Source organism: Acidovorax sp. FG48 (assembly GCF_057809085.1).
Map to the genome: position 1 here is coordinate 1 of NZ_JBMDJH010000028.1, position 49887 is coordinate 49887.

43 protein-coding genes are annotated in these 49887 nt (G+C 65.5%); 24 read left to right on the plus strand and 19 right to left on the minus strand.

The features are described from left to right. The 4 genes from ACODSU_RS23605 to ACODSU_RS23620 all read right to left on the minus strand — a co-directional run. Positions 1-352, minus strand: a 352-nt coding sequence (locus ACODSU_RS23605) for an electron transfer flavoprotein subunit beta/FixA family protein (protein ID WP_488845281.1), incomplete at its 3' end; no start/stop codon positions are given. A 225-nt stretch (positions 353-577) separates the two neighbouring features. After that, positions 578-1906: a mechanosensitive ion channel family protein gene (locus ACODSU_RS23610; protein WP_488845283.1), complete on the minus strand. Its 1329-nt coding sequence runs from the start codon at positions 1904-1906 to the stop codon at positions 578-580. An 11-nt stretch (positions 1907-1917) separates the two neighbouring features. Beyond that, positions 1918-2703, minus strand: a complete 786-nt coding sequence (locus tag ACODSU_RS23615; protein ID WP_116747596.1) for an enoyl-CoA hydratase — start codon at positions 2701-2703, stop codon at positions 1918-1920. 112 nt (positions 2704-2815) lie between these two features. Further along, positions 2816-3769 carry a histone deacetylase family protein gene (locus ACODSU_RS23620; RefSeq protein WP_015015122.1) on the minus strand — a complete coding sequence of 318 codons (954 nt, stop codon included), beginning with the start codon at positions 3767-3769 and terminating at the stop codon, positions 2816-2818. Positions 3770-3822: 53 nt separating this feature from the next. Here ACODSU_RS23620 and ACODSU_RS23625 point away from each other — a divergent pair, with 53 nt between their 5' ends. The 6 genes from ACODSU_RS23625 to ACODSU_RS23650 all read left to right on the plus strand — a co-directional run bounded on the left by ACODSU_RS23625 (position 3823) and on the right by ACODSU_RS23650 (position 11152). After that, the gene (locus ACODSU_RS23625; RefSeq protein ID WP_015015123.1) at positions 3823-4743 is read left to right on the plus strand and encodes an AAA family ATPase; all 921 of its coding nucleotides are present in this window, start codon (positions 3823-3825) and stop codon (positions 4741-4743) included. A gap of 3 nt (positions 4744-4746) precedes the next feature. Beyond that, entirely contained in the window at positions 4747-5790 is a 1044-nt protein-coding gene (locus tag ACODSU_RS23630) for a DUF58 domain-containing protein (RefSeq protein ID WP_488845285.1), read from the plus strand. Positions 5791-5905: 115 nt separating this feature from the next. Next, positions 5906-7945 (plus strand): transglutaminase TgpA family protein, encoded by a 2040-nt coding sequence (locus ACODSU_RS23635; RefSeq protein WP_488845287.1) that lies wholly within the window; start codon positions 5906-5908, stop codon positions 7943-7945. Between the two features lie 159 nt (positions 7946-8104). Continuing rightward, positions 8105-9217, plus strand: a complete 1113-nt coding sequence (gene mltB / locus ACODSU_RS23640) for a lytic murein transglycosylase B (RefSeq protein WP_488845289.1) — start codon at positions 8105-8107, stop codon at positions 9215-9217. Positions 9218-9392: 175 nt separating this feature from the next. Then, positions 9393-10385, plus strand: coding sequence for an ABC transporter ATP-binding protein (locus ACODSU_RS23645; RefSeq protein ID WP_488845291.1), 993 nt, complete (start codon positions 9393-9395; stop codon positions 10383-10385). A 5-nt stretch (positions 10386-10390) separates the two neighbouring features. Next, positions 10391-11152 carry an ABC transporter permease gene (locus tag ACODSU_RS23650; protein WP_056640850.1) on the plus strand — a complete coding sequence of 254 codons (762 nt, stop codon included), beginning with the start codon at positions 10391-10393 and terminating at the stop codon, positions 11150-11152. A 60-nt stretch (positions 11153-11212) separates the two neighbouring features. Here ACODSU_RS23650 and ACODSU_RS23655 read toward each other — a convergent pair whose 3' ends face one another. Beyond that, positions 11213-12556 carry a branched-chain amino acid ABC transporter substrate-binding protein gene (locus tag ACODSU_RS23655; protein WP_488845293.1) on the minus strand — a complete coding sequence of 448 codons (1344 nt, stop codon included), beginning with the start codon at positions 12554-12556 and terminating at the stop codon, positions 11213-11215. A gap of 92 nt (positions 12557-12648) precedes the next feature. Here ACODSU_RS23655 and ACODSU_RS23660 point away from each other — a divergent pair, with 92 nt between their 5' ends. Continuing rightward, positions 12649-13047 carry an Hsp20/alpha crystallin family protein gene (locus ACODSU_RS23660; protein ID WP_015015130.1) on the plus strand — a complete coding sequence of 133 codons (399 nt, stop codon included), beginning with the start codon at positions 12649-12651 and terminating at the stop codon, positions 13045-13047. Positions 13048-13203: 156 nt separating this feature from the next. Here ACODSU_RS23660 and ACODSU_RS23665 read toward each other — a convergent pair whose 3' ends face one another. The 5 genes from ACODSU_RS23665 to ACODSU_RS23685 all read right to left on the minus strand — a co-directional run bounded on the left by ACODSU_RS23665 (position 13204) and on the right by ACODSU_RS23685 (position 19284). Then, complete coding sequence (locus ACODSU_RS23665) at positions 13204-14409, minus strand: ABC transporter permease (protein ID WP_108498978.1); 1206 nt, start codon at positions 14407-14409, stop codon at positions 13204-13206. Further along, positions 14409-15194, minus strand: a complete 786-nt coding sequence (locus ACODSU_RS23670; protein WP_488845295.1) for an ABC transporter ATP-binding protein — start codon at positions 15192-15194, stop codon at positions 14409-14411. Before ACODSU_RS23670 ends, ACODSU_RS23665 begins: the two co-directional genes overlap by 1 nt. Next, positions 15191-16588, minus strand: coding sequence for an efflux RND transporter periplasmic adaptor subunit (locus ACODSU_RS23675; protein ID WP_488845297.1), 1398 nt, complete (start codon positions 16586-16588; stop codon positions 15191-15193). Before ACODSU_RS23675 ends, ACODSU_RS23670 begins: the two co-directional genes overlap by 4 nt. 44 nt (positions 16589-16632) lie before the next feature. Further along, a complete protein-coding gene (locus ACODSU_RS23680; RefSeq protein ID WP_488845299.1) occupies positions 16633-17991 on the minus strand; it encodes an efflux transporter outer membrane subunit in 1359 nt (452 codons plus the stop codon). A 297-nt stretch (positions 17992-18288) separates the two neighbouring features. Next, positions 18289-19284 carry an AraC-like ligand-binding domain-containing protein gene (locus tag ACODSU_RS23685; protein WP_488804957.1) on the minus strand — a complete coding sequence of 332 codons (996 nt, stop codon included), beginning with the start codon at positions 19282-19284 and terminating at the stop codon, positions 18289-18291. 219 nt (positions 19285-19503) lie between these two features. On the opposite strand from ACODSU_RS23685, the gene ACODSU_RS23690 reads away from it, so the two are divergent. From ACODSU_RS23690 to ACODSU_RS23715, 6 genes are read left to right on the plus strand one after another with little or no spacing between them, the layout of a single operon-like run. Continuing rightward, a complete protein-coding gene (locus ACODSU_RS23690) occupies positions 19504-20712 on the plus strand; it encodes an amino acid ABC transporter substrate-binding protein (RefSeq protein WP_488845301.1) in 1209 nt (402 codons plus the stop codon). A gap of 19 nt (positions 20713-20731) precedes the next feature. Continuing rightward, complete coding sequence (locus ACODSU_RS23695; RefSeq protein ID WP_488845303.1) at positions 20732-21610, plus strand: branched-chain amino acid ABC transporter permease; 879 nt, start codon at positions 20732-20734, stop codon at positions 21608-21610. Next, positions 21607-22542 carry a branched-chain amino acid ABC transporter permease gene (locus tag ACODSU_RS23700; RefSeq protein WP_488845305.1) on the plus strand — a complete coding sequence of 312 codons (936 nt, stop codon included), beginning with the start codon at positions 21607-21609 and terminating at the stop codon, positions 22540-22542. The genes ACODSU_RS23695 and ACODSU_RS23700 overlap by 4 nt, the downstream gene beginning before the upstream one ends. After that, the gene (locus ACODSU_RS23705) at positions 22535-23293 is read left to right on the plus strand and encodes an ABC transporter ATP-binding protein (RefSeq protein ID WP_488845307.1); all 759 of its coding nucleotides are present in this window, start codon (positions 22535-22537) and stop codon (positions 23291-23293) included. Before ACODSU_RS23700 ends, ACODSU_RS23705 begins: the two co-directional genes overlap by 8 nt. Beyond that, positions 23290-24000, plus strand: a complete 711-nt coding sequence (locus ACODSU_RS23710) for an ABC transporter ATP-binding protein (protein ID WP_488845309.1) — start codon at positions 23290-23292, stop codon at positions 23998-24000. Before ACODSU_RS23705 ends, ACODSU_RS23710 begins: the two co-directional genes overlap by 4 nt. Before the next feature lie 51 nt (positions 24001-24051). Next, a complete protein-coding gene (locus ACODSU_RS23715; protein ID WP_110959883.1) occupies positions 24052-25503 on the plus strand; it encodes an aldehyde dehydrogenase in 1452 nt (483 codons plus the stop codon). A gap of 64 nt (positions 25504-25567) precedes the next feature. On the opposite strand, the gene tsaD is transcribed toward ACODSU_RS23715, so the two are convergent. Together tsaD and ACODSU_RS23725 are read right to left on the minus strand one after the other, a co-directional pair. After that, positions 25568-26608, minus strand: a complete 1041-nt coding sequence (gene tsaD, locus ACODSU_RS23720) for a tRNA (adenosine(37)-N6)-threonylcarbamoyltransferase complex transferase subunit TsaD (RefSeq protein WP_110959884.1) — start codon at positions 26606-26608, stop codon at positions 25568-25570. A gap of 45 nt (positions 26609-26653) precedes the next feature. Next, on the minus strand, positions 26654-27814 hold the full coding sequence (locus tag ACODSU_RS23725) for a branched-chain amino acid ABC transporter substrate-binding protein (RefSeq protein ID WP_060986569.1): 1161 nt from the start codon (positions 27812-27814) through the stop codon (positions 26654-26656). 256 nt (positions 27815-28070) lie between these two features. Between ACODSU_RS23725 and ACODSU_RS23730 the strand changes: the two genes are divergently transcribed. From ACODSU_RS23730 to ACODSU_RS23750, 5 genes are all read left to right on the plus strand, one after another. Beyond that, a complete protein-coding gene (locus ACODSU_RS23730) occupies positions 28071-28697 on the plus strand; it encodes an ANTAR domain-containing response regulator (RefSeq protein ID WP_015015144.1) in 627 nt (208 codons plus the stop codon). A 546-nt stretch (positions 28698-29243) separates the two neighbouring features. Then, entirely contained in the window at positions 29244-30488 is a 1245-nt protein-coding gene (locus ACODSU_RS23735) for a CmpA/NrtA family ABC transporter substrate-binding protein (protein ID WP_015015145.1), read from the plus strand. Between the two features lie 63 nt (positions 30489-30551). Continuing rightward, positions 30552-31514 (plus strand): nitrate ABC transporter permease, encoded by a 963-nt coding sequence (ntrB, locus tag ACODSU_RS23740; protein WP_488845312.1) that lies wholly within the window; start codon positions 30552-30554, stop codon positions 31512-31514. Further along, a complete protein-coding gene (locus tag ACODSU_RS23745; protein ID WP_488845314.1) occupies positions 31511-32344 on the plus strand; it encodes an ABC transporter ATP-binding protein in 834 nt (277 codons plus the stop codon). The genes ntrB and ACODSU_RS23745 overlap by 4 nt, the downstream gene beginning before the upstream one ends. Before the next feature lie 128 nt (positions 32345-32472). Further along, a complete protein-coding gene (locus tag ACODSU_RS23750) occupies positions 32473-34899 on the plus strand; it encodes a tetratricopeptide repeat protein (RefSeq protein WP_488845316.1) in 2427 nt (808 codons plus the stop codon). Between the two features lie 56 nt (positions 34900-34955). Here the strand turns inward: ACODSU_RS23750 and ACODSU_RS23755 are convergent, their stop codons facing one another. Beyond that, positions 34956-35393 carry a CBS domain-containing protein gene (locus tag ACODSU_RS23755; protein WP_488845318.1) on the minus strand — a complete coding sequence of 146 codons (438 nt, stop codon included), beginning with the start codon at positions 35391-35393 and terminating at the stop codon, positions 34956-34958. A gap of 538 nt (positions 35394-35931) precedes the next feature. On the opposite strand from ACODSU_RS23755, the gene ACODSU_RS23760 reads away from it, so the two are divergent. Further along, positions 35932-36222, plus strand: a complete 291-nt coding sequence (locus ACODSU_RS23760; RefSeq protein WP_015015149.1) for a DUF4148 domain-containing protein — start codon at positions 35932-35934, stop codon at positions 36220-36222. 85 nt (positions 36223-36307) lie between these two features. After that, on the plus strand, positions 36308-36601 hold the full coding sequence (locus ACODSU_RS23765) for a DUF4148 domain-containing protein (protein ID WP_295941126.1): 294 nt from the start codon (positions 36308-36310) through the stop codon (positions 36599-36601). Positions 36602-36759: 158 nt separating this feature from the next. On the opposite strand, the gene ACODSU_RS23770 is transcribed toward ACODSU_RS23765, so the two are convergent. Genes ACODSU_RS23770 through ACODSU_RS23785 form a run of 4 tightly spaced genes read right to left on the minus strand, consistent with a single transcriptional unit; the run spans position 36760 to position 40166 of the window. After that, complete coding sequence (locus ACODSU_RS23770) at positions 36760-37779, minus strand: TRAP transporter substrate-binding protein (protein WP_015015151.1); 1020 nt, start codon at positions 37777-37779, stop codon at positions 36760-36762. A gap of 55 nt (positions 37780-37834) precedes the next feature. Beyond that, positions 37835-39136, minus strand: coding sequence for a TRAP transporter large permease (locus ACODSU_RS23775; protein WP_309822955.1), 1302 nt, complete (start codon positions 39134-39136; stop codon positions 37835-37837). Continuing rightward, positions 39136-39648: a TRAP transporter small permease gene (locus ACODSU_RS23780; protein WP_488845321.1), complete on the minus strand. Its 513-nt coding sequence runs from the start codon at positions 39646-39648 to the stop codon at positions 39136-39138. The genes ACODSU_RS23775 and ACODSU_RS23780 overlap by 1 nt, the downstream gene beginning before the upstream one ends. Further along, on the minus strand, positions 39645-40166 hold the full coding sequence (locus ACODSU_RS23785; RefSeq protein ID WP_488845323.1) for a gluconokinase: 522 nt from the start codon (positions 40164-40166) through the stop codon (positions 39645-39647). Before ACODSU_RS23785 ends, ACODSU_RS23780 begins: the two co-directional genes overlap by 4 nt. 168 nt (positions 40167-40334) lie before the next feature. Between ACODSU_RS23785 and gntR the strand changes: the two genes are divergently transcribed. Next, positions 40335-41372, plus strand: coding sequence for an HTH-type transcriptional regulator GntR (gene gntR / locus ACODSU_RS23790; RefSeq protein ID WP_295941132.1), 1038 nt, complete (start codon positions 40335-40337; stop codon positions 41370-41372). 130 nt (positions 41373-41502) lie between these two features. Here gntR and ACODSU_RS23795 read toward each other — a convergent pair whose 3' ends face one another. Further along, positions 41503-43152, minus strand: coding sequence for a methyl-accepting chemotaxis protein (locus tag ACODSU_RS23795; protein ID WP_110959901.1), 1650 nt, complete (start codon positions 43150-43152; stop codon positions 41503-41505). Between the two features lie 487 nt (positions 43153-43639). Between ACODSU_RS23795 and ACODSU_RS23800 the strand changes: the two genes are divergently transcribed. Continuing rightward, positions 43640-44854 carry an MFS transporter gene (locus ACODSU_RS23800; RefSeq protein ID WP_488845326.1) on the plus strand — a complete coding sequence of 405 codons (1215 nt, stop codon included), beginning with the start codon at positions 43640-43642 and terminating at the stop codon, positions 44852-44854. A gap of 113 nt (positions 44855-44967) precedes the next feature. Here the strand turns inward: ACODSU_RS23800 and ACODSU_RS23805 are convergent, their stop codons facing one another. Further along, positions 44968-46725 (minus strand): bifunctional protein-serine/threonine kinase/phosphatase, encoded by a 1758-nt coding sequence (locus tag ACODSU_RS23805; protein ID WP_488845328.1) that lies wholly within the window; start codon positions 46723-46725, stop codon positions 44968-44970. A gap of 333 nt (positions 46726-47058) precedes the next feature. Between ACODSU_RS23805 and nirB the strand changes: the two genes are divergently transcribed. Both nirB and ACODSU_RS23815 read left to right on the plus strand, forming a co-directional pair. Further along, positions 47059-49506, plus strand: a complete 2448-nt coding sequence (nirB, locus tag ACODSU_RS23810; protein ID WP_488845330.1) for a nitrite reductase large subunit NirB — start codon at positions 47059-47061, stop codon at positions 49504-49506. Positions 49507-49526: 20 nt separating this feature from the next. Further along, positions 49527-49887, plus strand: a 361-nt coding sequence (locus ACODSU_RS23815; RefSeq protein WP_488845332.1) for a type IV pili methyl-accepting chemotaxis transducer N-terminal domain-containing protein, incomplete at its 3' end; no start/stop codon positions are given.

Genomic DNA, 49887 nt, shown 5'->3' on the forward strand with positions numbered 1-49887 from the left:
GTTTGCCCAGGATGATGAGAGAAGGTTGTTCTTTGTCGACCAGGGCTTTGAGGAGCTTGGCCACTGCCAGGGGCTGCAGTTCGACGTCGGTTTCCACCAGGATGGCGCGGTCGGCGCCGATGGCCATGGCGGTGCGCAGGGTTTCCTGGCATTGGGCTACGCCGCAGGAGACTGCGATGACTTCGGTCACCAGGCCTTTTTCTTTCAGGCGCACGGCCTCTTCAACGGCGATTTCGTCAAAGGGGTTCATGCTCATCTTCACGTTGGCGATGTCCACACCCGTGTTGTCCGACTTCACGCGGACCTTCACGTTGTAGTCCACCACGCGCTTGACAGGGACCAAGACCTTCATTGCTGCGGCTCCTAGAGAGTTGGTTGAATTGACGTTTACGTAAACTAGAACATTCTATGTCGCACTGCAGCGAAAGCGCTACGGAGCCACCACACAGACTGCACAATCACAAAAAAGAACGATCGTGCTTTTTGTGAATTATAGGCGAGTGCACAAGGCCAGTGTCTAGAGTGGGCTGTCGCCTGCGCTACCGGCCTCCCACCAGGACATCGGCGTGCCCCCGGCTCAGCCAGCAGAAGCGGGTGCTGGCGCGGGAGTCCCGCCCGGCGACATCGCAGCCGGGACTGCGCCATCGACCTGGACATGCATGACCCGCTGCGGGTAAGGGATTTCGATCTGGTGGGCCCGCAGCGCACTCAGGATGGCCCGGTTGATGTCCGAACGCAGTCCCAACGACCCGTTTTCAGGGTCCGCAATCCAGAACCCCACCGTGAACTCCAGTCCATCGGCCCCGAAGGCCGACAGCGCGGCGCTGGGGGCGGGGTCGCGCAGCACGCGCGGGCTGACCAGGGCGGCATCGGTGAGCAACTGGGCCACCTGGTCCACATCGCTCTCATAGGCCACGCTGACCACGGTGGACATCCACACGCGCGGGTCTGACAGCGACAGGTTTTCCACCCGCTGGGTGATCAAGAGTTCGTTGGGCACGATGGATTCGCGCCCCGAGGGCGAGCGGATGACGGTGTAGCGGGCATTGATTTGCGTGATGCGCCCCTCGAACGTATCGAGCTTGACGTTGTCGCCGATGCGCATGCTGCGCTCGGCCAGGATCACAAAACCGCTGACATAGTTGGCCGCGAGCTTCTGCAGGCCAAAGCCAATGCCCACGCCGACCGCACCACCCAGCACCGACAGCGCAGTCAGGTCGATGCCCACCGACGACAAGGCCACCAGCAAGCCCACAAACACCAGCAGCGCCCGCACAGCATTGCTCACGGCCTTGCGCAGCGACAGCTCGGCGCCCGTGGCCGAGCGCAGCAGGCGCGATTCGATGGCCGCCGAGATCCACAAGGCAATCAGCAGTACCGCTGCGGCGGTAACTGCCCCTTCGATGATGGTGCGCACCGACAGCGTCGCCCCGCCCACCTTCCAGTGGATCTGGTCCAGCTCGTCCAGCACCAGCGGCAGCAGCCCGGTGACCCACAGCACCATGCCCAGCCACGCCATCCAGGAGATGGAGCGCTCGATGGGCCGCACCCAGGCAGCATCCGGGTAGGCCACCTGCAGCACCTTCACGCCGATGCGAATGACCACCAGCGCTACCAGCACGGGGATCGCAATCTTGAACGCGGCCAGCGCCACCCAGTGGTGCAGCAGGGTGCGCGCGATGTAGGCCAGACTCAGCAGCACCAGCGGGAACAGCGCGCCGTCCACGATTCGCACCCCAAAGAGGATGGAGCGCGGGTCGCCCCGGCGCAGGCCGCGCTGCAGCAGCGCCACCAGCCCCCAGGCCAGGCCTACGCAGACGGCCAGGACGGCCAGCTCCACCAGCACCGTGGGGCTGAGAAAGGCCTGCACCCACAGGCCCACGTCGTCGAGCATCGGCTTGTCCATCGTGCCGTGCCTCAACGCTTCCAGGCGGGCTGGCGCTTCTCGGCAAACGCACGGGCGCCCTCCTGGGCGGCCTCGTCCATCATGTTGGTGGCCATGGTCTGGCCGGCCAGCTGGTAGGCGGCATCGATGCCCAGCTCGCGCTGCTGGTACACCAGCGCCTTGCCCATGGCCACGGCCACGCGCGGCTTTTGAAGGATGGATTGCACCAGTTGCTCGACCTCGGCATCCAGCGCATCGGCAGGCACCACGCGGTTCACCAGCCCTTGCGCCAGCGCGGTGGGCGCATCGATGAAATCACCGGTGAGCAGCATTTCCATCGCCCGCTTGGCGGGCACGTTGCGCACCAGCGGCACGCTGGGCGTGGCACAGAACAGGCCGTAGTGGATGCCGCTGGTGGCAAAGCTGGCCGTGTCTGCCGCCACAGCCAGGTCACACTGCGCCACCAGCTGGCACCCCGCAGCAGTCGCCATGCCCTGCACCCGCGCAATGACGGGCACGCTGAGCTTGTGGATCGTCAGCATCATCCGGCTGCACTGCGCAAACAACTTCTGGTAGTACGCCAGCTCTGGGTGGGCCGCCATGTCCTTGAGGTTGTGGCCCGCGCAAAACGCCTTGCCGGCGGCCGCCAGCACCACCACACGCACCGACTCGTCGCGGCCCGCGTCGTCCAGCGCCTGCTGCAGCGCCGTGAGCATCTCGCTGCCCAGCGCATTGAAGCGGGTGGGGTCGTTCAGGGTCAGGGTGACCACGCCGCGTGTGTCGCGGGCAATTTGCAGCAGATCATGGGAATTCGTCATCATTCTTCTCCAGTTTTTTGCACGACCGGCACCGCCGAGACTGGCGCGTCTCCGGGCCGTCACCACCAAGCAGACGGCCTGTCAAAGCGCAGGTGCTCCAGGCTGAGAGGGCTTACAAGTCGGCTAGAACCCGCAGATGCGCCTCTACGCTGCGCGCCAGCGGCCCCATCACATAACCGCCCTCCAGGCAAGACACGATGCGCCCCTTGGAGTAGCGCCGGGCCACATCCTTCACGCGCTGGGTGATCCAGGTGTAGTCCTGCTCGGTCAGGCCCAGCTGGCCCATGTCGTCCTCGCGGTGGCCGTCAAAACCAGCACTCACAAAAATCATCTCGGGCTTGAAGGCCTCCAGCCGGGGCATCCACATCATCTCGATGATCTCGCGGATGTCCATGCCGCGTGTGTACGCGGGCACCGGCACATTGACCATGTTGGGGGCCGGGTCGTGGTCGCCGCTATAGGGGTAGAACGGGTGCTGGAAGATGCTGACCATCAGCGCGCGCGGGTCATTGGCCAGGATGTCTTCGGTGCCGTTGCCATGGTGCACGTCAAAGTCCACCACCGCCACGCGCTGCAGGTTGTAGCGCTGCAAGGCGTATTTGACGGCCACCGCCACGTTGTTGAAAAAGCAGAAACCCATGGCCTTGTCGCGGCAGGCATGGTGCCCTGGGGGGCGTACAGAACAGAACGCGTTTTCGACTTCGCCCGCCATGACCGCATCGGTGGCAGCCAGCGCGGCACCTGCGGCACGCAGGGACGCCTTCCAGGTATGGGCGTTGATGGAGGTGTCGGTGTCGATCTGCGCGTAGCTCGGGCCGCCGGCCATCAGCTCTTCATTCAGCCGGTCGGACAGGCCGCGCAGCGCCGCAATGTGCATACGGCCGTGGGCCAGTTCGATGTCGGCCAGTGAGGCTTCGGGCGCCTCGTAGCGCTCCAACGCATCCCCCACGCCTGTGACCAGCAAACGGTCTTCAATCGCATCCAGCCGCTCGGGGCATTCGGGGTGGCCCGGGCCCATCTCGTGCTTCCAACAATCCCGGTGGGTGAAATAGCCCGTCTTGCTCACAGTCTTGTCCCCGCGTCTCGCATTTTTTGCCGTTTTTCGGATAACGTCGTGCCATGAATGCACAGCACAAGATCAAATCGCTCCTGGATCAGCTTAACACGGTGATCGTGGGCAAAAAGGCCCAGGTTCAGGACTGCGTGGCCTGCCTGCTGGCGGGGGGGCACCTGCTCATCGAAGACGTGCCTGGCGTGGGCAAGACCACACTGGCGCACGCGCTGTCCCACACTTTTGGGCTGCAGTTTTCGCGCGTCCAGTTCACTGCGGACCTGATGCCCAGCGACCTCACCGGCGTGTCGGTGTACGAACGTGGCAAGGAAGCCTTTGTGTTCCACCCCGGCCCGGTGTTTGCCCAGGTGCTGCTGGCCGACGAGATCAACCGCGCCAGCCCCAAAACGCAAAGCGCCCTGCTCGAAGCCATGGAAGAAAAGCAGGTCTCGGTCGAGGGCGAAACCCGCGCCCTGCCCCACCCCTTCTTCGTGATCGCCACCCAGAACCCGCACGACCAACTGGGCACCTTTGCGCTGCCTGAGTCGCAGCTTGACCGCTTCTTGATGCGCATCTCCATCGGCTACCCCGACCGCGCCGCCGAGCGCCTGCTGCTGTCGGGCGACGACCGCCGCGACATGGTGAGCAGCCTGCTGCCGCTGCTGTCGGCCGAGGAGCTGACCGAGCTGCAGCGCCAGGTGCAGGCCGTGCACACCGCCGATCCGCTGCTCAACTATGTGCAGGACCTGATCGCCGCCACCCGCTCGGGCCGCTGGTTCTTGCAGGGCCTGTCGCCCCGCGCGGGCATTGCCCTGCTGCGTGCCGCCAAGGCCCAGGCCCTCATCAGCGGGCGCGACTACGTGGCGCCGGACGATGTGCAGGCCGTGCTGCCGCAAACCATCGCCCACCGCCTGGTGCCCGTGGGCGACGCCGGGCGCGGCGCGGTCGAGCAGGTGCGCGCCATGGTCGATGCCGTGCCGCTGCCCTGACCGATGGAATCCGCTGCCCACCCTTCCCTCACCACGCCCACGGGCTGGCGCGGCCTGGCTGCGCGGCTCAGACCCGTGGCACGCCTTCGCAGGCGCTTCCAGCGCTGGTGGCAGGCGCGCCTGCCGCTGTCCGACACGCTGCAGCTCACCCAGCGCAACGTCTACATCCTGCCCACCAGCTCGGGCTGGATGCTGGCGCTCACGCTTGTGGTGTTGCTGGTGGCCTCCATCAACTACCAGCTCAATCTGGGCTACCTGCTGACTTTTTTGCTGGCCGGCAGCGCGGTAGTGGGCATGCACATCTGCCACGCCAACCTGCGCGGGCTGACGCTGCACCTGAAGGCGCCCGAGCCGCATTTTCTGGGCACCAGCACGGCGTTCGAGATTCAGCTGTCCAGCGATCGCAAGTCGCCCCGCTATGGCATTGCCCTGGCGGTGCACGGCACCGGCAAGGCCGAGCACCACTGGGCCTGGACCGATGTGCCCGCCCAGGGCCAGGCCAGCGTGCAGGTCGCCTTCCAGCCCGGGCGCCGGGGGCTGCACCGGGTGCCCACCCTGACGGCCGAGACGCGGTTTCCGCTGGGCACCTTCCGCGTGTGGACCTATTGGCGCCCAGCTGCCGAGGTGCTGGTGTACCCCGCGCCCGAGGTGCCGCCACAGCCCTTGCCGCCGGGCGAGCCCCGCGCCGGGGGCACGGGCAATGCGCCGTCGCAGGGCATTGGCGAATTCGACGGGGTGCGGGCCTACCGGCGGGGCGACCCGCTCAAACTGGTGGTCTGGAAGAAGGCCGCCAAGTCGCTGGCCACCGGCACCGACGACCTGGTGAGCCGCGATGCGCAGCAGGCGCAGCGGCATGAGCTGTGGCTGGATCTGGCCCACGCCGCGCTGCCCAACCACGAGGCACGCGTGTCGCGCCTGACGGCCTGGGTGCTGCAGGCCGACCGCCTGGACCTGGACTATGGCCTGCGCCTGCCCGGCACCGAGATCGCGCCCGACACCGGCGCAGCCCACCGCAGGCGCTGCCTGGAGGCCTTGGCCCTGTGTTGACCCGCTGCCGCTTATTTCAGCCCATATTGGCCCCAAGCGCATGTTCATATTGCCCCAATAGCTATCAAATACGTAGCAAAATGAAATCCATCGCCCTCCACACCGCCGCGCAGCCATGAGCCTGCGCCAGACGCTCCACGCCCTGCCGCGCGATGCGCGCGACACGCTGTTCCTGCTCGTCGTGATTGCGTGGGTCATCGCCCCGCAGGTCAACGTGTTGCCCGCATGGGCAAGCCTGCTGGCCGCCGGGCTGATGCTGTGGCGCGGCTGGCTGGCCTTCAAGGGGCGCCCGCTGCCAACGCGCTGGGTGCTGGCCGTTCCGCTGGTGATCGCGGTGGCGGGCACGCTGTACACCCACCGCACCATCCTGGGCCGCGATGCCGGGGTGACGCTGATCGTGATGCTGCTGGCGCTCAAGATGCTGGAGCTGCGCGCACGGCGCGATGCGCTGGTGGTCTTCTTTCTGGGCTTCTTCACGATGCTCAGCAACTTCTTCTTCTCGCAGTCGCTGTTCACGGCCGCTGCCATGCTGGTGGCCCTGCTGGGGCTGCTCACGGCCCTGGTCAACGCCCACATGCCCGTGGGGCGCCCTCCGCTGTCGCAGGCACTGCGCACCGCAGGCACCATGGCCCTGCTGGGCGCGCCCATCATGGCGGCGCTGTTCATGCTGTTCCCGCGCATGGCGCCCCTGTGGGGCATGCCCAGCGACACCATGAGCGGGCGCAGCGGCCTGTCGGGCGTGATGAAGGTGGGCAATATCGCCGAACTGGCGCTGGACGACACGGTGGCCATGCGCGTGCGATTTGACACCCCTGACGGCGCCGCGCCACCGCAGAGCGACCTGTACTTCCGTGGCCCGGTGTTCGGCACCTTCGACGGTGTTGAGTGGCACCCGGTGTCGCCCCGCCCTGGCGATTATTCGCAGGCACGCGCCAACACTGTCGCCAATCTGCGCGTGCAAGGCCAGCCCGTGCGCTACGAGGTCACGCTGGAGCCTCACCAGCGCCCCTGGCTGCTGCTGCTGGATGCTGCGGTGGACAAACCCGCCGTCGCAGGCATGGACACCTTCATGACGCAGGACCTGCAGTGGCTGACCACCCGCGCCGTGACGGATGTGGTGCGCTACAAGGCCGAAAGCTACACGCAGTTTGCCCACGGCCCCAGCACCCCCAACGCCGCCCTGCGCACCTACACCGAGCTGCCCACCGGTTTCAACCCCCGCACGCTGGCACTGGCCCAGCAAATGCGCAACGACCCCGCACTCAACCCCAACCCGGCGCAGGACAACACCGAGGCGCTGGTCAATGCCGCCCTGACCCGCCTGCGTACCGGCGGATATGTCTACACGCTGGAGCCCGGCGTGTACGGCCAGCACACGGCCGACGAGTTCTGGTTTGACCGCAAGGAAGGGTTTTGCGAGCACATTTCCTCGGCCTTTGTGGTGCTGATGCGTGCGCTCGACATCCCAGCTCGCATCGTCACCGGCTACCAGGGTGGCGACCGCAACCCCGTGGACGGCATATGGACCGTGCGCCAAAGCGATGCCCACGCCTGGGCCGAAGTCTGGCTGGCCGGCCGGGGCTGGGTGCGGGTGGACCCCACGGGTGCCGTGTCGCCCGGCCGCACCGGGGCCTTTCAGCGGCTGCGCGCTCCTCAGAGCGCCTTTGCGACGGCCATGGGCACGGTCATCAGCCCGGGGCTGGCGCAGAACCTGCGCGCCGTGTGGGAGGCCGTCAACAACAGCTGGAACCAGTGGGTACTCAACTACACGCAAAGCCGCCAGCTGGACCTGCTCAAGTCCCTGGGCTTTGAGTCGCCCAGCTGGCAGGACCTGACCATGGTGCTGGGCATCCTGATCATCGTGGCGGCCCTCGGGGGCATGGGCTGGAGCCTGTGGGAGCGCAGCCAGCACGACCCCTGGCTGCGTCTGCTGGCACGCGCGCGCCAGCGCCTGGCCCGCGCCGGGCTGGTGGTGCCCGACACCTTGCCGCCCCGGGCCATGGCCGAGCGGGTACAGGCACAATTCGGCGCACCCGCTGCGGCGGTGGCCGACTGGCTGCTGCGGCTGGAGCGCGTGCGCTATGCCCCCCACCCGGAGGCCGCGCTGGGCGACTTGCGTCGGGAGTTCCGCAGCATCGCCTGGCCAAAGCAGTGAATCATCCCCCTGAGCGGCTGCGCCGCTTCCCCCTTCTCTCGCGCTGCGCGCGGGAAGGGGGACGATGCCCTCGCTGCGGGGCGGCCCTTGCTCGGCATCCCTGGTTACGGGGCGCGCCAGTTTCAAAGCACCGGGCCCTACAAAGCTACAACGACTGACATGAAGAAGACATCACCATGGACCGCAGCAGCTATTTTTTTGATAGCTGCCTGGGCATTACCCGCTAGCGCAAAGCCCGAAAATCAACCCAAATCAGCAGCCCAGAAGGCGCATGCCAAAGCCGGCCAGGCCCACCAGGGGCTGTCCGGCGCCAAGGCCCCGGTGCTCTACGCATCGCGCCCCGAGGCCATGGAGTTTGCCGACGACCTGGCCGCGCGCCGCGACCTGGACCGCGAATGGGTGCGCCAGGCCATCGGTCAGGCGCATTTTCTACCCCAGGTGCCACGCCTCATGCTGCCGCCGGCCAAGGGCACGGCCAAGAACTGGCGCGTGTACCGCAGCCGCTTCATCGACCCCATTCGCATCCGTGCAGGCGTGCGTTTCTGGCAAGAGAACCAGGCCATGCTGGAGCGTGCCGAACGCGAGTTTGGCGTGCCGGCCGAGATCATCGTGGGCATCATCGGTGTGGAGACCATCTACGGCCAGCAGATGGGCACCTTCCGCGTGATGGACGCGCTGGCCACGCTGGCGTTCGACTTCCCCTCCGCCCACCCGCGCGCCAAGGAACGCACCGAATTCTTCCGCCGCGAACTGGAGCAGTTCCTGAGCCTCACCAACCGCAGCAACACCGACCCGTTCGAGCCACGCGGCAGCTATGCCGGCGCCATGGGCCTGGGCCAGTTCATGCCCTCCAGCTGGGTGCGCTACGCGGTGGACTTCGACGGCGACGGCCGCGTGGACCTGTTCAAGAGCCCGGCCGATGCCATTGGCTCAGTGGCCAACTACTTCCGCGGCCACGGATGGACGCCCGGCATGCCCACGCACTTTGGGGTGCAGTTCGACAATGCGCGCCTGCAGCTGGACGACCTGCTCGCTCCTGACATCCTACCCACCTTCAGTGCCGCCAGCATGCAGGCCAAGGGCGCCGTGCTGGATGCCCAGGGTGCGCAGCACACCGGCCCGCTGGCGCTGGTGGAACTGCAAAACGGCAACGATGCCCCCAGCTACGTGGCGGGCACCGAGAACTTCTACGCCATCACGCGCTACAACTGGTCCAGCTACTACGCCATGGCGGTGATCGAGCTGGGCCGCGAGGTGGCGGCAGCGCGCTGATGGCGAACCCCTGCTCTGCGAACCAAACACCCACCGGCTGAACCCGGAGGTTTCTGCGGGCACGGAGCCCCCGCCCAGCTCGCTTGCGCAAGTCAGTCCACAATGCCCGGCTTCGACCGCTTGTGCAGCGGCCCGGCCAAGGCGGCGCGCCTGGCCTTCCAAGAGAACCTTCCCCATGCCTGCATCACCTTCTCCAGCACCCGACACGGACGCCATCGTCCGCGTACGCGGCCTGAGCAAAACCTACGCCGGCGGCTTTCAGGCACTCAAGAACATCGACCTGGACATCCGGCGCGGCGAGATCTTCGCTCTGCTCGGCCCCAATGGCGCGGGAAAGACCACGCTGATCAGCGTGATTTGCGGCATGAGCAATGCCACGGCGGGCACCGTTACGGCAGATGGGCACGACACGGTGCGCGACTACCGCGCCGCCCGTGCGGCGATTGGCCTGGTGCCGCAGGAGCTGCACACCGACTCGTTCGAGACCGTGTGGGCCACGGTGAACTTCAGCCGGGGCCTGTTTGGCAAGGCCCCCAACCCCGCATACATCGAGAAGATCCTCAAGGACCTGTCGCTGTGGGACAAGAAGGACAACAAGATTCTCGCGCTGTCGGGCGGCATGAAACGCCGCGTTCTGATCGCCAAGGCGCTGTCGCATGAGCCCAAGATTCTGTTCCTCGACGAACCCAGCGCGGGCGTGGATGTGGAGCTGCGCCACGATATGTGGCGCCTGGTGCGGGCGCTGCGCGACGCGGGCACCACCATCATCCTGACCACCCACTACCTGGAAGAAGCCGAGGACATGGCCGACCGCATCGGCGTGATCCGCAAGGGCGAGTTGATCGTGGTGGAAGACAAGGCCGTGCTGATGCGCAAGCTGGGCAAGAAGGAACTTGCCATCACGCTGCAGCAACCCATGGAGCAGGTGCCCGCATCGCTCGCCCGCTGGCCGTTGGCGCTGAGCCAGGGCGGCACCGTGCTGACCTACACCTTCGACACGCAGCGCGAGGACACCGGCATCGCCGCCCTGCTGCGCGCCCTGACGGAGCACGGCATCGACTTCAAGGACCTGCATTCCAGTGAAAGCTCGCTCGAAGACATCTTCGTGAGCCTGGTGCACCAGGACAAGGCCCCCACCGCTTCGGCCCAGAAAGCGATTCCAGCATGACCGGTGTGAACCTGCATGGCGTGCGCGCCATCTACCGCTTTGAAATGAACCGTGCCTTCCGCACCTGGATGCAGAGCCTCATTGCACCCGTGCTGACTACCGCGCTGTACTTCATCGTCTTCGGCTCCGCCATCGGCTCGCGCATGGGTGACATCGGCGGGGTGAGCTATGGCGCCTACATCATCCCCGGCCTGCTCATGCTGTCACTGCTCTCCGAGAGCATTTCCAACTCGGCCTTCGGCATCTACATGCCCAAGTGGTCGGGCACCATCTACGAGCTGCTGAGCGCACCCGTCAACTGGGTGGAGGTGCTGCTGGGCTACGTGGGCGCGGCGGCCAGCAAGTCGCTGCTGGTGTCGGTGCTCATCCTGTCCACCGCCCGGGTGTTCGTTCCGTACGAGGTGGCGCACCCGGTGTGGATGGTGGGCTTTCTGGTGCTCACGGCCGTCACGTTCTGCCTGTTCGGCTTCCTGATTGGCCTGTGGGCGGACAGCTTTCAGAAGCTGCAGGTGATCCCGCTGCTGGTGATCACGCCGCTCACCTTTCTGGGCGGGGCGTTTTACAGCATCAGCATGCTGCCGCCGTTCTGGCAAACCGTCTCGTTGTTCAACCCGGTGGTCTATCTCATCAGCGGGCTGCGGTGGGCGTTCTACGGCCACGCCGATGTGCACATCGCGGTGAGCACCAGCATGACGCTGGTGTTCATGGCCCTGTGTCTCACCGTGGTGTGGTGGGTGTTCAAGACCGGCCACCGCATCCGGCGCTGAGCTCCATCGCCCCGTCCACACCGGCAACCCGGGGCGGACCCACGCATCAGTAGCGCTGCATCAATAACGCTGCATTTGGCAGCTGTGCGGCTGCTGTGCCTTGGCGGCTGCAATCTGCCGCACCACGCGGAAGCCGTAGCCCGAGCCTTCCACGTCGAACTTCACGCCGGGCGCGCCTTTCTTGTCCATCACGCCCACCGCCAGCGCCTGCTGGAACTGGTGGTCGGCCGCGCGCATGGTGCCACCCTGGCCGGCCAGCTGCACGTTGGCCGATTCCATCTGGCGCGCAACGGCCACCACATCGGTGCTGCCCGCACGCTCGATGGACTGCGCGAGTGCCTCCACCATCAGCTGCATGCGCATGTGCACATAGTCGTCCTGCGGCTTGGGAAAGCGTGTGCGGAAGGACTGGTAGAACGCCTCGCTCTGCGCGCCCGGCACGTTGGGCAGCCAGTCGGCCACGGCCACTACCTTGCCAATGCCTGCGTCGCCAATGGCTGCGGGCGCACCCAGCGCGTTGCCGTAGAAGGTGTAGAAGCTGCCCTCGTAGCCCACGTCCCGCGCGGCCTTGACCAGCAGCGTGAGGTCGTTGCCCCAGTTGCCGGTGACTACGGCCTGTGCGCCGCTGCTCTTGATCTTGACGGCGTAAGGCGCAAAGTCCTTCACGCGGCCGATGGGGTGCAGCTCTTCGCCCACCACGGCCACATCGGGGCGCTGGGCAGCCAGCTGCTTCTTGGCCTCGCGCAGCACGGCCTGGCCAAAGCTGTAGTCCTGACCGATGAGGTACACGCTCTTCAAGGCCTTGTCCTCGCGCATCACCTCCATCAGCGCGGCCATGCGCATGTCGGCATGGGCATCAAAGCGGAAGTGCCAGAAGCTGCACTTCTCGTTCGTGAGGATGGGGTCCACCGCCGAGTAGTTGAGGAACAGCACGCGCTTGTTCGGCTCGCGCTCGTTGTGCTTGTTGATGGCCTCGATCAGCACGGCGGCCGTGGACGACGAATTGCCCTGCAGGATGACCTGCGCGCCATCGTCAATCGCGGCGCGCAGGGCAGACAGGGCTTCTTCGTTCTGGCCTTTGCTGTCGTAGCGCTCCAGCACCAGCGGGCGGGGACCGCCACTGCTGGCAGGCAGCTGCACGCCGCCGCGTGCGTTCACGCGCTCCATGGCCCAGTAGATGTTGCGATACACAGCCTCGCCCGTGTTGGCAAACGGGCCCGACAGGCTTTCGATGAGCGCCAGCTTGACCGGCCTGGCCTGGGCCACGCCTGCCGAGGGCGGGGTCTGCGCTTGCGCGGCAGGCGCCAACGCCACGGCGCCTGCAAGGGCCACTGCGGCCGCCCAAACGGTGTGACGTAATGCCGCTGCGCCTGATTTCAAGCCCACAGATTGCAATTTATTCATGGCATTTTTCCCTTGAAATGCGGCGTGGCCGCACACACCTCTCTGCCATGCGGCGACCACGTCGAGAGCCGCGCAGTGTATAGGAGTTACCCATGATCTTCGCCCCCGTGATCCGCCGCGCCGCTTATGCCCAAGCCCCCCGTTCCGCCGACCTGGCGCTGCAACGTTTTCTGATGGGCGCGCTGGCACAGCCTGCATCCGCAGCGGCAGCACCCGCCGCCGGCTGCACCGTGACGCAGGACGAAAAGGCCACCACCCTGCAGCTGGATGTACCCGGCCTGGCCCGCGAACAGCTCTCGATCAGCATTGAAGGCCAGGTGGTGCAGGTGCAAAGCGTGGAAGGCGCACCGCGCAAGGTGCAGCGCGCGTGGGAGCTGCCCACCGAGATTGACGCCAGCGCCAGCACCGCCAAGCTGGAAAACGGCGTGCTGACCCTGACGCTGGTCCGCCTGGAGCCCGTGAGCAAGGCCACCACGCTGACCATTCACTGAGGCCGGCCACTCCCAAGGCGATGGCGCATGACGGCCATCGCTATATTTCCAATAGCAATCAAGGCATGATGCACTAGCGCTTCATGCCTTTTTGCTTGTTTTTTTCTTCCAGGGCACCCGGTCAGGCGCCATTCGGCAGCCAGCCCACGGCCCTGCTCACTCGTGCCGTAGCGCATCGATGGGGTCCATGCGCGCCGCGCGTCGCGCCGGGAAGTAGCCAAACACCACACCGATCCCGGCCGAAAACACAAACGACAGCAGGTTCACGCCAGGGTTGAACAGGTAGGGCACGCCCATCAGCCCCGACAGCGCGAGCGACGCGCCCGTGGCCAGCACGATGCCGATGAGCCCGCCCAGCGCGGCCAGCACCACGGCCTCGATCAGGAACTGCAGCAGCACCTCGCGTTCCAGCGCGCCGATGGCCAGGCGCAGGCCGATCTCGCGCGTGCGCTCGGTCACGCTCACCAGCATGATGTTCATGATGCCAATGCCGCCCACCAGCAGACTCACGGCCGCCACGGCGCCCAGCAGCGTGGTCAGCACCTTGGTGGTGCCCGAGAGCGTGTCGGCCAGTTGCTTGGTGTCGAGCACGTTGAAGTTGTCTTCGTCCGAGTCCGACAGCTTGCGCAGCTCGCGCAGCAGTTGGGTGAGGCTGGCCTTCACGCGCTCGGGGTCGCTGCCGTCCTTCATGGACACCAGCAGCGTGTTCACCCGCGTGTTGCCCGTCACGCGGCGCTGCAGCGTGCGCAGCGGCACCAACACGGTGTCGTCCTGGTCGTTGCCAAACGCACCCTGCCCTTTGGACGCCAGCACGCCCACGACCTCGCACGAAAACGCCTTCACGCGCAGCTGGCCGCCCACGGCATCGGCCGTGCCAAACAGCTCGCGCCGTACGGTCTCGCCGATCAGGCACACGGCGGCACCGGCACGCAATTCGGCGTCGGTAAAGACGCGGCCAGTGCGCACCGTCCAGTTGCCGGTCTCCAGCCAAGCGTTGGTGCTGCCGATCACGCTGGTCGTCCAGTTGCGCCCACCCACCACCGCCGTGGCGGCGGCACGCGCCTCGGGCGCCACGGCCAGGATGCCGCCGATCTGCTGCGCGATCACGTCGGCATCGGTGTCCTTGAAGGCCGGGGCGCCCGTGCCGCCGCCGGGCCCCATGCGCTGGCCGGGGCGCACCTGCAGCAGGTTGGTGCCCAGGCCCGAGATCTGGTTCTGGATGGCCAGCGTGGCGCCGTTGCCCAGCGTGACCATGGTGATCACGGCGCTCACGCCGATCACGATGCCCAGGATGGTGAGGAAGGAGCGCATGAGATTGCGCCGGATGGAGCGCAGCGCCAGCAGCAGCGTGTTGAGCAGCATCAGTGGCCTCCTGCGTCTGAACCGGCCACAGCCGCTGCGTTCGGTACCTTCGATACCGCATCCGCGTCCAGCCCATTGGGGTGCGGGTTGGCCGCATCGCTGTCCACCACGCCATCCACAAACCGCACGATGCGCCGCGCGTACTGCGCCATGTCGGGCTCGTGCGTGACCATCAGCACGGTGATGCCGTGGTCGGCGTTCAGCCGCCACAGCAGCTCCATGATCTCGATGCTGCGTTGCGTATCGAGGTTGCCCGTGGGCTCGTCGGCCAGCAGCACATCGGGCTCGGTGACGATGGCGCGCGCAATGGCCACGCGCTGCTGCTGCCCGCCCGACAGCTCGGCAGGCGTGTGGTGCTCCCAGCCCTTGAGGCCCACCGCATCCAGCGCGCGCGCCGCCGCCGCATGACGCGCTGCAGCGGCCTCGCCCCGGTACAGCAGGGGCAGCTCCACGTTCTCTTGCGCCGAGGTGCGCGCCAGCAGGTTGAAGCCCTGGAACACAAAGCCAAAGTAGCGCCGCCGCAGCCGTGCCCGCTCGTCGCGCGAGAGCGACTCCACATGCACGCCCTTGAACAGGTATTCGCCCGTGGTGGGCCGGTCCAGGCAGCCCAGCGTGTTCATGGCCGTGGACTTGCCCGAGCCGCTGGGGCCCATGATGGCCACAAAGTCGCCCTGTGCAATGTCCAGGTCCACGCCCTTGAGCGCCTGAAAAGCCAGCGCTCCTTCGCCATAGACCTTGGTCACGCCCCGCAGGCGGATGAGGAGGGTGTCGCCCGCCACGCTCATGGCTTGGCCCCTGCCGCGCGCTGGTCCGTGATCACGGCCATGCCGGGGGTCAGACCCTCACCGCTCACCTCGGTATGGCGGCCGTCGCTGATGCCCACCTGCACATCAATGGGCTTTGCAGCGCCGTCTTGCAGCACCCACACCTGGCGCGTCTTGCCCGCACCATCGCCTGCCTCTGCACCTGCACCCGGCTTGCGTGGACCCGAGCCCGAGCGTGGCATGCGCGGCATTAGCTGCGACATGATGCCGCCACCACTGCCGCTGCCCGACGCGCCGGGCTTGGCACCACCCGCCCCAGGCTTCGCATCCGCCCCGGCGGCCTGCGCGGGCGTGAAGCGCAGCGCCGTGTTGGGCACCAGCAGCACGTCCTTGCGCTCAGTGGAAGTGATGGTTGCCGCCGCCGTCATGCCAGGGCGCAGGCTCATGTCGCCGTTGTTCACCTCCAGCCAGGTGATGTAGGTGACCACGTTGTCGGTCTTGGTGGAGCCAAACGACACACGCGTGACCTGGGCCGGGTAGCGGCGCGAGGGATAGGCGCTGACCGTAAAGCTCGCGTCCTGCCCCACCTTGACCGAACCCACATCGGCCTCGTCCACGCTCACATCCAGCCGCAGCCGCGTGAGGTCTTCGGCCACGGTAAACAGCGTCACCGCCTGCAGCGAAGCGGCCACGGCGTTGCCGGGCTCCACCGACCGGGTGAGAACCACGCCGTCGATGGGCGAGCGGATGGAGGCCTTGGACAGATTAGTCTCGTCGGTGGACAGCGCCGCACGGGCGTCTTCCACCGTGGCACGTGCGCTGGTTTCGTCGGCGCGGGCGCGGTCCAGCGTGGCGCGGCCTGCGTCCAGTTCGGAGGCCGAAGGCACCTTGCCGCCGGACAGGCGGGCCACTTCCTCCAGCCGGCCCAGGTTGGCAATGGCCTCCTTGGTGGTGGCCACGGCCTGGGCCAGACGGGCCTGCGCCGATGCGAGCGAGGCGCGCGAGCGCAGCACCTGCGATTCGAGCTTGGCGGTGTCCAGCTCCACCAACAGCTGCCCCTTCTTGACCTTGTCGTTCACATCCACCAGCACATTGCGCACCGTGCCCGACAACTCGCTGCCGATGGTGACCGAGCGCGTAGGCTGCAACGTGCCGTTGGCCGACACGGTGAGCGTGAGGTTGCCCCGGCGCAGCTCTTCGGTCACATAGGTGGGTGCGGTGCTGGCGCTCTGGCGCGATTGCCAGGCATACAAGCCACCACCCACTACGACAAGCGCCGCCACTCCCAGCCACACGGTGGTGCGCTGCCACCAGCGGCGGGGCCGGTCAGCGCCCAGCAAGGCGCTCAGGTCAGCGGGGGCCGCCTTGGCGGTCGTGGAGGCGGTAGAAGTCACGGAGGGTTCGGTATGGGGCATGGGACGTGATTCAGAAAATGGGGGCAAGCAACGGGGCGACCAGATTACGGGGCCGGCTGCCAGCCGCCCCCCAGCGCCTTGTAGAGGCGCACATGGTCCGCCGCGACAGCAGCGGTGGTGGTGGCCACGCTCTCTTGCGTCGAAAGCAGCGTGCGCTGCGTCTCCAGCACCGCCTGAAAATCAATGAGCCCGCTGCTGTAGCGCTGCTGCGCCAGCAAGGCGGCGTTGCGGGCTGCGTCTGCGGCAGCGGTCAGGCGCTCCAGCTTTTCGCGGTCGCCGCGCAGAGCCACCAGCGCGTTCTCCACATCCTGCAGGGCCGTGAGCACCGTGGATTCGTAGGCCACGCGGGCCTGCTCCAGCGCGGCCGACTGCACACGCACCTGCGCGCGGGCGGCGCCACCGTCGAGCAGCGGGATGGATACGCTGCCCAGCAAGGCACTGGTCACGGCACCGCCGCCCGATAACGCCCCGAGCGTCAGGGCGCGCAGGCCCAGCGAGCCGCCGAGCGAGAAGCTGGGGTAGCGCGCCGCATCGGCCTGCGACACGCGCGCCAGGGCGGCGGCAATGCGTTGTTCGGCAGCGCGCACATCGGGGCGTTGGCGCAGCGTTTCCGCCGGAATTGCCAACGCCAGCTCTGTGGTCGGTTGCGGTACCGGCGCGCTGGCGGCCAGGGTGGCGTCGAGCGCACCGGGCACCTGCCCCGTCAGCACGGCCAGGCTGTAGCGCGACTGCGCCAGGCTGGCTTCGAGCGAGGGGATCTGCGCGGCCGTCTGTTCGGCCGCTGCACGGGCCTGCTCGGTGACGAGCGAGGTGGTCAGCCCCGCCTGCAGGCGCCACTGCGTGAGCTGCAGGGTCTCCTGCTGGCTGGCCAGGTTGCTGCGCGCAATGGCCAGGCGCTGCTGCAGCCCGCGCAGCTCGATGTAGTTGATGGCCACCTCGGCGGCCAGCGACACCTGCACGTCGGCCAGGCTGGCCTCTGCCGCGCGCGCATCGGCCTCGCTGGCGTTCACGCCGCTGCGCACGCGGCCAAACACATCGGGCTCCCAGCTCGCATCAAAGCCAGCCTGGAAACTGTTGCCCGTGCTGTTGCTGGCCCGGCTGCGCTGCGCCGAGGCGGATGCGCCCACGCTGGGCAGCAGCCCGGCCGACTGCACATCCACCTGGGCACGTGCTTGCTGCAACGCGGCCTGGGCAGTGCGCACGCTGGTGTTGGCGCGCAAGGCTTGCTCGACCAGCGTGGTGAGCACTGCATCGTCAAACCGCTGCCACCACTGGGCGAGGGATGTAGTTGCAGCCGCTTGCGAGGCACCGTTACCTCCCGAAGACCAAGCCGAGGGAACGGCCACCTGGGGCAAGGTGTCGTCGGTGGGTGCCAGGCTGGCACACCCGGTGGCGAGCAGCACGCACACAATCAGGGCCGTTTGCCTCCACGGCGCAGCGCGCACAACGTGCGCTGTGCGAGCGGTGGGAGCGCCTGGAGAGGCCGGTGGGAGAAAACGCATGGGCAATGGGTACGCAGGGGAAAACCCCATTGTGAGCAGCGATTGCGCAGCCAAGGTACCGACTGGGTCAAGCCCGCGTAAAGAATTGATGCAAGTCAACGATCACTGGGCGGTCGCGCCGACGCAGCCTGGACCTCAAACACATGGGCCTGCAGTGCCGCACAACGGGCACAGCCCGCCTGTGGGCCAGGTCGTCGGTCAGTGCGCGCGCAGCGACTCGTCGCGCAGCAACACCACCGGCGCAAACGCCCGGGCCCGGTATTCGCTGGGGCTGCAGCCCACATGCGCGCGGAACGCCCGGCTGAAATGCGCGCTGTTGCTGAAGCCCCAGGACAGCGCAATGTCCGTGACCGAGCGCTGCGCGTGCGCCGGGTGGCGCAGGTCGCGCAGGCAGGCCTCCAGGCGGCGGCGCTGGATCATGGCGGCCAGGGTTTCTTCGTCATCCGCCACCGCGTTGTACAGGTGCCGCTTGCTGCAGTTGAGCGCCTGGGCCATGCGGTCGATGGTGAGGTCGGGGTCACCCAGGTGGCGGTCAATGTACTGGCTGATGCGGTCGCGCAGCGCCTCGCGCTGCGACAGCAGGCTTTGCTGCCCGTTGCGCTCCAGCAGCGAAAGCTGCACCAGGTGCGTGATCACATCAGCCACGCCGTCGGCAGCGGCATCGGACATGGTGGGCAACTCGGAGAAGGCGGCGCGCATGGTGTCCCACGCCAGGCGCGACACGCCCGTGGTGCCCGAAAAGCGCTGCACCATCAGGTCGTCCAGCTTGAGCTTGCGCTCAGGCAGCTGCTCCTTGGGGATCATCAGCACCATCTGCCGCACGGCCTCGGGGTTGCTCACGGCGTAGGCGCGCGTGGTGTCGTACACGCTCCACTCGCCGGGTGACAGCCACACCTGGCGGCCGTTCTGCTCAAAGCAGGCCCGCCCTTCGAGCTGCGCCACCACTTTGATGTAGGCCCGGTCGCTGCCCCGGATGAGGCTGGGTGTGCGCACCACGCGGTGGCGGCTTACATCCAGCTGGCACAGGTTCACATAGCCCGCCTGGCCGGACGTGATGTGGCCCGCAAAGGCATCGTCACCAAACGCATCGGACTCCAGCCCGCCAATGAGGCGCCACACGGCATCACCCCACAGGTGCAGGCGGTCGCGCGCGGGCACGGCGTCGGTGGATACCTCGGTCAATGATTGGGCCATGGTGTCTCCAGGCAGTTGGGCGCAAGCCGGATCGTTATGCCCCTGAATTATCCGGCGCCCCGTTACCCCGTGCCACCGAGGGAAATCCGGGTAAACCCGCTGCCGCCTGCACGCTGAGGCAAGCGTTTTGTGCACGCTCAGCGCAGCGCGCTGGGGCCCGTCTCCCTACGATTCCCGACAAGGCGTGCACCACGCAGGCCCCATCCGAGGAGACACACAATGACAGCACACCAACCCTCCAAGCGCCAGTGGATCAAAGGCGCCGCCGCCACGGTCGGCACCCTGGCCGTGGCCCCCCGGCTGTGGGCCCAGGGCAGCAGCGCAGCCCCCATCCGCATTGGCTATGCAATTGCCCGCACAGGCCCCTGGGCGGCCGGCGCGCAGGTGAGCCAGGAGCCCAACTACCTGCTGTGGGCTGAACAGGTGAACGCGGCGGGCGGCCTGAGCGTGAAGGGCACCAAGCGCCCCATCGAACTCATCGGCTACGACGACCGCAGCGAGACCGAGACCTGCGTGCGCACTTACGAAAAGCTCATGGGTAGCGACAAGGTGGACCTGATCCTGCCACCCTGGGGCTCGGGCGCCAACTTCGCCATTGCGCCGCTGGCCAACCGCTTTGGCTACCCGCTGCTGGCGCCCACGGCGCTGTCGCGCAAGCTGATCGACATGAACCTGCCCTACTTCTTCTCGCTGCTGCAGCAACCCGACAAGATGATGGGCGCGCTGGTGGACATGCTGGTGGCCAACAACGTCAAGACCATTGCCATCGTCTACATGGACGACCTGTTTGGCCTGGAAAACTTTGCCGCGCTGAACAATGCGCTCAAGAAGACCAGCATCCAGGTGGTCGAGCGCAAGAGCTACCCGCTGGGCGTGAAGGACCTGGCCCCCGTGCTGCGCGGCATCAAGGACCATAACCCTGACGCCTTCATCGGCATCACCTACCCGCCCGACACCATCCTGGCCAGCCGCCAGGCGCGCGAGGTGGGGCTGAACCCCAAGTTCTTCTACGCATCGGTGGGCACGGCCTTCCAGCTCTACAAGAACGTGATGGCCGCCAACACCGAGGGCGTGATCGGCATGGGCTCGTGGAGCGTGAAGACCAGCCCCGAGGCCAAGGCCTACTTCGACGCCCACGTGAAGAAGTTCAACAAGGAACCCGACCGCTGGGCCAGCGGCCACGCCTGGGCGGGCCTGCAGATCCTGCAGCAGGCCGTGGAAAAGGTGGGCCTGGACCGCAAGGCGCTGCGCGAGCACATCGCCAAGAACGAGTTCCAGACCATCCTGGGCGGCATCCGCTTCCAGGGCAGCGAGAACGCGTCCATCCCCGGCACCGTGAGCCAGTGGCAGGGCAACGACTTCGAAGTCGTGTGGCCCAAGGACCGCGCCACTGCGCAGCTGAACACCAGCAAGCCCGCGTGGAAATAACTTCTTCGGAACCCACACTGTGTCTTTGACTTCCTGGGCCGAACTGGTCGCCAGTGGCCTTATTACCGGCGGCATCTATGCGCTGGTGGCCATGGGCCTGAACCTGCAATATGGGCTGATGCGGATCATGAACATCTCGCACGGCGAGTTCCTGATGCTGGGCGCCTTCCTCACCTGGTCGGCGCACACCCTCTGGGGCATCTCGCCGCTGCTGCTGATGCCGCTGGCTTTCATCGCATTGTTTGTTTTGGGGGTGGTGGTGCACGCGCTGTGCTTCAAGCGCCTGGCAGCGCGCGCGCCCAATGTGGACGTGTTCGAGGCGCGCAGCCTGATGGTGGGCTTTGGCCTGATGTTCCTGGTGCAGAACACTGCCCTGCTGATCTGGGGCGGTGACCTGCGTGGCTATGAATACTTGGCCGACCCGGTGCAGATTGCGGGCATGCGCTTTACAGAGAACAAGCTGGTGCTGTTTGGCGTGGCGCTGGCGCTGTCAGCGGGGTTGATCGCGCTGCTCAAGCTCACGCTGCTGGGCAAAGCCGTGCGGGCGCTGATGCAGTCGCCCACGGGCGCGCAGCTGGTGGGCATCAACACCCGGCGCCTGCATCCCATGATGTTCGGCATTGGCCTGGGCCTGTCGGGCGTGGCGGGGGCGCTGCTGTCGATGACGTATGAGATTTCGCCCTCCATGGGAGAGCCTTACACCGTCACGGCACTCATCGTCATCACGCTGGGCGGCTTTGGCAGCCTGGCGGGCAGCCTGGCGGGCGGCCTGCTGCTGGGCGTGGTCGAGGCCCTGGGCATGCACTTCAGCAGCCCGTCTCTCAAGATGCTGCTGAGCTATGCAGTGTTCATCGGCGTGCTCATCTGGCGCCCCAACGGACTGTTCTCCAAAAAATGACCGCTCTCTATTCCAACAAGCCCTGGCTGGCGCTGGCTGCGGGGGTGGCGGTGATCGCCACCCTGCCGTGGCTGGTGTCCGATTTCATGGCCTCCGTGCTGCTCAGCTGCCTGATGTACATCGCGCTGGCCACCAGCTGGTCGCTGTTCTGCGGCGCCACGCGCTACCTGTCGCTGGCCACATCGGCCTTCTTTGGTGTGGGTGCGTACACCAGCGCGATGCTGCTGGGCGTGCTGCCCTGGCCGCTGGTTATTCTGAGCGGCGCACTGATTGCCACCGTGGTGGCGGTAGTGATGGGCGCGGCGGTGCTGCACCTGCGCGGCACCTACTTTGCGGTACTCACCTTCGGCATGACGGAGCTGATCCGCCACGCCGTGACCTTTGTGGAAAAGCAGGTCTCCGGCACCGTGGGCCGCGTGCTCACGGTGGTGCCCAGCAACGAGACGGTGTACCTCACGGTGCTGCTGATTGCGGCGGGCGCCATTGCCACGGCCATTGCCATCCAGCGCAGCCGGTTTGGACTGGCGCTCTCGGGCATTGGTGCCGACGAGCAGCGCGCGCAGACGCTGGGCGTGGACACGCGCTTGGCCAAGATCGCGGGCTTTGGCATCACTGCCGCCTTTGCAGGCGCCGTGGGCGCGGCCATGGCGGTGCGCTGGACGTACATCGAACCCGCAGCCGTGTTCAGCCCCTTCATCGGCTTCCAGACCGTGCTGATCGCGCTGATCGGCGGCGCGACCAGCCTGGGCGGCCCCATCCTGGCGGCCATCGTGTTCAGCCTGCTGGCCGAAACGCTGCGCCTGCAGCTGCCCTACGGCTACATGATGGTGCTGGGCCTGCTGCTGATCCTGTGCGTGATGTACCTGCCCAATGGCCTGGCCACGCTGTGGCAGCGGCGCAAGCCTGCAGCTGCGGAGGCACACCATGGCTGAAGCCCTGTTGACCATCGACGCCGTGACCGTGCGCTTTGGCGGCCTCACGGCCGTGGACGGCGTGAGCGCCACGCTGCACACGGGTGAGCTGATCGGCATCATCGGCCCCAACGGCGCGGGCAAGACCACGTTCTTCAACGCCATCTCGGGCGTGCAGCCGCCCGCCTCGGGCACGCTGGTGAGCGGCACCGACAACCTCACCGGCAAGGGCCCGCACCACTATGCGGCGCACGGCATTGCGCGCACCTTCCAGACACCGCGCGTGTTCCCCGACATGACGGTGCGCGACAACGTGCGCTTTGGCATGCAGTTCGCAGGCCGCCACCGCCAGGGGCCGGAGGGCCTGCGCAGCGAAGGCGAGATCCTGACCATGCTGGGCCTGGCCCACCTGGCCGACCGCCCTGCCGCCGATGTGACGCCGTCACAGCAGCGCCTGCTGGAGATCGGCATGGCCCTGGGCACCCGCCCGCGCCTGCTGCTGCTCGATGAAGTGGCCGCAGGCCTGACGGAAGCAGAGGTTGACGCCATGGCCCAGCGCATCCGCCGCCTGCGCGACGACTGGGGGCTGACGGTGGTGTGGATCGAGCATGCGGTGACCACGCTGCTGAAGTACGTGGAGCGCGTGCTGGTGCTGCACCAGGGCCGCAAAATTGCCGATGGCACGCCCGCCGAGGTGGTGCGTGACCCGCACGTGATCGAGGCCTATCTGGGTGACGAAATGGCAGCCAACAGTGAAGGAGCCACGGCATGAGCGGCGCACACCTCACCGTGCAGAACCTGACCACGGGCTACCACGGCTTTCAGGTGCTGCAAGACCTGTCGCTGCACTCCGCACCCGGCGTCACCGTCATCGTCGGCCCCAACGGCGCGGGCAAGACCACGCTGCTCAAGGCGCTGGCCGGGCTGCTGCCGCGCACGGGCACCGTGGCGCTGGACGGCAGCGACCTGCCCGCCATGAATGCCACCGCCTGCGTGCAGCGCGGCCTAGCGCTGGTGGCCGAGGGCCGCCAGCTGTTCCCGCAAATGACGGTGACCGAGAACCTGGAGCTGGGCGGCTGGCTGGTGCCCTCACGGGTGCGGGCCGAGCGGTTGCACCAGGCGTTCGAAGACTTCCCGCGCCTCAAGGAGCGCGCCACGCAGCTCGTAGGCACCATGAGCGGCGGCGAACAGCAAATGGTGGCCGTGGCCCGCGCGATGATGAGCGGCCCACGCCTTCTGATGCTGGACGAGCCCTCGCTGGGACTGGCGCCGCGCATGGTCGATGAGCTGCTGGCCATCGTGCAGCGCATTGCTGCGCAGGGCGTGACGGTGCTCATGGTCGAGCAGAACGTGCGCAAGGCCCTCCAGATCGCACAGTGCGGCTATGTGCTGGAGCGCGGACGCATCGTGGCGTCTGGCGCGGCCGCTGACCTGCTGCAGTCCGACGTGGTGCGCCAAGCCTATCTTGGCGTCGCTTGAATACCTTTCCCCCCTTCTTTTTCATCTGTTCTTCTTCAGGAGCTTTCATCCATGACTGCCATTTCCATGCTGATCAACGGCGAGCGCGTGCAAGCCACCGGCGGCGCCACGTTTGAGCGCCGCAACCCGCTCGATGGCTCGGTCGCCACCACGGCCCCCGCCGCCAGCGTGGCCGATGCCAAGGCCGCTGCCGACGCAGCCGCCAAGGCCTTCCCGGCCTGGTCCGCCCTGGGGCCCAACGCACGCCGTGCGCTGCTGCTCAAGGCCGCGCACGCGCTGGAGGCCCGCACGGCCGACTTTGCCGTGGCCATGGCGGCCGAGACGGGCGCATCCGGCATGTGGGCCGGCTTCAACGTGCACCTGGCTGCGGGTCTGCTGCAGGAAGCCGCCGCGCTGACCACGCAGATCGCGGGTGAGGTGATCCCGTCCGACGTGCCCGGCAGCCTGGCCATGGGCGTGCGCCAGGCGGCGGGCGTGGTGCTGGGTATTGCGCCGTGGAACGCTCCGGTCATCCTCGGTGTGCGTGCCATCGCCACGCCACTGGCCTGCGGCAACACGGTGATCCTGAAAGGCTCGGAGCTGTGCCCCGCCACGCACGGTCTCATCATCGAGGCGCTGCAAGAGGCTGGATTGCCCGCTGGGGTGGTGAACTTTGTGACCAACGCCCCGGCCGATGCCGGTGCGGTGGTCGAGGCCATCGTGGCCCACCCGGCAGTGCGCCGCATCAACTTCACCGGCTCCACCAAGGTGGGCCGCATCATTGCGCAGACCTGCGCCAAGTACCTCAAACCCGTGGTGCTGGAGCTGGGCGGCAAGGCCCCGCTGCTGGTGCTGGATGACGCGGACATCGACGCCGCCGTGGCGGGCACCGTGTTTGGCGCATTCGCCAACTCGGGCCAGATCTGCATGTCCACCGAACGCATCATCGTGGACAACGCCGTGGCCGACGAGTTTGTGGCCAAGCTGGGCGAGCGCGCCAAGGCCCTGCCCCTGGGCGACCCGCGCAAGGGCCCGGTGGTGCTGGGCTCGGTGGTGGACATGGCCACGGTGCACCGCTGCAACGCCCTCATCGACGACGCACTGGCCAAGGGCGCCAAGCTGGTCTGCGGCGGCAAGAGCGACAGTACCTTGATGCAGGCCACGGTGCTCGACCATGTCACGGCCGCAATGGACATCTACCGCGAAGAGTCGTTCGGACCCGTCAAGCCCGTGGTGCGCGTGAACGGCGTGGAGGAAGCCATTGCCTGCGCCAACGACAACGAGTTCGGCCTGTCGTCCGCCGTGTTCAGCCGCGATGTGGCCAAGGCCTGGAACGTGGCGGCGCGCATCGAATCGGGCATCTGCCACGTCAACGGCCCCACGGTGCACGACGAAGGCCAGATGCCCTTTGGCGGCGTGAAGAGCTCGGGCTATGGCCGCTTTGGCGGCATGGCCGGGGTGCGTGAGTTCACCGAACTGCGCTGGATCACAGTGCAGACCACTCCCCGCCACTACCCCTTCTGAAGTTCAAAAAAGATAGCTGCTAGCGCTTTCTGGACAAGCGCTAGCGGCCACTTTCACCTAAACATCAAACTGTGATCGCATCCAGCGGCCAGCGAGGCTTCACGTCAAACGCGTAGTCGGTATTGGCCTGCTGCTGCCCGGCCTGTAGGCGCATGGCTGCCGCCATGGCAATCATGGCGCCGTTGTCGGTGCACAGGTGCAGCTCGGGGTAGTGCACGCGCACCTTGGCTGCGGCGCAGGCCGCGTTGAGCTGGGCGCGCAGATGCCGGTTGGCGCCCACGCCACCGGCGACCACCACGCGCTTCAGGCCGGTCTGCTTGAGGGCGGCCAGGGTCTTCTTCACCAGCACTTCGACAATCGCGGCCTCGGTGCTCGCCGCCAGGTCGGCCTTGCGCGCTTCGAGTTCGTCGCCCAGCTTCTTGGCCTGCGTGAGCACGGCCGTCTTGAGTCCGGCAAACGAAAAATCCAGATCACCGCTGTGCAGCAAAGGCCGTGGCAGCTTGAAGGCCGTGGCACTGCCCTGCTCGGCCAGACGAGAGAGCGCTGGGCCACCCGGGTAGCCCAGGCCCATGAGCTTGGCGGACTTGTCGAATGCCTCGCCCGCAGCGTCGTCAATGGTCTCACCCAGAATCTCGTAGCGGCCCACGCCATCCACACGCATCAGCTGGGTGTGGCCGCCCGAAACGAGCAGGGCCACAAAGGGAAATTCCGGTGGGTCGGCACTGAGGAAGGGCGACAGCAAATGCCCCTCCAGGTGGTGCACCCCCAGCACCGGCTTGTTGAGCGCCGCGCCCAGCGCACAGGCCACGCCCGCGCCCACCAGTAGCGCCCCCGCCAGGCCCGGGCCGCGCGTGTAGGCCACCACGTCCACATCGGCCAGCGTCTGGCCGGACTCGGCCAGCACCTCTTTGGCCAGCGGCAGCACACGGCGAATGTGGTCGCGGCTGGCCAGCTCTGGCACCACGCCACCATAGGCCTGGTGCATCTCGATCTGGCTGTGCAGCGCGTGCGATAGCAGCGTAGGCACAGCATCGCCCGTAGAACGGACCAATGCCACGCCGGTTTCGTCGCACGAAGATTCAATACCCAGGATCAGCAAACTCATGCCCCGAGTGTAAAACCCGGGGCTGATCCGTCCTTGCAGGGCTGTTTACCAGCGGTCCGACCGCATGCGCAGTTCCCAGTTGCCGCTGCGCAGCTCGTACACCCCCACGGCGCCGTAGCGTTGCTCGCCCTTGTCGTCCCAGGTCATGGTGCCGATCACCGGGGCGTAGCCGTTGATGCTGTGCAGGGCCTTAGTGATGTCCTTGGGGTCGGCGGACTTGGCTTTCTGGATGGCGGCCGAGAGCACGTAGGTGCTGTCATAGCTGTAGTGGCCGCCGTAGGCCGGGGGCTTCTTGAAAGCGGCGATGTACTTTTCGAGGAAGGGCTTGCCGGTGGTGAACTCCTTGGCTTCCAGCACGGGCGATGTGGCGTAGAGCCCCTGCACGATGCCCGCGCCCTTGGTCATGTCGGTGGTCTTGATGGTGTCGCCGCCCAGCAGGCTGACCTTGGTGTGGTCTACCTTCTTGAGCGATTCGAGCAGCGCCAGGGCCTGGAAGTCGTTGAGGGTCGAGACGATCACCTCCACATTGGCCGCCTTGAGTTCACCAGCCAGTTCGTCAAAGGCCACGGTCTTGTCGTCGAACGACTTGCGCACCACCACTTCTTTTTTCTCGGCCTTGAGCTGCGCGGCAGCACCGTCGGCCAGGCCCTTGCCGTAGGGCGTGCCATCGTCCAGCGCGGCGTAGCGATTGGCGCCCAGCTGCGTGGCGGCAAACGAGCCGATGGCGCGCGCCTGCAGGGTGTCGTTGGCCACCATGCGGAACGTGGTAGGGAACCCAAGCTGCGTGAACTTGGGGTTGGTCGAGATGGCGATCTGTGGAATGTCTTTGGCGGCATAGATGGGGGCGGTCTCGATGCTCACGCCCGAGTTGAGGTGGCCCACCACGGCCACCACGCCCGCATCCACCAGCTGCTGCGCCACAGCCTTGCCGGTGGTGGCGTCGGCCTTGTCGTCCACGGACACGACCTCCAGCGTCACGCGTTTGCCGTCCACGGTATAGCCGGACTTGTTGAGTTCATCCACCGCCAGCTTCACGCCGTTGAGCAGATCCTGCCCCAGGGCGCCCAGCGGGCCAGAGAGGGGCTGCGCTACACCAATTTTGATGGTGTCCGGCACCTTGCCGCATCCGGTCAGGAGTGCGGCAGTCGCCACTGCGGTCAAGGCCATGCTGGCCGAGAAGCGGCGCCGGTTGATGTGCTTGTTCATGCAAAAAACTCCATTTCAGTGTGACTGTGTGTGCAGATGTATATGCGACGCCCTGCTGGGCGGGCTACCGGGTATGCCCTCCCACGGTGTCAGTATTAGCAACTTTCAGGCCCTGCAACGGCGGCCAGTACCGCGAGGCGCAGCGGGCCTGTGGCCGGGATAACCCGGAGCGCAGGGGGGCTGCAAGGGCCCTCGGAGGGTGTGCACCACCCCGGCGCACCAATTTGTGGCGTAAAAATTGCTTATCCTCGCCGGTATGAATGAGGCTTTGCGCATCGTGGTGGTGGCCCCGGATCTGGCAGTCGCCGACCCTGACGACGAACACGCCGTGGAACAGGCGGAGCGGTCGCGGGCGCTGCGCATCGGGCTGCTGGAGAACAACTTCAACCTGGTGGCCACGCTGCCCGCCGATGTGTTCCTGAGCGAGCGCATCGCCCAGTTGCAGCCCGACCTGATCATCGTGGACGCCGAGAGCGAAGCCCGCGACGCGCTGGAGCATGTGGTGATGGCCACGCGCGACGAGCGCCGCCCCATCGTGATGTTCACCAACGATGAGGACACCTCGCACGTCAAGGATGCGGTGGCAGCGGGCGTGTCTGCCTACATCGTGGCGGGGCTGGCACCCCAGCGCATCCGGCCCATCCTGGACGTGGCCATGGCCCGCTTCCAGCACGAACAGGCGTTGCGTGCCGAGCTGGCCGATGCCAAGACCGAGCTGCGCGACCGCAAGACCATCGACCGCGCCAAAGGCCTGCTGATGCAGCGCCAGGGCCTGACCGAACAGGCCGCCTACGAAAAGCTGCGAAAGACGGCCATGGACAAGGGCCTGAAGCTGGTGGATGTGGCGCAGCGCATGCTGGATGTGATGGATCTGCTGGGGTAAAACCAGAGAACTACCCCCTGAGCGGCTGCGCCGCTTCCCCCTTCTCTCGAATGACTGCGTCATTCGGGAAGGGGGACGATGCCCTCGCACGCAAGCGAAGCGCCGCATACGCGGCTCGGCGGCCATTGCTTGGCATCCCTCGCCTAGGCCGCGCCCAATTCCAAGGTCCCTCCCAAATGGTGCGCCGCACAAAGGCAGTGCGACCACCCTCATCGCAACACAAACGCTCCTACCGCAAGCCCCGCAGGCGTGTAGCGCTTATCGATCAAGCGCAAACAGCTATCCATTCCATAGCATCCAGCGCTCCAACATGGCGCAACACGCGCTGGCACGCGCTTTGCATTGCACAGTGCAAGACCAATGCAGGTCTGACCACTGACAGCACTGACCCAACGGCGGGCCGGTGCTGGCAAGGAGCCCCGGACCCGTTCCAGGCTCCACCACGGACAAAGGCGTCCCCACCCGCTCCCGGCGTTGCTTTGATGCAGCCAGCCAGGCGCGGTGTGAGGACGCCTTTTTTGTTTTTCACGCCACCAGGGATGCCCCATGACCGATCTGTTGAAAACCAGCCTCAACCGCCGCACCGTGCTGCAGGCCGCCACCGTGGGCGCTGTGGGTGTAAGCCCCGCGCTGCGCGCACTCGTCCACGCAGCGGGCTCCGACGCCCCCGAGAAGAAGGAAGTCAAGATCGGCTTCATCCCGCTGACCGACTGCGCCAGCGTGGTCATGGCCTCGGTGCTGGGCTTTGACAAGAAATACGGCGTGACCATCGTCCCCAACAAGGAAGCCAGCTGGGCCGGCGTGCGCGACAAGCTGGTCAACGGCGAACTGGACTTTGCCCACGTGCTCTACGGCCTGGTCTATGGCGTGCACCTGGGCACCGCCGGTCCCAAGAAGGACATGGCCGTGCTGATGAACCTGAACAACAACGGCCAAGCCATCACCCTCTCCAAAGCCCTGGCCGACAAGGGTGCGGTGGACGGCCCATCCCTGGCCAAGCTCATGGCCAGCGAGAAGCGCGAATACACGTTTGCGGGCACCTTCCCCACCGGCACCCACGCGATGTGGATGCACTACTGGCTGGCGGCTGCGGGCATCAACCCGCTGTCGGGCGCCAAGCTCATCACCGTGCCGCCGCCGCAGATGGTGGCCAACATGCGCGTGGGCAACATGGACGGCTTTTGCGTGGGCGAGCCCTGGAACCACCGCGCCATCATGGACGGCATCGGCATCACGGCCAACACCACGCAGGACATCTGGAAGGACCACCCCGAGAAGGTGCTGGGCACCACGGCCGAGTTCGTCAAGAAGTACCCCAACACCACGCGCGCCGTGATGATGGCCGTACTCGAAGCCAGCCAGTGGATCGATGCCAGCCTGTCCAACAAGATGAAGATGGCCGAGACCGTGGCCGGCAAGGCGTATGTGAACACCGGTGTGGACGCCATCAACCAGCGCATCCTGGGCCGCTACCAGAACGGCCTGGGCAAGACCTGGGACGACCCCAACCACATGAAGTTCTTCAACGACGGCGCGGTGAACTTCCCCTATCTGTCAGACGGCATGTGGTTCCTGACCCAGCACAAGCGCTGGGGCCTGCTCAAGAGCCACCCCGACTACCTGGCCGTGGCCAAGGAAGTCAACCAGGTCGAGCTGTACAAGTCAGTGGCCAGTGCCATGAAGATCAGCGTGCCCAAGGATGTGCTGCGCACCAGCAAGCTCATCGACGGCGTGGTGTGGGACGGCAAGGACCCCGCCAAGTACGCCGACGGTTTCAAGATCAAGGCCTGACGGCAACCCTGCCCCAGCGCCCGCCCGACCACCCCGCCAGCCAGCCCTGCACAGGAGAAAACCATGGTCAGTGCCGTCTTTCACTCCCCGTTGGATGCAGCCCCCGTGGCCGCACAGAATGCTATGAATACTGTAGCTGCAAGCACAACATCCACTAGCGTAAGAAGCCAAAAAGCCGTTACATCTGCACCCAAGGCACCTGCAGCGCCCGCCACGGCGTCCACTGGCCGCGACTGGTCGGCCCTCTCGCGCAGCTTCTGGCTGGCCGTGCTGCCGCCGCTGTGTGGCCTGGGCCTGCTCGTCGGCCTGTGGGCGGTGGTCTCCACCACCACGGGCGGCAGCATCCCCAGCCCCAAGGACACCTGGCAGCAGGCGCTGGAGGTGTTCAGCAACCCCTTCTACCGCAACGGCCCCAACGACCAGGGCGTGGGCTGGAACGTGCTGATGAGCCTGCAGCGCGTGGCCATCGGCTTTGGCATGGCGGCACTGGTGGGCATTCCGGCGGGCTTCGTGATCGGGCGCTTCAGCTTTCTGTCGCGCATGTTCAACCCGCTGATCAGCCTGCTGCGCCCTGTGTCGCCCCTGGCCTGGCTGCCGATTGGCCTCTTGGTCTTCAAGGGCGCCAACCCGGCCGCCATCTGGACCATCTTCATCTGCTCCATCTGGCCCATGATCATCAACACCGCCGTGGGCGTGCAGCGCGTGCCGCAGGACTACATGAACGTGGCCCGCGTGCTGAACCTGAGCGAGTGGAAGATCGCCACCAAGATCCTCTTCCCCGCCGTGCTGCCCTACATGCTGACCGGCGTGCGCTTGGCCGTGGGCACCGCATGGCTGGTGATCGTGGCGGCCGAGATGCTGACCGGCGGCGTGGGCATCGGCTTTTGGGTGTGGGACGAGTGGAACAACCTCAACGTCAAGAACATCATCATCGCGATCTTCGTGATCGGCATCGTCGGGCTGCTGCTGGAGTTTGCACTCATCAAGCTGGCCACCGCATTTACGTTTGAAGAGGTGAAAGCATGAACACGACAGCTCCATCCACCCACCCTTCCATAAGCACCAAGTTCATCGAGATCCACGGCGTCGAGCAGACCTTCAGGACAGCCAAGGGCCTGTTCCCGGCGCTGCGCGACATTCACCTGACGATTGCCAAGGGCGAGTTCGTGGCGCTCATCGGCCACTCGGGCTGCGGCAAGTCCACCCTGCTCAACCTGATCGCGGGCCTGACCACGCCCACCAACGGCGCGCTGCTGTGCGCCAACAAGGAGATCAAGGGCCCGGGGCCGGAGCGCGCGGTGGTGTTCCAGAACCACTCGCTGCTGCCCTGGCTCACCTGCTTTGACAACATCTACCTGGCTGTGGAGCGCGTTTTTGGCGCCAAGGAAACCAAGGCCCAGCTCAAGGCCCGCACCGATGCCGCGCTGGCACTGGTGGGCCTGACCCACGCGGGTCAAAAGCGCCCCGGCGAAATCTCGGGCGGCATGAAGCAGCGCGTGGGCATTGCCCGGGCGCTCTCCATGGAGCCCCAGGTGCTGCTGATGGACGAGCCCTTCGGCGCGCTCGACGCCTTGACCCGCGCCAAGCTGCAGGACGAGTTGCTGGAGATCGTAGCACGCACCCGAAGCACCGTGGTGATGGTGACCCACGATGTGGACGAGGCCGTGCTGCTGTCCGACAAAATCGTGATGATGACCAACGGCCCGGCCGCCACGATTGGCGAGGTGCTGACCGTCGACTTGCCGCGCCCCCGCAAACGCGTGGAACTGGCCGAGGACCCGCAGTATGTGCACTACCGCAAGGCGGTGATCGACTTTTTGTACACCCGGCAGGGGCATGTCGAGAAGGCGGCCTGACCCCGACCCAACGCTTGGCTCACTCGCGAATCGGCGTGACCGCCGGTGGTACTGCACAATTCAGCCTCCCCGCGCCGCCTGCTTACGGCGTCCGGTAGCAACTTTTTTGTGAACCACCGCGTCACACCATGGCATCGCAGTTCCCATTTTTCCCGCGCTCGCCCGCATCAGGCAACAGTTTCAATATCGATCAGGCGTACCAGCAGGCGCTGGCCTTGCATCGGGGAGGGCAAATTCAGAATGCCGCGAACCTGTATCAGCAGATCCTGCGAAAAAAACCTGAGCATGCGGGCAGCCTGCACATGCTGGGAGTGGTCGCACTCTCCAGCAGTGCTTTTGCGAAAGCCAAAGAGCTGCTGACCGAAGCCCGAAGGCTACTGCCCCAAGATGCTGGCGTCCATGTGAATCTGGCGCTGGCTCTGGCGGAATGTGGCCTCACCGACGAAGCACTTCAGTGCATCGACGAGGCTTTGGCCTTGAACCCGGCCATGCCGGCAGCACGCGTCAACCGGTTGGCGTTGCTGGTCAAGGCGAGCCGCTATGACATAGCGCTGCAGGATGCGGAGGCCCTGGCTTCGGTAGGCATTGATCATCCGGAAATTCAGATCAACCGCGGCATAGCCCTGCTGGAGCTCCAGCGCCCTGAAGAGGCGGCCCGTTGCTTCGAAAAAGTATTGCAGGGCACCCCTCAGCATGCCAAGGCCCACAACAATCTCGCCAAAACCCTGATCGCCCTGGACCAGTTCGACGCGGCCATTGGCCACGCCAACCAGGCGCTGTCGATTCAGCCCCACTACCCCGATGCGGTGAGTACCAAAGCCCGCGCATTGGTCAAGCAACGCCTGCTCCCCGAAGCGGAGCTGCTACTAAAAAACGCCTCGGAGACCTTCCCGCCAACGCCGGCATTGCTTCTGGACCATGCCAACTGCCTGATCGACCTTCGACGGTTCAAGGACGCCATCGCTCAGGTGGAACGCGCACTGGCAGGCGACCCGGAAAACGCTGTGGCCTACACGGTGGGCGGCCGCGCTCTCGCCGCCCTGGGCAGGCACGAGGATGCCATTGGAAATTTCGACAAGGCCTTGTCTATCGACCCCGAGCTGCATGCTGCGCGTTTTGCAAAAGCTGCATCGGAAATTGATTTGAAGCGGTTTCCCCAAGCCATCGCCAATTTGAAGGCCTGCGACACCGATCCATCCACACTGCTTCCCATCCAGATGCAGATTTGTGACTGGCAAGATTTTCAGAAACGCAGGGAGGAACTGGGTGGGATCGCCATCGAAAACCAACGCAATCCTTTCCCGTTTCTGGCCATGCTGGACAGTCCGGAGACGCATCTGCGGATTGCGCAGGCACACCTTGAACATCTGAATGCACGGCAAGCGCAACTGGTCGATTTTCCCCGGCGCGCGCCGGGGAAAATCCGTGTCGGCTACTTTTCCGCCGACTATTTTCATCATGCCACCACGCACCTGATGATGGAACTGCTGGACAGCCACGATCGAGGACGGTTCGAGATACATGCCTTCTCCCTGGGACCTCAACGTTATGACGCTGCCAGAGAAAAAGTGGTCCAAAGTGTGGATGGATTTCACGACATCAGCGGCTTGACGGACAAGGAAGCCGCAGCGCTGAGCAGGTCGCTGAACATTGACATCGCCGTAGATCTCAAGGGATTCACCATGGACGGGCGATTGGGCCTTTTTGCCGAACGCTGCGCCCCCATCCAGGTCAGCTACCTCGGCTATCCGGGCACCACTGGCGCGGATTACATGGACTACGTCATCGCGGATGAAATCGTCATTCCATCAGACAAGCAGCGATTCTTCACGGAAAAGCCGGTCTACATGCCGCACAGCTACCAAGTGAACAACAGCCAGCGGGTGATCTCCTCACGCCAGTTCACGCGCACCGAATTGGGCCTGCCAGAGGACGCATTCGTGTTCTGTTGCTTCAACAACAACTACAAGATCCTGCCAGATACCTTCGACAGCTGGATGCGCATCCTGCAAGCAGTACCGGGAAGTGTTTTGTGGCTTTTCAAGGACAACGATGCTGCAGCTGACAATCTGCGGAAGGAAGCCGAGCGCCGCGGCGTTCCCGCAGACCGCCTCGTATTTGCGGCGCGTCTGCCGGCAGACGAGCACTTGGCCCGCCACAGTGCAGCAGACCTTTTTCTGGATACCCTGCCCTACAACGCCCACACCACGGCCAGCGATGCATTGTGGACAGGCTTGCCGGTGCTGACGCTGGCGGGGCAGTCGTTCGCTGCCCGAGTGGCTGCCAGCCTGCTGACTGCGGTGGGTCTTGAAAGCTTGATAGTGCAGACACCCCAACAATACGAAGCCACCGCCATTCATCTCGCAAACCATCGAGAAACACTCACAGCTTACCGAACGCAGCTCCAAGGGCAGCGCCTGTCGTCGCCTCTCTTCGACGGAAAACGATTCACCCACGACTTGGAAGCCGCATATCGCGTGATGATGGAACGCCACCAGTCAGGTTTACCGTGCGAAACCATTTTGGTGTCACCTTCACAGCATATGAGCGTCTGAATGCAGTGACGGAAGTGGCTTTTCTGGCCCTTAGTGGGAGGGCGGGCTGACTTCTGTCAATGTCCTCCTGTGATGTAGTTCTCCAACTGCTCAATGATGAATTTCTGCTCGGAGATGATGTCCTTGACAAGGTCGCCGATGGAAATCATGCCCACCAACTTGCCGCCGTCCACCACGGGCAGGTGGCGCAGGCGGTTGTTGCTCATAAGCTGCATGCACTGCTCGCTGGTCTGGTCCGGGCGCACAAACATCACAGCGGTTGTCATCACATCCTTGACCTGGGTGACGGCTGAGGTGCGCCCCATGAGGGCGATTTTGCGGGCGTAGTCCCGCTCGGTGAAGATGCCGACGATGGACGCGCCCTCGGTCACGATAAGCGCGCCAATGCCCTTGTCGGCCATGAGCTGGAGGGCGTCCAGCACGGAGGCAGCAGGGCTGATGGTGTGGACGGTGGCGTCGGGTTTGGACTGAAGAATCTTGGCGACTGCGGTCATGGAAACCTCCCTCGTGAAAACGGAAACAGGCACAGAGAGATTTCAGCCCATAAGCCCCGTGGGCGCAACCCACGCAAGCCCCATGTGCGGCGCTTTTTGAGCGTGCTGTTGCGCGGCGAACGCAACGGATGTTTCTGCGCCGTTGCATAGCGCACGCTGCGAAACAAACTGAAAAGAAGCGAAACCGCGGCGAGACGACGCCCCCGGGCTGCCTCTGCACGATGGAGCCCATGTTCACCGCACCGACCACACACCTCTTTCCGGCATCTGCCGTGTGCCAGCGCCCAGCGGTTTCCATGGCAAACCGCCACGGTTCCGAAGGCCGGCAAACACGGCAGACAGCCCGAAAGATTGTTTCCAATACTGGAACAGTTAGTTCGCGACTCAGTGGTTTTTCTCTGAACAGCACCGGCGTACAGTTCATCCCATCGATGAGCCGAACCCGCAAGGCGACTCACCGAACCCGGTGCGAAGCGAGTCGTTTCTGATCTTCACCCGGTTTTTTTGAGACGCTTTTTTAACTTCAAGGATTTCCATCATGAACAACACCGCACGTTTCCTGTCTATCGCCGCTGTGGCTGCTTTCGCCTCTTTTGGCGCCCAGGCTGACGAAGCCGATGCTTCGCAATTCGCCACCCAATTCCAGACCAGCCGCACCCGCGCTGAAGTGATCGCTGAAGCCACCACCGCCGTGCAAATGCGCAGCCAAGAGCCCGCTGGCTCCCGCGTGGTGACCTACAAGTCCACGGCTGACCGCGCTGCCGTGCGTGCCGAAGCTGCCGCACAAGCCATGCGCACTGGCCGCGTGGGCCCCGCTGAAGGCGGCTGATTCAACCCGTTGAATCCACCACGTCATCCACCGCGTATTCCAGACACATCGTCCCCAATTTTTTGAATTTCACAGGAGTTTCATCATGAACAACGCTGCCCGTTTCCTCTCCATCGCTGCGGTGGCTGCTTTCGCCTCTTTTGGTGCCCAGGCTGATGAAGCCGATGCTTCGCAATTCGCCACCCAATTCCAAACCAACCGCACCCGCGCTGAAGTGCAAGCCGAAGCCGCTACCGTGGCACAGACCCGCTCCATCGAACCCGCTGGTTCGCGTGTGGTGACTTACAAGTCCACGGCCGACCGTGCTGCTGTGCGTGCCCAGGCTGCTGAAGCCGTGCGCACCGGCCAGATCTCTTCCGGCGAAATCGGCTCCCTGTAATTGGATCGGCCTGCACTCCGGTGCAGGTGGAAGATTGCAAATGCCAAAAGGCCGAGGCCCCTGTTGGGGCCTCGGCCTTTTTCATGGCGCTTCGCTACACGGATGGGTCGAAGCCCACCATCGACAGCTCAAAGGCTGCCAATGGCGTCCACCCCGACTTACTTGCCAGCGCGCGCCTGGGCCACGGCTCCCTGCACTTCCTTCCACAAGCCCTCGCCCACGTTGGCGGCAATGCTGGCGTTCACAGCACTGAGCTTTTCGCGCATGCGGTTGGCTTCGGCGGCGGGCAGTTCGTTGACCTGCATGCCCTTGCCCTTGAGGTCGGCCAGCGCCTTGTCGGCCTCGGCACGCGTGTCCTGGCGCTCGAAGTCGCGGCTCTTCTTGGCGGCGTCCAGCAGCACCTTCTGCTCGGCCTTCGACAGGCCATCCCAGTACTTCTTGCTGACCAGCACGATCCAGGGGCTGTAGACGTGGTTGGTCACCGTGAGGTACTTCTGCACCTCATAGAACTTGCTCGACAGGATGGTGTTGTAGGGGTTCTCCTGGCCGTCCACCGTCTTGGTTTCCAGCGCGGTGAAGAGTTCGGAGAACGGCAGCGGCACAGCGTTGGCACCCAGGGTCTTGAAGCTGTCGAGGAACACGTTGTTCTGCATCACGCGCAGCTTGATGCCGTCCATGTCTTCCAGCTTGTTGACCGGGCGCTTGCTGTTGGTGAGGTTGCGGAAACCGTTCTCCCAGTACACCAGGCCCACCAGGCCCTTTTCCTGCAGCTTGTCCATCACCTTCTGGCCCACCGGGCCATCGAGCACCACGTCGGCTTCCTTGGCGTTGTTGAACAGGAACGGCGTGTCCCAGATTGCCATTTCTTTGGTGATGCCCACCAGCGTGGCGGTAGAGCCCACCATCATCTCCTGCGCGCCGCCGATCAGGGCCTGCTGCATCTGCACGTCCGAGCCCAGCGCGGCGGCACCGATGGCGCGAATCTTCATCTTGCCGCCCGAGGCCTTTTCCACTTCCTGGGCAAACAGTTTGGTGGCCCGGCCCTGGTTGGAGTCCTCGTTGAGGCCGTAGCCAAAACGGATGATGCGCGGCTTGAAGTCTTGGGCTGCGGCCTGGAACGAGCAGGTGATGGCAGCGACCGACAGAGCGGCCAGCAGGGTGCGACGGAAAGTTTTCATGGTTGTCTCCATTGGCAAGAAAAACGGGAAAGAGGAACAAGCAAACAGCTAACGGCTAGCGCAGCCAGACGACGGGCGCAGTCACGATCTGCGGGAAGACCACCAGCAACGCCAGGATCAGCACGTAGGTGATGAGAAACGGGTTCACGCCCTTGATGACGCTGTGCATCGAGATGCGCCCTACCCCGGCGACCACGTTGAGCACGGTGCCGACCGGCGGGGTGATGAGGCCGATGGCGCCGTTGAGCACAAACATCAGGCCGAAATACACCGGGTCGATCCCCGCCTTGACGGCGATGGGCAGCATCACGGGCGCAAAGATCAGGATGGTGGGCGTAAGGTCCAGCGCCGTGCCGATGAGCACCAGCACGATCATCATCACGGCCATCAGCAGGCGCGGGTTCTCCACCAGCGGGCCCAGCCAGTTCGTCAACACATTAGGCAGGTCGGCCAGCGTGATCATGTAGCTGGCCACCTGGGCGCCAGCACACAAAAACATCACGATGGAGGTCGTCTTCGCTGCGCGCACCAGCACGCCGTAGATGTCGGCCAGCTTCATCTCGCGGTGCACGAACAGCGCCACCACCAAGGCGTAGAACGCGGCCACCACGGCGGCTTCGGTGGGGGTGAACACACCGGTCTTCATGCCGCCGATGATGATGAGCGGCATCAGCATGGCCCAGAAGGCGCGCACGGTGGCGCGCAGACGGTCCTTGATGGGCAAGGGCTCGCCCTGGGGAAGGTCCATGCCGCGCAGCACCCAACGCCAGGCAAAGATGAGGCCCACGCCCATCATCAGCCCCGGCACGATGCCCGACACAAACAGCGCCGAGATCGAGGTATTGGTCGTCACGCCATAGATCACGAACGGCATCGACGGCGGGATGATGGGCGCGATGATGCCGCCCGAGGCGATCAGCCCAGCAGACGTATTCATGGGGTAGCCCTGCTGCCGCATCATGGGCAGCAGGATGGTGGCCAGCGCGGCGGTGTCGGCCAGGGCCGAGCCGCTCATGCTGGCCATGAGCACCGCAGCGCCAATGGCCACATAGCCCAGCCCGCCCCGGATGTGCCCCACCCAGGCCTGCGCCATGTCGATGATGCGGCGGCTGATGCCGCCCGAGTTCATCAGCTCACCGGCCAGGATAAAGAAGGGCACGGCCAGCAGCGGAAAGCTGTCCACCCCCGCCACCAGGTTCTGGGCCAGCAACTGGGCGTCCCAAAAATCGAGCACCCATGCCATGCCAGCGCCTGTGAGCACCAGGGCAAGGCCCATGTTCATGCCGGTGCCCATCAGCACCAGCATGCCCAGCGAAAAGACCACAAAGGCCAAGGCTTCAGGCGTCAGTCCGAACATCACTCCACCTCCGCGCCATGGCCCAGGTCCAAGGGCTTGCGTTGAATCAATTCAATGGTCGCCATCACCCCGATGGCCACCGCACACAAAAAGGCCGGCAGTGGCAGCAAGGCCGCCGGGTAGGCCATGACCACCGAGCGGCTGCCCATGCCCACCACCACCTGTTGCCAGGCGCCCCAGGCCAGCATGGCGCAGGCAGCGATCACCAGCAGGCGGATCACGGCGGTCAGCAAACCAAACGCCACGGGGCGCTTGGCCAGCAGGCCCGCGAGGCTGGTGAAGGCCATGTGCTCGCCTGCCGGGTAGGCAGCGGCAGCGCCGATGAACACCATCCAGACGAACAGCAGGCGCGACAGCTCTTCGCTGGCCGCCACGCCGCTGCCAAAGCCGTAGCGCAGCACCACGTTGATGAACACGGCCACAGCCATCACGCCCAGGCAGCTGGCCATGAGCACCTGGGAGATCCGTGCAAAGCGACTCTGCGGCACGGCTTGTTGTGCGGGGGAACTCATGCGGTCTCCTTCGTGACCAGCCAGGCCGAGGCTTGCTGTTGCAGCGTGGGCAGGTCCAGCAATGCATCCAGGCGCAGCACGCCCGCCTCGCCCACTGGGGATTCCAGCGTGGCGAACTGGCTGTCCACCAAGGCGCTGGAGAAAAAGTGGGTGCCCGCACGGGCAGCCACGCGTTGGCCTGCGCTCGCGCGGTCGATCTCCAGAAAGACGAACCGCAGCCCGGGGCAGGCGTTGCGCAAGCGGTCCCGGTAGACCTTCTTGAGCGCCGAGCAGGTCAACACCGCGCCCTGGGGTTGGGCTTGCAACAGTTGCCCCAAGGTGGTCAGCCAGCCTTCCCGGTCTGCATCGGTCAGTGCAATGCCCTGGCGCATCTTTTCGCGGCTCGTGGGGCTGTGGTGGTCGTCCCCTTCGATCAGGGGCAGGCCCTCGGCCTGTGCCAGGGCAGAACCCAGGCTGGACTTGCCGCAGCCCGCCACGCCCATGACGACCACAACAGCGGGTGACGCTTGAAAACTCATATTGGTAGCGCTATCCAAACAATCCATAAAAAAGGCACCCGGTCTGGATGCCGAACAAACTGTGGCAATCTGAGCAACTTGATCCAAAATGGCTGGCGTTGCCTTGCCCAAGAGTTTGGACAGCGCTATCCTAACCAGATCCACCCCCAGCCCCTTGAGGGTTAACCCTTGAACAAACCCGAGACAAAACCCGACGCCAAACGCCGTTCCAGCGGCCGCATCACGCTGAGCGACGTGGCCAAGGCCGCCGAGGTCAGCCCCATCACCGCGTCCCGCGCCTTGCGGGGCGAGCGCGGGGTGGCGCAAGAACTGGTGCAGCGCGTGAAGGCCGCGGCAGAGCAACTGGGCTATGTGCCCGACCCCGCCGCCCGCGCACTGGCATCACAGCGCAGCGTGCAGGTGCCGGTGCTGGTGCCGCTGCTGTCCAACGCGCTGTTTGTGGACGTGCTGGAGGCCGTGCACCGCACCCTGTTCCCGCAGGGCTACCAGGCACTGATCGGCGTGACGCACTACGACCCGCAAGAGGAAGAGCAACTGCTGCGCACCTACCTCGCGCACCGCCCGGCGGGCCTGCTGGTCACCGGCTTTGACCGCACCGAGGCGTCGCGCCACCTGATTGCTGCCAGCGGCGTGCCTTGCGTGCACCTGATGGAAATGACCTCGGCGCCGGGCGTGTTCTGCGTGGGGTTTTCGCAGCAGGACGCGGGTCACAGCATGACGGCCCACCTGCTGGCACGGGGCTACAAAAAAGTCGCCTTTGTGGCCGCCCAGCTGGACCCGCGCACCATGCAGCGCGCCGAGGGCTACCGCCGCTGTCTGCGCGAAGCTGGCCTGTACGACCCCAAGCTGGAACTGCTGAGCCCTCAGCCCTCGTCGATGCGCCTGGGTGGCGAACTGCTGGAAGAGCTGCTGCGCACACGCCCGGGTGTTGATGCCGTGTTCTTCTGCAATGACGACTTGGCCCAGGGTGGCCTGCTAGCAGCGCAGCGCCTGGGTCTTTCGGTGCCCGGCCAAGTGGCGATTGCGGGCTTCAACGACCTGGCAGGCAGCGACCAGATGCTGCCGCCGCTGACCACGGTGCGCACACCCCGTGCTGCCGTGGGCGAGGCCAGCGCGCGCATGCTGCTGGCGCTGATGCGTGGCGAGGTGCCCGAGCACAACTCGGTGAATCTGGGGTTTGAGCTGACAGTGCGCGAGAGCACCTGATGCCTCCTGGTGCGCTGTGCGCCCGCCCCCGGCAACACGCTGACCGAGGCTTGGCGACATCCGTTGCAGGGGGCGCTGAGGCACCGTGCCGGCTCGGGGGCGGCACCGTGCGGCGCGGCTCCGCAGAAACTCAGGCCGCCGCCAGCGCCCGGCTGCTCGACGAGGCCTTCATCTCCTTGCGCAGCGCCACCGCATCGCGCGACTGGGTGGGTGCCGACGCGTCGATGCGGAACACCTGCACCGTCTCGGTCATGGTCTGCGCTTGGCCATTGAGCTGCATGGCCGATGCGGCGTTCTCTTCCACCAGCGCAGCGTTCTGCTGCGTGATGGTATCGAGCTGCGCCACGGCTGAGTTGACCTGCGAGATGCCGCTGAGCTGCTCGTTGGAGGCGCTGTGGATCTCGCCGATCAGCGTGTTGACCCGGCGCACCAGCTCCAGCGACTCGGCCATGGTCTTTTGCGCGGCATCGGTCTTTTCATGGCCTTCGGTGACCTTGGTGGCCGAGTCATCGATGAGCTGGCGGATCTCCTTGGCGGCCGAGAGCGTGCGGTGCGACAGGCTGCGCACCTCCGAGGCCACCACCGCAAAGCCACGCCCCTGGTCGCCAGCGCGGGCCGCCTCCACCGCTGCGTTCAGCGCGAGGATGTTGGTCTGGAAGGCAATGGAGTCGATCAGCTGCGTGATCTCGCTGATGCGGCCGGACGCGGCCTGGATCTGCTTCATGGTGTCGGCCACACCGTCCACCGCGCTGCTGCTGCGCTCGGCGACCTGGGTGGCCTGCGTGGCCAGCACCGAGGCCTGGCGCGCGGATTCTGCGGTCTGCTTGACGGTGCCGGTGATCTCTTCCATCGACGCGGCCGTCTGCTGCAGGTTGCTGGCCTGCGCCTCGGTGCGCGACGACAGGTCCTGGTTGCCCTGGGCGATCTCCCGGGTGGAGACCTGCATATGCTCGCTCTCCTGCCGCGCGTCGCGCACGATGGACAGCAGGTTCACGTTGAGCTGCGCCAGCGCCTTTTGCAGCTGGCCCACGGTGTCACTGCGCGTGGCCGATATCTTCTGGGTAAGGTCACCCGCCGCCATGCGGTTGGCCCACAACAGCATTTGCGACAACGGTGCCACCGTGACCTGGTGCAGGTAGACCGCCATGCCCAGCGCTAACACCACAACCCCGAGCCACGCCGCCCCCGAGGCCAGCGACAGCGTGTGCCCGCCCAGCAAGGCCGCGCACCACGAGGCCACCACCAGCAGCAGGGTGCACGCCATCATCTTGCCCATGGGCCCCAGCGCCAGAGCCCGGCCCACGCGGCCCCAAAGCGTGTCTTTGACCAGCTGACCGGCCGACAGCCGGTGCACCAGCGTACCGGCTTGTTTTTCGGCCTGCATCTGCTTGTACAAGGCATCCGCCGCCTGGATCTGCTCGCGCGTCGCTTCGGTGCGTACCGACATGTAGCCGGTGGGCTGGTCGCCCTGCATGAGTGGAGTGACATTGGCCATCACCCAGTAAAACGTGCCGTCCTTGCGCCGGTTCTTGACGGGTGCCGACCAGGGGATGCCTTTGGCAATGGTCTCCCACATGTCGCGGTAGGCCTCCTCGGGCATGTCGGGGTGTCGCACGATGTTGTGGGGCTGGCCCAGCAACTCTTCCTTCTCATAACCGCTGACCTCGATGAACATCGGGTTGCAGTACAGGATGCGGCCCTTGAGGTCCGTGGTGGACACCAGGGTCTGGCCCTTGGGAAACGCATATTCGTGCTGGCTGACCGGCAGATTGACGCGCATAACAACCTCTTGGAGAGCTACGGTTGCTCTGATTACGAGAGCAGCCCGACAGTGGGAAATGCCGTTTTCATCGTACGCGCAATCGACAGGATTTGAAACAAGTTGTTGGTGCCGCTGCGAATCATTTCCAACTTGGTGCAAAACCCCAACAGAGCGCTCAGAGCTATGCCGCAGCGCACCAATATGGGTACCGAGCAGCCAATGACGGTGCATTTTTGATAGCAGCTTTCGCCTTACCACCCTGGCATTCCCTAATTTTTTCACAAACAGCTGTCTATTCCGGCACTGGCATACCCATTGCTTATCACGGAGCGCGGCCAACGCTGGCCGCGTGTCAGCCCGGTGCAATGGCGGATTGGGCGAACAGGACGTTGGCGTCTTCATGGAGTGCGTTGGGGCTGGTCAGCCCGCGTGGTCCGTGTGGACGCCTTTTTGTTTTCTGGCCGGGCCAAGGGGCAAGCCCCCCCTGCCCTTTGCACTCACACCCATGCATTACTTCAGAGAGTTCCTCAAATCCGGCCACGCCCCCACGCTGTGGGCGTCGTTTCTGTACTTCGGTTTTTCGTGCGCGGTGTGGGTCATCAACGGCGCGATGGCGCCTTTCATCCGCGAGAGCTTCCAGCTCTCCCCCACGCAAATGGGGATGATGCTGTCCATCCCCATTTTTGCGGGCGCGCTGATGCGGTTTCCGCTGGGCATCCTGGCGCAGTACATCGGGCGCAAGCGCGCCACGCTGGTCGAGATGGCCGGCATCTTTGTGGCCATGGGCTATGGCTACCTGTTCGTGCACACCTTCAACGACCTGCTGGCGCTGGGCATTCTGCTGGGCGTAGCGGGGGCGAGCTTTGGCGTGGCGCTGTCGCTGGGATCGGGCTCATTTCCTCCGCGCTTCAAGGGGCTGGCCATGGGCATCGTGGGCGCAGGCAATGTGGGCACGGCGGTGGCCGCCCTGCTGGCGCCCTCTCTGGCGCAGCAATTTGGCTGGCAGGCGGTGTATGGCTTTGCCGCCGTGAGCGTGGCTGTGCCCGCCGTGGTGATGGCGGTGTATGCCAAGGAGCCACCCGACCTCGCTCCCCACGCAACGTTCCGCGAGCACATTGCCTGCCTGTTCGAGAAAGACGGCTGGGCGTTCAGCCTGATCTACGCCGTGACGTTTGGCGGCTTCATCGGCCTGACGGCCTTTTTGCCCAGCTACTTCTACGACCAGTTTGGCGTGAGCAAGGTGCAGGCGGGGCAGCTGACCATGCTGGCGGCCTTTCTGGGTGCGGCACTGCGGGTGATGGGCGGCTGGCTGTCGGACCACTGGGGTGGCGTCAACACGCTCACGGGTGTGCTGGCCGTCACCGCCGTGAGCATGGTGCTGTGTGGCCTGGCCGAGAACTCGCTGCCGGTGACGATGCTGCTGTTTCTGGTGTGTTTTGCCGCACTGGGCGCGGGCAACGGCGCGCTGTTCCAGCTGGTGCCGCTGCGCTGGCCGCTGTCCACGGCGGTGGCGGGCTCGATGATTGGTGAGATCGGCGCGCTCGGCGGCGGCCTCATCCCCAACGGCATGGGCTTTTCACGCCAGTACACAGGCACCTATCTGTGGGGCTTTGTGGGCATTGCGGCGTGTGCCGCTGCCATGCTGGTGCTGCTGCGGGTGATGCAGATCCGCTGGACCCGCACGTGGGCGGAGAAAGGTGGACGCGCGCGCGGCGCGTGAACGGCGTAGCCGTTAGGGCGCGGCAGCACCTTGCCGCATTTCAAGCCAAATAGGCGCCCAGCGGAATTTCCTCATACCTTGATAGCTATATTTCTAATAGCAAATCAATCGCCTCACCTAGGCAAAAACAGCAGCCAGTACACCAGCAACAGGTTCACCAGCACGCTCACCGCCAACGCGATCTTCCACAGCGCCGTTGCGTCGCGTTGCATCAGCGGCTGTGGGCCCGGGGCGGACAAGGGGCGTGACGCACCCCGTTCCAGCGCCAGCAGCAACTCCTCGGCGGTTTCAAAGCGCTGCGTGCGCTGGCGGGCCACGGCCTTCAATGCGATCTGGTCCAGCCAGATGGGCACGCTGGGGTGGTGGCGGCTGGGCGCCACCGGGTCGCGGTGGTAGCGACCCAACTGGTACTGCACTACCTCGCCATAGGGCAGGCGCCCGTGGCTCAGCAGCTGGTACAGCGTGACACCCAGCGCAAACAGGTCGCTGCCCGCATCGGGCAACTGGCCGGCCGGGTCGCCGTTCTTCTCGTAACCGGGCCACTGCTCAGGGTTCATGTAGCTGGGGGTGCCTGCATGCAGGCAGCGCGTGGCCTCGGGCTCGCGGCCCGACAGGGCCACACCCAGGTCCAGCACCCGCAGCACGCCGTCGTCGCCCAGGTGCAGGTTGTCGGGCTTGATGTCGCGGTGCACCACCCCTTGCCGGTGCAGCCATCCCAACACTTGCGCCGCCTGCATCACCACCGACACGACCTGGGGCACACCCAGGTGCTGGCGGGCACGCAGGCGCTGGCCCAGGGTCTGCCCCGCATGCCAGTCATAGAGCAGATAAAACGCACTGGCGCCGGGGCCTGCACCGCCCTGCTCGGCCGGCCAGGTGTTCAGGCGCGCCAGATGCACCGCTGCGTGGCCGGACTGCATGCGCCGGGCCACCCAGGCTTCGTGCGCCAGCGTGGCGCGCTCCTGCGCATCATGCGCGCGGGCGGGGACCAGGGTCTTGAGCGCATACAGCCGCTGGGTGGCCGGGTCGCGCACCTGGTAGATGCGGTGAACGCCGCTATCGGCCACCAGCGCGGTCACCACCAGGCCGTCCACCGGGTCGCCCACCTTGAGCAGTGGCAACACCGGCAACTGCAGGGCACGGCGGGACTCGTCCTGCAAGGTGGCCTCCAGCGCCCCCTGCACCCGCACCACCAGTGCGGTGACGTTGTCGGTGCTGCCCCGGCGCAGGGCTGCGCGCGTGATCTCGTCGCTCAGTGCCTGGGCGCTCGCGTCCGCCCGCAGCAACTGGCGCAGCTCACGCTCCGGCAAGCTGCCGTGCACGCCATCGGACAGCAGCACCAGCAGGTCGCCGCTGTGCAGTTCGCCCTGGCTGTAGTCCACCACCACATGGTCGTCCAGGCCCATGGCGCGGGTGAGCTGGTGCGCAAAGTCGCGCTGCGCCATCACATGGTCGGTCGTCAGCAGTTGCAGCCGGCCGCCCCGCAACAGATAGGCGCGCGTGTCACCCACATGGGCCAGCGTGTACGACTGGCCGCGCAGCACGATGGCGGTGAGCGTGGTCAGGCCCACGGCGGGCTGGCGGCGCCGGTTCATCGACGCGAGCCAGCCGTTGTGCGCGCTCAGGATGCGGTCCAGCGCCACGGTGGTGTCCCAGGTGTCGGGCGTGGCGAAGTAGTCGTTCACCAGCGTGTTCACCGTGGTCTGGGCGGCTTCGCGCCCGTTGCCTCCGGTGCTCACGCCATCGGCAATGGCTGCAATGGCGCCACGTTCGCGGTCGCGCCCCTGCCCTTGCAACAGGGCGGCAAAGTCTTCATTGACTTCGTTACGCCCAGCTTGCGAGGTGTGGCCGATGTCCAGTTCAAAACTCATGCACCAGCTCCATGCAGGTTCCATTCCCAAGCTGGTGCATGCATGCACCGCTGCGCGCAGCCCGGTCCACGGCTACCGCCCCCCAACGCGTGCTGCACAGGGCGGGCCCCTGTGCTGTCACCCCAGATCAGTGCACAAACTCTGGCACGGCCATTGCTTACCCAAAGCAACGGCCCCACGGGGCCACGCAATTCAGCGGTGCAACGGCGCACCAAGGGGTTGTATGGACGAAGGCGTCCCCACATGCGGTTTCGATGAAAGGTCGGAGCTGCATCGTGTGGACGCCTTTTTTGTTTTTGGCATCGCCCAGGCGATGGAACCGACGGAGTCACAATGAAAAAGCTCAAACTGGTGATGGTGGGGAACGGCATGGCCGGTGTGCGCACGCTGGAAGAGCTGCTCAAGATTGCCCCCGATCTGTATGACATCACGGTCTTCGGGGCCGAGCCGCACCCCAACTACAACCGCATTCTGCTGTCACCCGTGCTGGCGGGCGAGCAGACGATTGACGAGATCATCCTCAACGACTGGCAGTGGTACGCCGACAACCACATCACGCTGCACACCGGCTTCACCGTGACCGATGTGGACCGCGTGCGCCGCGTGGTCACCGCCACCAGCAAAGACGGTGATGTGATCACCGCCGAGTACGACCGCCTCATCATGGCCACGGGCTCCAACCCCTTCATCCTGCCCGTGCCCGGCAAAGACCTCCAGGGCGTGCTGGCCTACCGCGACATTGCCGACACACAGGCCATGATCGACGCAACCGCCACGTACAAACACGCCGTCGTCATCGGCGGCGGCCTGCTGGGCCTGGAGGCTGCCAACGGCCTCATGAAGCGCGGCATGACCGTGAGCGTGGTGCACGTGATGCCCTCGCTGATGGAGCGCCAGCTCGATGACGTGGCGGGCAAGATGCTGCAGAAGTCGCTGGAAGACCGTGGCATGCGCTTCTTGATGGGCGCACAGACGCAGGAACTGGTGGGCAACGCCGAAGGCCGCGTGAGCGCCGTCAAGTTCAAGGACGGCACCGAAGTGCTCGCCGACCTGGTGGTGATGGCAGTGGGCATCCGCCCCAACACCGCGCTGGCAGAAAAGATGCGCCTGCACGTGAACCGGGGCATTGTGGTGAGCGACACGCTGCAAACCACCACCGACGCGCGCATCTACGCCGTGGGTGAATGCGCGGCACACCGGGGCATTGCCTATGGTCTGGTAGCCCCGCTGTTCGAGCAGGGCAAGGTGCTGGCCAACCATCTGGCCGAGTTCGGCATCGGGCGCTACCAGGGCTCGCTCACCTCCACCAAGCTCAAGGTGACAGGCATCGACCTTTTTTCAGCGGGCGACTTCCAGGGCGGCGAGAACACCGAAGAGATCGTGATGAGCGACCCCTTTGGCGGCGTGTACAAGAAGCTGGTCATCAAGGACGACAAGCTGGTGGGCGCCTGCCTGTATGGCGACACCGTGGACGGCAGCTGGTACTTCAAGCTGCTGCGCGATGGCCGCAGCGTGAGCGACATCCGCGACAAGCTGATGTTTGGCGAGAGCAACATCGGCGACGTGGGCCACCAGGGCCAAAGCAAGGCATCGGCCATGGCCGACAGCGACGAGGTGTGCGGCTGCAATGGCGTGACCAAGGGCGCCATCTGCAAGGCCATCAAGGACAAGGGCCTGTTCACGCTGGATGAAGTACGCAAGCACACCAAGGCCAGCGCATCGTGCGGCTCGTGCACGGGCTTGGTCGAGCAGATCATCATGTTCACCGCCGGTGGCGACTACAGCGCCACGCCCAAGACCAAGGCCATGTGCGGCTGCACCGACCACGGACACCAGGCGGTGCGCGACGCGATCCGTGCCAACAAGCTGCTGAGCATTGGCGATGTTTTCAAGTTCATGGAATGGAAGACGCCCAACGGCTGCGCCAGCTGCCGCCCTGCCGTCAACTACTACCTCATCAGCACCTGGCCCAAGGACGCCAAGGACGACCCGCAAAGCCGCGCCATCAACGAGCGCAGCCACGCCAACATCCAAAAGGACGGCACCTACAGCGTCATCCCGCGCATGTGGGGCGGAGAGACCACGGCCGACGAGTTGCGCCGCATTGCCGATGCGGTGGACAAGTACAACATCCCCACCGTCAAGGTCACGGGCGGCCAGCGCATTGACCTGCTGGGCGTGAAGAAGGAAGACCTGGTCAACGTGTGGAAGGACATCGGCATGCCCAGCGGCCACGCCTACGCCAAGGCACTGCGCACCGTAAAGACCTGCGTGGGCAGCGAGTGGTGCCGCATGGGCACGCAAGACAGCACACAGATGGGCAAGGACCTGGAGCGCGCCATGTGGCGCATGTACGCCCCGCACAAGGTCAAGTTTGCGGTGAGCGGCTGCCCGCGCAACTGCGCCGAGGCCGGCATCAAGGACGTGGGCATCATCGGCGTGGACAGCGGCTGGGAGATGTACATCGCTGGCAACGGCGGCATCAAGACCGAGGTGGCGCACTTCTTCACCAAGCTGAAAACTGCCGAAGAAGTGCTGGAATACACCGGCGCATTCTGCGAGCTGTACCGCCAGGAAGGCTGGTACCTGGAGCGCACCGTGCACTACGTGAGCCGCGTGGGCCTGGACTATGTGAAAAAGCGCATTCTCGAAGACCACGAAGGCCGCAAGGCGCTGTGGGAGCAGCTGCAGTTTGCGCTGGACGGCGAGCCCGACCCCTGGTTCGAGTTTGACAAGGCCGCCGTGGACACGCGCCAGTTTGCCCCGCTGACCGCCGCCTGAAGCGCCCGGAGCCCCACACCATGCAACGCCGCACCTTGCTGACCGCCGCCGGCTACACCACGGCCTGGAGCACCCTGGGCATCATGTCGCTGGGCACCGCCCAGGCCCAGGTCACGGACCTGAACGACGCCATCAACAAGGCAGGCCGCCAGCGCATGCTGAGCCAGCGCATGGGCAAAGCCTGGCTGGCACTGGCCCACAAGTCCGACACGCCCGCAGCGCGCGCCGTGCTGGACCAGTCGCTGGCGCTGTTCGAGCGGCAGCTGGCCGAACTCAAGGCCTATGCGCCCTCGCCCACCATCCGCGATACCTACACCCAACTGGAATCGGCGTGGGCCAACCACAAGGCCACGCTGCTGGGCACCGCGCCGTCGCGCGACG

Bases quoted from the DNA above. Each gene is read 5' to 3' on its own strand.
- ACODSU_RS23770 (WP_015015151.1), bottom strand. From the start codon at position 37,779: ATGAAAACTTTCCGTCGCACCCTGCTGGCCGCTCTGTCGGTCGCTGCC.
- ACODSU_RS23670 (WP_488845295.1), bottom strand. From the start codon at position 15,194: ATGAGCGTGGCGGGCGACACCCTCCTCATCCGCCTGCGGGGCGTGACC.
- ACODSU_RS23705 (WP_488845307.1), top strand. From the start codon at position 22,535: ATGGCTGAAGCCCTGTTGACCATCGACGCCGTGACCGTGCGCTTTGGC.
- ACODSU_RS23750 (WP_488845316.1), top strand. From the start codon at position 32,473: ATGGCATCGCAGTTCCCATTTTTCCCGCGCTCGCCCGCATCAGGCAAC.
- nirB (WP_488845330.1), top strand. From the start codon at position 47,059: ATGAAAAAGCTCAAACTGGTGATGGTGGGGAACGGCATGGCCGGTGTG.
- ACODSU_RS23715 (WP_110959883.1), top strand. From the start codon at position 24,052: ATGACTGCCATTTCCATGCTGATCAACGGCGAGCGCGTGCAAGCCACC.
- ACODSU_RS23725 (WP_060986569.1), bottom strand. From the start codon at position 27,814: ATGAACAAGCACATCAACCGGCGCCGCTTCTCGGCCAGCATGGCCTTG.
- ntrB (WP_488845312.1), top strand. From the start codon at position 30,552: ATGGTCAGTGCCGTCTTTCACTCCCCGTTGGATGCAGCCCCCGTGGCC.
- ACODSU_RS23780 (WP_488845321.1), bottom strand. From the start codon at position 39,648: ATGAGTTCCCCCGCACAACAAGCCGTGCCGCAGAGTCGCTTTGCACGG.
- ACODSU_RS23610 (WP_488845283.1), bottom strand. From the start codon at position 1,906: ATGGACAAGCCGATGCTCGACGACGTGGGCCTGTGGGTGCAGGCCTTT.
- ACODSU_RS23645 (WP_488845291.1), top strand. From the start codon at position 9,393: ATGCCTGCATCACCTTCTCCAGCACCCGACACGGACGCCATCGTCCGC.
- ACODSU_RS23805 (WP_488845328.1), bottom strand. From the start codon at position 46,725: ATGAGTTTTGAACTGGACATCGGCCACACCTCGCAAGCTGGGCGTAAC.
- ACODSU_RS23690 (WP_488845301.1), top strand. From the start codon at position 19,504: ATGACAGCACACCAACCCTCCAAGCGCCAGTGGATCAAAGGCGCCGCC.
- ACODSU_RS23665 (WP_108498978.1), bottom strand. From the start codon at position 14,409: ATGCTGCTCAACACGCTGCTGCTGGCGCTGCGCTCCATCCGGCGCAAT.
- ACODSU_RS23660 (WP_015015130.1), top strand. From the start codon at position 12,649: ATGATCTTCGCCCCCGTGATCCGCCGCGCCGCTTATGCCCAAGCCCCC.
- ACODSU_RS23625 (WP_015015123.1), top strand. From the start codon at position 3,823: ATGAATGCACAGCACAAGATCAAATCGCTCCTGGATCAGCTTAACACG.
- ACODSU_RS23675 (WP_488845297.1), bottom strand. From the start codon at position 16,588: ATGCCCCATACCGAACCCTCCGTGACTTCTACCGCCTCCACGACCGCC.
- ACODSU_RS23710 (WP_488845309.1), top strand. From the start codon at position 23,290: ATGAGCGGCGCACACCTCACCGTGCAGAACCTGACCACGGGCTACCAC.
- ACODSU_RS23700 (WP_488845305.1), top strand. From the start codon at position 21,607: ATGACCGCTCTCTATTCCAACAAGCCCTGGCTGGCGCTGGCTGCGGGG.
- ACODSU_RS23755 (WP_488845318.1), bottom strand. From the start codon at position 35,393: ATGACCGCAGTCGCCAAGATTCTTCAGTCCAAACCCGACGCCACCGTC.
- ACODSU_RS23765 (WP_295941126.1), top strand. From the start codon at position 36,308: ATGAACAACGCTGCCCGTTTCCTCTCCATCGCTGCGGTGGCTGCTTTC.
- ACODSU_RS23760 (WP_015015149.1), top strand. From the start codon at position 35,932: ATGAACAACACCGCACGTTTCCTGTCTATCGCCGCTGTGGCTGCTTTC.
- ACODSU_RS23685 (WP_488804957.1), bottom strand. From the start codon at position 19,284: ATGGCCCAATCATTGACCGAGGTATCCACCGACGCCGTGCCCGCGCGC.
- ACODSU_RS23630 (WP_488845285.1), top strand. From the start codon at position 4,747: ATGGAATCCGCTGCCCACCCTTCCCTCACCACGCCCACGGGCTGGCGC.
- mltB (WP_488845289.1), top strand. From the start codon at position 8,105: ATGAAGAAGACATCACCATGGACCGCAGCAGCTATTTTTTTGATAGCT.
- ACODSU_RS23615 (WP_116747596.1), bottom strand. From the start codon at position 2,703: ATGACGAATTCCCATGATCTGCTGCAAATTGCCCGCGACACACGCGGC.
- ACODSU_RS23775 (WP_309822955.1), bottom strand. From the start codon at position 39,136: ATGTTCGGACTGACGCCTGAAGCCTTGGCCTTTGTGGTCTTTTCGCTG.
- ACODSU_RS23655 (WP_488845293.1), bottom strand. From the start codon at position 12,556: ATGAATAAATTGCAATCTGTGGGCTTGAAATCAGGCGCAGCGGCATTA.
- tsaD (WP_110959884.1), bottom strand. From the start codon at position 26,608: ATGAGTTTGCTGATCCTGGGTATTGAATCTTCGTGCGACGAAACCGGC.
- ACODSU_RS23730 (WP_015015144.1), top strand. From the start codon at position 28,071: ATGAATGAGGCTTTGCGCATCGTGGTGGTGGCCCCGGATCTGGCAGTC.
- ACODSU_RS23800 (WP_488845326.1), top strand. From the start codon at position 43,640: ATGCATTACTTCAGAGAGTTCCTCAAATCCGGCCACGCCCCCACGCTG.
- ACODSU_RS23745 (WP_488845314.1), top strand. From the start codon at position 31,511: ATGAACACGACAGCTCCATCCACCCACCCTTCCATAAGCACCAAGTTC.
- ACODSU_RS23795 (WP_110959901.1), bottom strand. From the start codon at position 43,152: ATGCGCGTCAATCTGCCGGTCAGCCAGCACGAATATGCGTTTCCCAAG.
- ACODSU_RS23635 (WP_488845287.1), top strand. From the start codon at position 5,906: ATGAGCCTGCGCCAGACGCTCCACGCCCTGCCGCGCGATGCGCGCGAC.
- ACODSU_RS23735 (WP_015015145.1), top strand. From the start codon at position 29,244: ATGACCGATCTGTTGAAAACCAGCCTCAACCGCCGCACCGTGCTGCAG.
- ACODSU_RS23785 (WP_488845323.1), bottom strand. From the start codon at position 40,166: ATGAGTTTTCAAGCGTCACCCGCTGTTGTGGTCGTCATGGGCGTGGCG.